Annotated in this window: 49 protein-coding genes (1 of these 49 running past the window's edge); 20 read left to right on the top strand and 29 right to left on the bottom strand. The window is 49.0% G+C overall.

The features are described 5' to 3' along the window. The 3 genes in view from AC5I6P_RS00750 to cobT are tightly spaced (each overlapping or abutting the next) and all read left to right on the top strand, a layout consistent with a single transcriptional unit that may run on beyond the window. Positions 1 to 95, top strand: partial view of a hypothetical protein gene (locus tag AC5I6P_RS00750; protein ID WP_495691847.1) — the final stretch only. 313 nt of this gene lie to the left of the window's left edge; only the last 95 of its 408 coding nucleotides appear in the window; the start codon falls outside the window, past its left edge; the stop codon is at positions 93 to 95. Next, the gene (locus tag AC5I6P_RS00745; protein ID WP_495691846.1) at positions 58 to 807 is read left to right on the top strand and encodes a DUF2232 domain-containing protein; all 750 of its coding nucleotides are present in this window, start codon (positions 58 to 60) and stop codon (positions 805 to 807) included. The genes AC5I6P_RS00750 and AC5I6P_RS00745 overlap by 38 nt, the downstream gene beginning before the upstream one ends. Continuing rightward, positions 807 to 1,949, top strand: coding sequence for a nicotinate mononucleotide-dependent phosphoribosyltransferase CobT (gene cobT / locus AC5I6P_RS00740; RefSeq protein ID WP_495691845.1), 1,143 nt, complete (start codon positions 807 to 809; stop codon positions 1,947 to 1,949). Before AC5I6P_RS00745 ends, cobT begins: the two co-directional genes overlap by 1 nt. Positions 1,950 to 1,971: 22 nt before the next feature. Here cobT and AC5I6P_RS00735 read toward each other — a convergent pair whose 3' ends face one another. Then, complete coding sequence (locus tag AC5I6P_RS00735) at positions 1,972 to 2,343, bottom strand: hypothetical protein (RefSeq protein ID WP_495691844.1); 372 nt, start codon at positions 2,341 to 2,343, stop codon at positions 1,972 to 1,974. 468 nt (positions 2,344 to 2,811) lie between these two features. Here AC5I6P_RS00735 and AC5I6P_RS00730 point away from each other — a divergent pair, with 468 nt between their 5' ends. The 3 genes from AC5I6P_RS00730 to AC5I6P_RS00720 all read left to right on the top strand — a co-directional run bounded on the left by AC5I6P_RS00730 (position 2,812) and on the right by AC5I6P_RS00720 (position 5,237). Further along, positions 2,812 to 3,342: a GNAT family N-acetyltransferase gene (locus AC5I6P_RS00730; RefSeq protein WP_495691843.1), complete on the top strand. Its 531-nt coding sequence runs from the start codon at positions 2,812 to 2,814 to the stop codon at positions 3,340 to 3,342. 97 nt (positions 3,343 to 3,439) lie between these two features. Further along, positions 3,440 to 4,054, top strand: a complete 615-nt coding sequence (locus AC5I6P_RS00725) for a phycobiliprotein lyase (RefSeq protein ID WP_495691842.1) — start codon at positions 3,440 to 3,442, stop codon at positions 4,052 to 4,054. A gap of 28 nt (positions 4,055 to 4,082) precedes the next feature. Next, on the top strand, positions 4,083 to 5,237 hold the full coding sequence (locus AC5I6P_RS00720; protein ID WP_495691841.1) for an extracellular solute-binding protein: 1,155 nt from the start codon (positions 4,083 to 4,085) through the stop codon (positions 5,235 to 5,237). Here the strand turns inward: AC5I6P_RS00720 and AC5I6P_RS00715 are convergent. Further along, the gene (locus AC5I6P_RS00715; protein WP_495691840.1) at positions 5,188 to 5,925 is read right to left on the bottom strand and encodes a hypothetical protein; all 738 of its coding nucleotides are present in this window, start codon (positions 5,923 to 5,925) and stop codon (positions 5,188 to 5,190) included. The two genes, AC5I6P_RS00720 and AC5I6P_RS00715, sit on opposite strands and share 50 nt — an antisense overlap. Before the next feature lie 17 nt (positions 5,926 to 5,942). Continuing rightward, positions 5,943 to 8,858 carry a PAS domain-containing hybrid sensor histidine kinase/response regulator gene (locus tag AC5I6P_RS00710; protein WP_495691839.1) on the bottom strand — a complete coding sequence of 972 codons (2,916 nt, stop codon included), beginning with the start codon at positions 8,856 to 8,858 and terminating at the stop codon, positions 5,943 to 5,945. A 380-nt stretch (positions 8,859 to 9,238) separates the two neighbouring features. Here AC5I6P_RS00710 and AC5I6P_RS00705 point away from each other — a divergent pair, with 380 nt between their 5' ends. Further along, positions 9,239 to 9,646, top strand: a complete 408-nt coding sequence (locus AC5I6P_RS00705; protein WP_495691838.1) for a hypothetical protein — start codon at positions 9,239 to 9,241, stop codon at positions 9,644 to 9,646. 11 nt (positions 9,647 to 9,657) lie between these two features. On the opposite strand, the gene AC5I6P_RS00700 is transcribed toward AC5I6P_RS00705, so the two are convergent. Together AC5I6P_RS00700 and AC5I6P_RS00695 are read right to left on the bottom strand one after the other, a co-directional pair. Then, a complete protein-coding gene (locus tag AC5I6P_RS00700) occupies positions 9,658 to 10,791 on the bottom strand; it encodes an aldo/keto reductase (protein WP_495691837.1) in 1,134 nt (377 codons plus the stop codon). A gap of 123 nt (positions 10,792 to 10,914) precedes the next feature. Continuing rightward, positions 10,915 to 11,421, bottom strand: coding sequence for a bifunctional nuclease family protein (locus tag AC5I6P_RS00695; protein ID WP_495691836.1), 507 nt, complete (start codon positions 11,419 to 11,421; stop codon positions 10,915 to 10,917). 484 nt (positions 11,422 to 11,905) lie between these two features. Between AC5I6P_RS00695 and ribE the strand changes: the two genes are divergently transcribed. Next, a complete protein-coding gene (ribE, locus tag AC5I6P_RS00690) occupies positions 11,906 to 12,574 on the top strand; it encodes a riboflavin synthase (RefSeq protein WP_495691835.1) in 669 nt (222 codons plus the stop codon). 182 nt (positions 12,575 to 12,756) lie between these two features. Here the strand turns inward: ribE and AC5I6P_RS00685 are convergent, their stop codons facing one another. Further along, positions 12,757 to 14,031: a M23 family metallopeptidase gene (locus AC5I6P_RS00685; protein ID WP_495691834.1), complete on the bottom strand. Its 1,275-nt coding sequence runs from the start codon at positions 14,029 to 14,031 to the stop codon at positions 12,757 to 12,759. A 645-nt stretch (positions 14,032 to 14,676) separates the two neighbouring features. Between AC5I6P_RS00685 and pgeF the strand changes: the two genes are divergently transcribed. After that, complete coding sequence (gene pgeF, locus AC5I6P_RS00680) at positions 14,677 to 15,453, top strand: peptidoglycan editing factor PgeF (protein ID WP_495691833.1); 777 nt, start codon at positions 14,677 to 14,679, stop codon at positions 15,451 to 15,453. A gap of 55 nt (positions 15,454 to 15,508) precedes the next feature. Here the strand turns inward: pgeF and AC5I6P_RS00675 are convergent, their stop codons facing one another. Beyond that, a complete protein-coding gene (locus AC5I6P_RS00675) occupies positions 15,509 to 16,273 on the bottom strand; it encodes a TIGR03943 family putative permease subunit (protein WP_495691832.1) in 765 nt (254 codons plus the stop codon). Between the two features lie 6 nt (positions 16,274 to 16,279). Beyond that, positions 16,280 to 17,296, bottom strand: coding sequence for a permease (locus AC5I6P_RS00670; protein ID WP_495691831.1), 1,017 nt, complete (start codon positions 17,294 to 17,296; stop codon positions 16,280 to 16,282). 366 nt (positions 17,297 to 17,662) lie between these two features. Here AC5I6P_RS00670 and cruF point away from each other — a divergent pair, with 366 nt between their 5' ends. The 3 genes from cruF (at position 17,663) to AC5I6P_RS00655 (ending at position 20,497) form a co-directional block, all read left to right on the top strand. Beyond that, on the top strand, positions 17,663 to 18,604 hold the full coding sequence (gene cruF, locus AC5I6P_RS00665) for a gamma-carotene 1'-hydroxylase CruF (RefSeq protein WP_495691830.1): 942 nt from the start codon (positions 17,663 to 17,665) through the stop codon (positions 18,602 to 18,604). 128 nt (positions 18,605 to 18,732) lie between these two features. Next, positions 18,733 to 19,971 carry a 2'-O-glycosyltransferase CruG gene (cruG, locus tag AC5I6P_RS00660; RefSeq protein ID WP_495691829.1) on the top strand — a complete coding sequence of 413 codons (1,239 nt, stop codon included), beginning with the start codon at positions 18,733 to 18,735 and terminating at the stop codon, positions 19,969 to 19,971. 217 nt (positions 19,972 to 20,188) lie between these two features. Beyond that, positions 20,189 to 20,497 (top strand): photosystem I reaction center subunit IV, encoded by a 309-nt coding sequence (locus AC5I6P_RS00655; RefSeq protein ID WP_495691828.1) that lies wholly within the window; start codon positions 20,189 to 20,191, stop codon positions 20,495 to 20,497. Between the two features lie 188 nt (positions 20,498 to 20,685). Here AC5I6P_RS00655 and AC5I6P_RS00650 read toward each other — a convergent pair whose 3' ends face one another. Beyond that, entirely contained in the window at positions 20,686 to 21,312 is a 627-nt protein-coding gene (locus AC5I6P_RS00650) for a DUF1294 domain-containing protein (protein ID WP_495691827.1), read from the bottom strand. 157 nt (positions 21,313 to 21,469) lie between these two features. Between AC5I6P_RS00650 and AC5I6P_RS00645 the strand changes: the two genes are divergently transcribed. Next, positions 21,470 to 22,339, top strand: coding sequence for a DNA-formamidopyrimidine glycosylase (locus tag AC5I6P_RS00645; RefSeq protein WP_495691826.1), 870 nt, complete (start codon positions 21,470 to 21,472; stop codon positions 22,337 to 22,339). 60 nt (positions 22,340 to 22,399) lie between these two features. Here the strand turns inward: AC5I6P_RS00645 and AC5I6P_RS00640 are convergent, their stop codons facing one another. The 4 genes from AC5I6P_RS00640 to AC5I6P_RS00625 all read right to left on the bottom strand — a co-directional run bounded on the left by AC5I6P_RS00640 (position 22,400) and on the right by AC5I6P_RS00625 (position 26,383). Further along, positions 22,400 to 23,428 (bottom strand): cysteine hydrolase family protein, encoded by a 1,029-nt coding sequence (locus AC5I6P_RS00640; protein WP_495691825.1) that lies wholly within the window; start codon positions 23,426 to 23,428, stop codon positions 22,400 to 22,402. Positions 23,429 to 23,546: 118 nt separating this feature from the next. Continuing rightward, a complete protein-coding gene (locus tag AC5I6P_RS00635) occupies positions 23,547 to 23,957 on the bottom strand; it encodes a phosphomannose isomerase type II C-terminal cupin domain (RefSeq protein WP_495691824.1) in 411 nt (136 codons plus the stop codon). A gap of 79 nt (positions 23,958 to 24,036) precedes the next feature. Then, entirely contained in the window at positions 24,037 to 25,527 is a 1,491-nt protein-coding gene (locus AC5I6P_RS00630) for an MBOAT family O-acyltransferase (protein WP_495691823.1), read from the bottom strand. Between the two features lie 604 nt (positions 25,528 to 26,131). After that, positions 26,132 to 26,383 (bottom strand): hypothetical protein, encoded by a 252-nt coding sequence (locus AC5I6P_RS00625; protein ID WP_495691822.1) that lies wholly within the window; start codon positions 26,381 to 26,383, stop codon positions 26,132 to 26,134. A gap of 56 nt (positions 26,384 to 26,439) precedes the next feature. On the opposite strand from AC5I6P_RS00625, the gene rlmD reads away from it, so the two are divergent. Both rlmD and lpxD read left to right on the top strand, forming a co-directional pair. Further along, a complete protein-coding gene (rlmD, locus tag AC5I6P_RS00620; RefSeq protein ID WP_495691821.1) occupies positions 26,440 to 27,840 on the top strand; it encodes a 23S rRNA (uracil(1939)-C(5))-methyltransferase RlmD in 1,401 nt (466 codons plus the stop codon). Continuing rightward, positions 27,841 to 28,884 carry a UDP-3-O-(3-hydroxymyristoyl)glucosamine N-acyltransferase gene (gene lpxD / locus AC5I6P_RS00615; protein WP_495691820.1) on the top strand — a complete coding sequence of 348 codons (1,044 nt, stop codon included), beginning with the start codon at positions 27,841 to 27,843 and terminating at the stop codon, positions 28,882 to 28,884. A gap of 94 nt (positions 28,885 to 28,978) precedes the next feature. Here lpxD and AC5I6P_RS00610 read toward each other — a convergent pair whose 3' ends face one another. The 6 genes from AC5I6P_RS00610 to psbZ all read right to left on the bottom strand — a co-directional run bounded on the left by AC5I6P_RS00610 (position 28,979) and on the right by psbZ (position 35,769). Then, on the bottom strand, positions 28,979 to 30,526 hold the full coding sequence (locus AC5I6P_RS00610) for a glycosyltransferase family protein (protein WP_495691819.1): 1,548 nt from the start codon (positions 30,524 to 30,526) through the stop codon (positions 28,979 to 28,981). Positions 30,527 to 31,095: 569 nt separating this feature from the next. Then, positions 31,096 to 31,938, bottom strand: coding sequence for a thermonuclease family protein (locus AC5I6P_RS00605; protein ID WP_495691818.1), 843 nt, complete (start codon positions 31,936 to 31,938; stop codon positions 31,096 to 31,098). Positions 31,939 to 32,148: 210 nt separating this feature from the next. Beyond that, positions 32,149 to 33,231, bottom strand: a complete 1,083-nt coding sequence (gene dusB / locus AC5I6P_RS00600; protein WP_495691817.1) for a tRNA dihydrouridine synthase DusB — start codon at positions 33,229 to 33,231, stop codon at positions 32,149 to 32,151. A 71-nt stretch (positions 33,232 to 33,302) separates the two neighbouring features. Further along, on the bottom strand, positions 33,303 to 34,319 hold the full coding sequence (locus AC5I6P_RS00595; RefSeq protein WP_495691816.1) for a sulfate/molybdate ABC transporter ATP-binding protein: 1,017 nt from the start codon (positions 34,317 to 34,319) through the stop codon (positions 33,303 to 33,305). Positions 34,320 to 34,661: 342 nt separating this feature from the next. Continuing rightward, positions 34,662 to 35,294 (bottom strand): 6,7-dimethyl-8-ribityllumazine synthase, encoded by a 633-nt coding sequence (gene ribH, locus AC5I6P_RS00590; RefSeq protein ID WP_495691815.1) that lies wholly within the window; start codon positions 35,292 to 35,294, stop codon positions 34,662 to 34,664. A gap of 286 nt (positions 35,295 to 35,580) precedes the next feature. After that, positions 35,581 to 35,769, bottom strand: a complete 189-nt coding sequence (gene psbZ, locus AC5I6P_RS00585) for a photosystem II reaction center protein PsbZ (protein WP_495691814.1) — start codon at positions 35,767 to 35,769, stop codon at positions 35,581 to 35,583. A gap of 85 nt (positions 35,770 to 35,854) precedes the next feature. On the opposite strand from psbZ, the gene AC5I6P_RS00580 reads away from it, so the two are divergent. Next, positions 35,855 to 38,602, top strand: a complete 2,748-nt coding sequence (locus AC5I6P_RS00580) for a CBS domain-containing protein (protein ID WP_495691813.1) — start codon at positions 35,855 to 35,857, stop codon at positions 38,600 to 38,602. A 53-nt stretch (positions 38,603 to 38,655) separates the two neighbouring features. Then, positions 38,656 to 39,300, top strand: a complete 645-nt coding sequence (gene hisIE, locus AC5I6P_RS00575) for a bifunctional phosphoribosyl-AMP cyclohydrolase/phosphoribosyl-ATP diphosphatase HisIE (protein ID WP_495691812.1) — start codon at positions 38,656 to 38,658, stop codon at positions 39,298 to 39,300. 22 nt (positions 39,301 to 39,322) lie between these two features. Here hisIE and treS read toward each other — a convergent pair whose 3' ends face one another. The 3 genes from treS to AC5I6P_RS00560 form a co-directional block, all read right to left on the bottom strand. Next, positions 39,323 to 40,960 (bottom strand): maltose alpha-D-glucosyltransferase, encoded by a 1,638-nt coding sequence (gene treS / locus AC5I6P_RS00570; RefSeq protein ID WP_495691811.1) that lies wholly within the window; start codon positions 40,958 to 40,960, stop codon positions 39,323 to 39,325. A gap of 296 nt (positions 40,961 to 41,256) precedes the next feature. Further along, on the bottom strand, positions 41,257 to 41,604 hold the full coding sequence (locus AC5I6P_RS00565) for a hypothetical protein (RefSeq protein WP_495691810.1): 348 nt from the start codon (positions 41,602 to 41,604) through the stop codon (positions 41,257 to 41,259). A gap of 109 nt (positions 41,605 to 41,713) precedes the next feature. Beyond that, positions 41,714 to 43,105, bottom strand: coding sequence for an SGNH/GDSL hydrolase family protein (locus AC5I6P_RS00560; RefSeq protein WP_495691809.1), 1,392 nt, complete (start codon positions 43,103 to 43,105; stop codon positions 41,714 to 41,716). Between the two features lie 410 nt (positions 43,106 to 43,515). Between AC5I6P_RS00560 and AC5I6P_RS00555 the strand changes: the two genes are divergently transcribed. Both AC5I6P_RS00555 and AC5I6P_RS00550 read left to right on the top strand, forming a co-directional pair. After that, positions 43,516 to 45,951, top strand: a complete 2,436-nt coding sequence (locus AC5I6P_RS00555; RefSeq protein WP_495691808.1) for an HAD-IC family P-type ATPase — start codon at positions 43,516 to 43,518, stop codon at positions 45,949 to 45,951. Continuing rightward, positions 45,948 to 46,535, top strand: coding sequence for a hypothetical protein (locus AC5I6P_RS00550; protein WP_495691807.1), 588 nt, complete (start codon positions 45,948 to 45,950; stop codon positions 46,533 to 46,535). Before AC5I6P_RS00555 ends, AC5I6P_RS00550 begins: the two co-directional genes overlap by 4 nt. Before the next feature lie 51 nt (positions 46,536 to 46,586). Here AC5I6P_RS00550 and AC5I6P_RS00545 read toward each other — a convergent pair whose 3' ends face one another. The 3 genes from AC5I6P_RS00545 to AC5I6P_RS00535 form a co-directional block, all read right to left on the bottom strand. Then, positions 46,587 to 47,345 (bottom strand): SDR family NAD(P)-dependent oxidoreductase, encoded by a 759-nt coding sequence (locus AC5I6P_RS00545; protein WP_495691806.1) that lies wholly within the window; start codon positions 47,343 to 47,345, stop codon positions 46,587 to 46,589. A gap of 130 nt (positions 47,346 to 47,475) precedes the next feature. Further along, the gene (locus AC5I6P_RS00540; RefSeq protein WP_495691805.1) at positions 47,476 to 48,552 is read right to left on the bottom strand and encodes a beta-galactosidase; all 1,077 of its coding nucleotides are present in this window, start codon (positions 48,550 to 48,552) and stop codon (positions 47,476 to 47,478) included. 634 nt (positions 48,553 to 49,186) lie between these two features. Then, positions 49,187 to 50,203, bottom strand: a complete 1,017-nt coding sequence (locus tag AC5I6P_RS00535) for a WD40 repeat domain-containing protein (RefSeq protein ID WP_495691804.1) — start codon at positions 50,201 to 50,203, stop codon at positions 49,187 to 49,189. A gap of 115 nt (positions 50,204 to 50,318) precedes the next feature. Here AC5I6P_RS00535 and AC5I6P_RS00530 point away from each other — a divergent pair, with 115 nt between their 5' ends. Further along, on the top strand, positions 50,319 to 51,770 hold the full coding sequence (locus AC5I6P_RS00530) for a hypothetical protein (protein ID WP_495691803.1): 1,452 nt from the start codon (positions 50,319 to 50,321) through the stop codon (positions 51,768 to 51,770). A gap of 10 nt (positions 51,771 to 51,780) precedes the next feature. Here the strand turns inward: AC5I6P_RS00530 and AC5I6P_RS00525 are convergent, their stop codons facing one another. The 4 genes from AC5I6P_RS00525 to modA form a co-directional block, all read right to left on the bottom strand. Further along, complete coding sequence (locus AC5I6P_RS00525) at positions 51,781 to 53,433, bottom strand: ferredoxin--nitrite reductase (protein ID WP_495691802.1); 1,653 nt, start codon at positions 53,431 to 53,433, stop codon at positions 51,781 to 51,783. 476 nt (positions 53,434 to 53,909) lie between these two features. After that, positions 53,910 to 54,434: a competence protein ComJ gene (gene comJ / locus AC5I6P_RS00520; RefSeq protein WP_495691801.1), complete on the bottom strand. Its 525-nt coding sequence runs from the start codon at positions 54,432 to 54,434 to the stop codon at positions 53,910 to 53,912. Between the two features lie 491 nt (positions 54,435 to 54,925). Further along, the gene (gene modB, locus AC5I6P_RS00515) at positions 54,926 to 56,737 is read right to left on the bottom strand and encodes a molybdate ABC transporter permease subunit (RefSeq protein WP_495691800.1); all 1,812 of its coding nucleotides are present in this window, start codon (positions 56,735 to 56,737) and stop codon (positions 54,926 to 54,928) included. 19 nt (positions 56,738 to 56,756) lie between these two features. Then, the gene (modA, locus tag AC5I6P_RS00510) at positions 56,757 to 57,539 is read right to left on the bottom strand and encodes a molybdate ABC transporter substrate-binding protein (RefSeq protein WP_495691799.1); all 783 of its coding nucleotides are present in this window, start codon (positions 57,537 to 57,539) and stop codon (positions 56,757 to 56,759) included. Positions 57,540 to 57,671 lie beyond the last annotated feature (132 nt).

Below are 57,671 nucleotides of genomic sequence, written 5' to 3'. Positions count from 1 at the left end.
TCCATTCACTAGTCAAAATTTGCACTAGAGTAGATCTGCCCCTCTCTCTCGATCTGCATGAGCGATTTGCGCAACGATCCGTCAAGCGGAGTTGATCCCTCTGAGTTGGATGAAGACTGGATTCCTGACGTAGAGGCAAACTCCACTGATATTGACGAACTGAGAAAACGACTGGTGAGAAATGTTGATCCGTCGAGTCCCATCATGATGGTGGAGACGGCATTTCTAGCCAGTGCTTCTAGCCTAATTTGGCTCGTCAATTCTTATTTTCCGATGGGTCCGGTGCTGCAAATCTTTTTTCCAGTGCCGATCGCGCTGTTGTACTTGCGATGGGGCAACCGTAGTGCTTGGATGGGGGCATTAGTATCAGGATTGCTGCTTTCGGTGTTGATCGGGCCTCCCCGCAGCATTCAGTTTGTGATTCCGTTCGGACTGCTGGGTGTTTTGCTGGGCGTACTGTGGTATCGACGAGCCCCTTGGGTGGTTTCAGTTCCAATGGGCGGACTGCTTAGTGTACTTGGAGATTTCTTTCGGCTGTGGTTAGGCTCTATCTTGCTGGGCGAAGACCTGTGGCTCTATGGAACAGTACAAGCCACCAATCTTTTGGAGTGGATTTTTACGAGACTAGGGCTGCTGGTTCAACCCTCTCTTGAAGTCATCCAAATGGCTGTTTTTCTCATTATCGTTATCCGCAGCCTCGTTTATGTTCTGATGGTGCATTTAGTAGCCTGGTATCTTTTTGACCGATTAAATTCACCCATTCCGCGCCCACCTCGCTGGATTCAAGTCATCTTTGACAATGATTGATGCTGGACAATGTATTGATGGCGATGAATGATTTCGTTTCGGTCTATACTCAACCGACTCAGGCTCGCCGTTGGCTGGAGCGATATGCAGGACAGTTGCCTTGCTTTGGTTGCGTGTTGGGCTTTACCGAAACCGGATTAATTCCAGGCATTTCTGCGGCAGGCGCAACTCCAGACGATCGCCGGTTTACTGCGATCGCAGATGCCGAATTCTTGATCAATGGCGTGCAACCTAATCCAATCTATCCACTCCCCCCTCTGACGGCGGGGGCATCTCCAGTTCTAATTTCTCGCGCCGTTATTGAAGCGCTTTCGATTCCAGTTCAGATCTTTAACGCTGGATTGCCTCAACCTCCCACTGTTCCTGCGATCGATTTAGATGGAGAACCCGCTCGTTGCCTTAGCACAGGACAAGCAATGAGCCGGAATCTAGCCGAGCATTTATTTCAGCAAGGATTGAAATGGGGTGAAAAACTAGCAGCTCAATATTGGGATCGGTACTTGGTGATCGGAGAATGCGTGGTTGGCGGCACGACCACCGCTCTCGCTGTGCTTTTAGGCTTAGAAATTGACGCGATCGATAAGGTAAACAGTAGCCATCCAATCTGCAATCACGCGCAAAAACTGAACTTGGTGCGACAGGGTTTAGCTGCAAGCAGAGAGGAGACTCATCCTCTTGCACTAGCGGCCGCGGTTGGCGATCCCATGCAAATTGTGGTGGCAGGCATGACGATCGCGGCCAGTCGAACCTGTGGTGTGTTGCTGGCAGGCGGCACTCAAATGCTCTCGGTGTACGCGCTGACTCGCGCGATTACTACCCATGTTTCTCTCGATTGGCAACCCGAAAACGTTGCGATCGGAACGACGCGCTGGGTAGCAGAAGATCCAACAGGCGATACGATTGGGCTTGCGCAAGCGATCGGTTCTGTTCCACTTCTGGCGACACCGCTGAGCTTTGCATCCTCTCGATTTGCTCAACTCCGGATGTACGAGCAGGGGTATGTCAAAGAAGGCGTGGGAGCGGGCGGATTAGCGATCGCAGCCCACCTCTATGCAAACTGGAACCAGCAAAAACTACTAAGTGCGATCGAGGAGTTAGTGGAGCAACGAAGAAAATTAGAAGAAAGAAAAAATCAGCCTTAATTGTCTCTTTCTTCTTTCTTAACTAGTAAACTCGTCGAGCTAATAACTGCTCCTCAAGGGCAGCAATTCGGTTGTAGGCAGCCGTTAATTGCGCAGTTAATCGTTGAACTTGAACTTCTAGAGAGAGAGTTTTGTCTCCACTGTGAGTGGATGGATCAGCCTGTCCATCATCTAAAAGTACGTCTTTATGTTCCAACGAATCTATCTGACGATAACCAACGCTGGCATAGCGCCCAGAGCCACCACCAAAGGAAGCCCGGCTCATCGGGTGACCTGGAGCTACTTTCATTTCTGCGAGAACTTGAGCAAGGCTAAGGCTCAACTGTTCAACGACTTGATGAACAGAGTCAACCTTGCTATCGAGCGTGTTAATTTGCGTTTGTAGCGTATCCATTTGCTGACCTGTTACCCCTACATTTTCTGAAATATATAGTAGACAAAAAAAGCAGTTTTCTTAGTGAATTTCCGATTCATTTAACCTTTTGTTTTTTTGTCAGAATGTAGCTAAGCAAACGAATGAGTAGCTGCTTTATTGTTTTGTCAGATTGTAAACGAAATAGCAAAATTGATAGTTAACTATTTCGTTAGATTTGCGCCAAATAACTGGTAGTTCAGACAGGGCTTAGTGTCTAGCATCCTTGATCTAATGACAAGCTGTAGCGAGATAAAAGCTATATGTTAAGAACTCAAGTTGAGTCCATTAATAGATAGCTTAATTCCTATCAATAATAAGTAAGTTCAATTTGATTAATGGCGCACCTGATCCCCTTAATATAGCCAGAAGTTTAAAGCAAAAACTTTCCCTATACATGAAAGCTTTTCGTTTAGAATCAAAACGTTGTACGTCAGACAGGGAGCGAGAATGCAGATTCCTGTATTGGAAACACCGCGCCTGATCTTGCGTGAATTTTGTGAAGCAGATCTAGATGTCTTTGCAGAAATGAGCGCTGATCCAGAAGTGATGCGCTACATCGGCAGAGGAAATACACGCTCTCGCGAAGAAGCATGGCAAGGCATGGCAATGATGCTAGGACATTGGCAATTGCGAGGTTATGGAATGTGGGCAGTCGAAGAGCGGCACACAAAAAGGATGGTGGGTCGAGTGGGCTTTTTGAACCCAGAAGGCTGGATTGGCTTTGAACTTGGCTGGATGATGCACCGCGCGTTTTGGGGACAAGGTTACGCAACGGAAGGCGCTAAAGCTGCGATTCAATACGGATTTGAAGTATTAAAGCAACCACACATCATCAGTTTGATTCGTCCGGCAAATCTTGCTTCTAGACGGGTTGCCGAGAAGCTTGGGGAAACCGTTGAAGGCACAACGGAGGTTATGGGAAGTGATGCAGTGATATATGGGATTGATCGCGATCGCTGGCGAGCGATCCAAGATTGAGGGCGCTGGCGAGCGATCCGAAGCCCTATCCCAAACTAAAATTTGCTAAATTCACTGCTTCTGTCACACTCGTAGATACGGCTCGATAGGAAAAGTAATGCTCAGTTTTCAAGAATTTTTTGATGCTTGTTCTGGCGTCTGGAAAACCGAAAGAACATATCACTCCATGCCTAGTGGCGAAATCGAGCGATCGTTTACCGAGTTTCATGTCGATCGCTTAACTGACACCGAAGCACAGCGCATTCTTACGCCATCGGAAAACTTTCAGATTGATCCCGCTCAGATCGAAATGGGAGGTACGTGTCCAGGGTTTGCGATCGCGTTCGATACGCTGTCTGAAACAGGCGAACGGGTTGCGATGAGCCTCAAAGCCCTGTTTGTCCCTGATCAGTATGTCACCCATTCTGCGCCAACAGAGGCTCTGATACTGCCAGTTGTATCTCACGTTGCGGATGGAGACACCATTCAAGGATTCTATCTGCGCGATCAAGGCTATTCTGAACCCGGCGCGATCGCGGGTCGGTTCACCTATCAGCCGATGCGCCAAACCTTGGAAATGACAACGCCCTACAAGCGATCGATCGCGGTCGATCAAATGCGTCTCATTTCTCCTGATGTCCGCCTGCGAACGATTGTGACGTACAACCGTCCAGAGCCGGGACAAGTGCCCTCAGAGATTACGCTGATCGGCTTTGGCGTTGAGCGAAAATAGAAATAGAACAAGAGCTTGGATGTGAGGCATGGATCGACGGAGTTTTTTAGTAGGAACCGCTGCCCTTGGGGTTTCGTTATCGGGATGCAGCCCAGCACCGAATGCGTTGCGGGTGCGATCGCTGCGAGATTCGGTTCCAGCCCAAGTGGTAAGCCAATTTCATAAACAGTTTAATCAAGCGGCGATCGATTTTAAGCCAGAAGATCAGCTAGGAGACTTGTTTGCCCTGCTGCAAGAGTGGAAGCAACAGGTCAATCCGCCCGCTCCGTCTTCTCTTCCGAGCTGGATTCCTTTCATTGGTAATCGGGATGTCGCTGCTCCCGATTTAGCAACGTTAGGAGATTATTGGCTGACTACGGCAATTCAACAGGGATTGATTCAACCCCTGGATGTATCGGTGTGGGAGCAGTGGAGGCAACTACCAGAAAAATGGCGTGCGATCGTGACTCGCGATAATCAAGGTCGCCCTGCTGCAAATGGTCAGGTTTGGGGTGCACCCTATCGGTGGGGCAGTACTGTGATTGCTTACCGGGCCGACATTTTCAAGGAAAAAAACCTGAAGCCGCCCACAGATTGGGCCGATTTGTGGCGAGAAGAGTTGAGGGGACGCATTTCGCTGCTCGATCAGCCCCGAGAAACGATCGGGCTGACACTCAAAAAACTTGGTAAGTCCTACAACACACCGGATCTGAGCAAGGTTGAGAATTTAGAATCCGAGTTAAAAGCCTTGCATCGGCAAGCCAAGTTCTATAGTTCTGAAACCTATCTACAGCCGTTGATGCTAGATGATACATGGGTCGCGGTGGGCTGGTCTTCGGAGGTTTTGTCCTCTAGACGGCGCTCCCCCGGTATCAAAGCAGTCTTTCCGGCTTCAGGAACGTCTCTTTGGGCGGATGTGTGGGTTCGTCCGGCGACTGTGACTACCCAAAATCCAACCCTGTCTCAATGGATTGATTTTTGTTGGCAACCTCAGATTGCTCCGCAGCTTTCCCTCCTAAGTCAAGCGGCATCCCCGATTCTGACAGCGCTTAAGCCAGACTCTTTGCCTGAAGCGTTGCAGCGTGACCCGCTTCTATTTCCCGATCCTAAAACGTTGCTCGATCGCAGCGAGTTTCTTGAACCGCTCTCTCAGGCTACGGTCGAACACTACCGTTCTCTCTGGGCAAAAGTCCGTCAGGGCTAGTGCGTCCCCGAATACCGAATTTGCCTGTAGAATCGAGCGCTAAACTACACGCTAGAGAAGCTTGTGACTTTAATTTGTCTGACTTTGGTTTGTCTGACTTTGGTTTGTCTGACTTTAATGTGTATATGGTTTCCTCTGTCTTGGCGACATCGGTGTTGAACGCGCAGGTGTAGGCAGCTAAGAGTGTGCCTTGGCGATTGAACACGCGGACATTGTGGCGGTAGTCCCCTGCAACGGTTCCGAGGCGATGTACAAACTGATAGCGTTCTAAATAGTCGAGCAAACTCCACACTTGCTGATTGACCAAAAAATCGACGCGATTTGATTGTCCGTTCGTTCCAGGACATGCTAACCAGCGATCGATTAGTCTCCGGCCAAATTGGGCTTGGGCGGAAATTTCGTCTCTTAGCCACCAAAAGCTAGGAATGGTGAGTCCAGATTCTGACATTGAGGATTCCGTCGTGCCTTTGACAGAAGATGAACAGGAACCATCTCGCATTTGAGCGAAGACAAATGGCTCGCTTGACGGAACTAAAGCGGATTTCAACGAAGGGGCAACCGCTGCGTTCAACCCTTCGGATGAAACTGCACTCTGAGTGATTCCCGTCACAAGCAGTAAGACGCTCGTTCCCAACACTTTCTGTACCAGCGCTGAAATAGATCGGATTGGCTTAGCGTCTCGATTCATCCTGCATCCCTCTGACCTCACATCGAATCTCGCACAAGGTCAAGCACGATGGCAACCACTTGATCAGGATCGATCGGTTTTGAAATGTGGTGCTGAAATCCTGCTGCGATCGCGCGTTCTTGATCCACTTCACTCGCATATGCTGTCAGCGCGATCGCAGGCAGCGTCCTTCCAGTGGCCCGAATCGTCTCGATCAGGCCGTATCCATCCTCTTCGGGCATGGCAATATCACTGAGCAGAATGTCAGGATTGAAACGTTCTAGAATGCTCAGAGCTTCTGATGCGGAGTCGGCAACTTGAACGATCGCGCCTGCATCTTGTAGCAAAAACGCGACGATATCTCGCGCATCAAAATCATCATCCACGACTAAAGCGTGAAGACCAGCGAGGGGTGATGGTCGCCGCGAGGACTCCGCCGCTTCACGAGTCGGCTCAGTCTTTTCGGTTTTTAGCAGCGGAATCTCGACAGTGAAGGTTGCGCCTTGGTTGTCTCCTAGGCTTTCTGCCCAAATTCTGCCGCTGTGCAGTTCAACGAGTTGCCGCGCGATCGCAAGCCCTAGTCCTAATCCGCCAAATTTGCGCGTGGTTGAGCCGTCTTCTTGCCGAAAGTACTCAAACACATGTGGTAGAAACTCCGCGTCAATGCCGACGCCTGTATCTTTCACCTGAACTCGCGCTTGGTTACCCACTTCCGTTAGGGTTACGTCTATTTGTCCTCGCTCTGGCGTAAATTTGATGGCATTAGACAAAAGGTTCCAAAACACCTGCTGCAATCGACCCGCATCTCCTAAAATGGATCGAACATTTGGATCAAGCGTCACATTCAGTCGAATCGCTTTTGCATCTGCGGCGAGCCGAATCGTTTCGAGGGCAGCCGAAATTACGAAGCCTAAATTGATGGGGAACTGATTTAAGGTCAGTTTGCCGCGCATAATGCGGGACATATCCAGCAAATCTTCCACCAGTTGAGACTGCAGCTTGGCGTTGCGCTCGATCGTGGTGACGGCATCCTGCGTTTTTTCTGGGCTGAGCCGCCCGCTTTGCAATAGCTTTGCCCAGCCTAGAATTGGATTGAGCGGCGTCCTCAGTTCGTGAGATAACACTGCAAGAAATTCATCTTTGAGTTGGTTGGCGCGTTCGGCTTCTTGACGAATAGTCTGTTCCTGAGCCAAGGCACGCAGGCTTTGTTCGGCGTAGCGATCGCGCTCTTCCACTGCACATTTTTGATCGTGAATATCCGTACAAGACCCATACCATCGAATAATCTGCCCGTTCTCGTCTCGCAGTGGGAAGGCGCGTCCTAGGAACCAGCGATACTGCCCGTCACTAGCACGACGAAAGCGGTACTCAATCTGATAGTCTTTGCCAGTACGAATCGATTCGTTACACAGGTCAATACAGCGTGGCAGATCATCGGGATGTAGCACAGGCTCCCAGCCCCAGCCCTGGCTTTGCTCTAGGGTCAGGCCCGTATAGTCAAACCAGCGTTGGTTGTAGTATTCAAGCCAACCATCCGGTCGAGCCGTCCAGAACATGTTTGGCATCGAATCGGCGAGTGCCCGGAAGTTCTGCTCGCTCTGTCGCAATGCTTCTTCGCTCCGCTTGCGATCGCTGATGTCAAGAACGAAAGCGACGTACTCTTCTTGCGCTTCGCCAATTAGGGTGAAGCCTATCAGCACCCAAACTCGGCTACCGTCTTTACGAATGTATTCTTTTTCGTGAGGCGTACAGGCTTTGTGCGCTTGAGCTTCTGCGATCGATTGCTGATCAACTTGCAACCATTCGGACGGAGTAATGTCTGTCCATTTCACTTGTCCTGACTCAAATTCTTGACGGGAGTAACCGATAATCCGCAAAAACTCATCGTTGGCGTATTTAACACCACCGTAAATATCTCCAAATGAAATGCCAATCAGGTCAGAATCGACAAACCGAGTTAATCGGGTTTCGGTGTCTTGCAGCGCTTGCTCGACGCGCTTGCGATCAGTAATTTCTTGCACTACGCCATTGATGCCTAGCACCCGTCCATCTTCTACAAACGGATAGTAGCTCGACAGCCAAACTCGCTCTACTCCGGGCTGAGCGCAATTAGTGCCTACAACTTCTAAATCTAAGATCGGTTCGCCCGTTTCAATCACGTGCCGAAATAGGGGTTCGATCGAATCGGCAAGTTCGGGCAAAACCTCCCGAAACGTCCGCCCGATATGCTCGGATGCAGGTGTTCCATTGATCTCAGCCAGAAGCTCATTTACCCGAACATAGCGAAAATCTGTATCGACAAAATACAACCCAATCGGAGCCGTCGCATAGATTGCTTCAATTTCTGCAAGTCGTTGGTGAGACAGCCGTTGCGCCTGCCCTAACTGAACCGCGAGCGAAGTCATATTGTGATTGAGTACCTGATTGAGGCGATCGAGTTTCGCTTCAACCCGGTCAAGGTCAGCTTCCGCCTGCGGTCGATCTAAATTTGATCCCCCCTTAGAGGAGCCGTCTAAACGGGCTGGCGTGATGGCTCGCAGCGTCGTTACCACGGCATAGGGAGTGGTGGCATTGTTTTGGAAGAGAGGATTGGAGTCTAGCTGTAGCCACACCAACGTCCCGTCTGCACGGTAGAATCCGATCACGGCATTCTGACCAGGTTGACGGGGGGCAGCGGTTCCGTTGAAGTTGCGCCCAGCAATCATGCCAAGCTGATCGATCGCAAAAGGTGAACCATCTGGGCAAATCGTTCGTCCTAAGGCATGCAACGAAATCTGGCCAATAATTTGCTCAGATGAGTACCCCAACAATTGCTCTGCTGCTACATCGCAAGCTTGAATCGTTCCGTCTGCCGATTGCAGCACCATGCCAGCCTTACCACTGCTTAGAGACGCAGGCTGAGCATTACTACTAAAGCTTCTTTCTGCCTGCGACACGGGGGATTTCTCTTGCATTCCAATCTGACTCTAAGGATTGTTACGTTTTGTCAAGTTCTTTTCATCAAATTATAGACCTAGAGGAACCAGCATCTATCGTTTGAGATAGCTTGCCTCGGTAGCTTGTCTCTTATGGTAAGTGCTATTTCTTAAAACGTCTCTAACGATTAGGCAGCATAGCCCTCTTTCATCACTTTGGTAGGAGCAAAAGCTGAAAGCTTTGCTGCACCTGCGTTTTGCTCTTTTGTCATCTTCGAGCCGTCAAAATAGGAAACTCGCACTGGAGCTAGGTTTCAGAGTTCACTTCAGCGAGAGTGATGAAAGAGGGATAGTTTGCTCAGATACAATAATGAGGACGACAAGGCTAATGCACACTCAGAAAGCTGCCGCTTAAGACCATGCTAAATCCGCTTCGCCCGCTTAAATATTTGCCGTGGATTCTGCTACTTCAGGCCTCTGTAGTGACCACTATCTTTGCGATCGCGGTTGATCTGCTCCTATCTCTCAGTTTTCTTGTGCCTGTGGTTCACACGGTTGCCCTGCAACTGCTCAACTCTCCCTTAGAAATCCTGATCCGGTTGGGGGCGGCGGTCGGGGTAGGAGCGCTAGGAGTGGTGGTCTTAAAGCGCTGGTTTCGTCAAATTATTGTGACAAACTCTATTCTCTGGGCGCTCGTTCCGTGTTTGCTGCTGTGTTTGTTTTTAAAGTCAGTGCTAGGTCTGCCCGCTCCTTTGCTACCAGCATTAGACTATACCGTGCTGGTCGGCGTCGTTTTGGGCGTGTTTTGGAGAGGACGACGCTACTAATTCTGCCGCTGCTAATCTTGCCAAAGTCGGCGTCCTGCTTTGCCCTTTAAGCGATCGTGCGTATCGCGCAGCAAGGTCGGAATATCGAGCGCTTGGGGGCAGCGAGGTAAACAATCGCCACAATCGCTACACCGATTAGCTTTGCTTCCGGGAAACCAGTGTCCGGCATTCTCAAACATGCGATAGCGATATTCTCCAAATGCCGTCATGTCATAGCCCACTGCTAGATTCCGTAACCGTAATACCTCTGGAATATGAATGCTTTCAGGACAGGGCAAACACGCATAGCACTGACTACACAAATCGCTTTGCAACACTGCTTTCTGGTGCTCTTTGAGGCGATCAATAACTCTTAATTCTTCTAAGGTTAGATTCTCATCTCGAACTGTGAGAACGGCATCTAGCTCTCTGGGCGTGGCGGCTCCAACGCTCAGCGTAGTGATACGTGGATCGCTCAGGAGAAATCGATAATTTAGCTCCAACGCAGAAAAGGGCTGACAGAGGTCAATCAGGGTTTGCGGCGGCGTGTGGAGCAGTCCTGCTTTATCGGCGGGAGAGATAATAAATACGCCCATATCTTTTTCAGAAGCGCGGGCGATCGCGGCTTCATTTCTCCTAAAGAAGAGTGAGTAATGCAAATTGACAAACTGAAACAGATCAGTGTCGATCGCAGCTAAAATTACCTCCAAAAATCCGTGGGTTGAAAATCCAACGTGACGCACTCGTCCGTCTGCCTGTGCGTTTTGAACCCCCCGCATACACCCGTCTTTCGCCGTCACCCAGTCAAAATGCTCCCACGTGTTCAAGCCGTGAATACCTAAACTATCGAGATAGTCTACTCCCAAGCGCTGCAATGACTCGTCGATCGATCGCTCCATTGCATCAGCATCCGGCGTTGGCGGAATCTTGGTTGTTAGGTAAAGCTGCTCGCGTGTCGGCCTTGTACCTTGCGCTAATCCTCGAAGTGCCGCTCCCAAAAACGCTTCGCTCTGTCCATAGCCCCTCGCTGTTTCAAAGTGAGTGATGCCGATCGCGATCGCACGCTGCACTGTTTGGGCCGCGAGTTCTTCCGACGCTAAGCGCATCGTTCCTAATGAGAAGACAGAGTAAGGTAAGTTCGTTTTGCCGAAGCGACGGTAGTGCACGGTGTTCTAACTACGTGAACCCAAAAAACGGCGTATCAGAATCCCTGATTTCTCGAAAAAATTAGAGATCTTTACAATCAAGCTTTTCTTCTGGTAGCCGACTGCCGAAGCACGAGGCTTGATTTACTGAGCTTCCCCGCTACTAAATCGTCCTTTCTGAATCAGATCATCAGGACTGAGATTGGAGATAAAGTCTCGGAAAGCACGGCGTTCAGCTTCATCCGCATCGCGATCTACTGGAATTGAGGCATCCGCGATCACTTCTTCCATCACCCATATTGGGCTGTTGGTGCGAAGAGCAATTGCGATCGCATCGCTTGGGCGCGAGTCAATTTCACGCCGTGCGTCGCCCTGCATCACAACCAACACTGCATAGAACGTATTATCTTGTAAGGAATGGATAATAACTTTCTCTAGCACCATATCCCACGCTTCCATCAAATTCACAAAAAGATCGTGAGTTAGGGGTCGTGGAGGAGTCTGGTTTTCTAAGACGCTGATAATTGCTTTCGCCTGATCTTGTCCGATATAAATAGGAAGCGCTCGTCGGTCGATTGAATCCTTTAATAGAACGATCGGGCTTCGAGTAGCAGCGTCTAACGCAATTCCAGCGACCTTCATTTCAATCATCGGTATAGCCTCTGAACTCCTCAGGCAAGGGGATACTGCGATGTCGGGACAGGAAGTCATTAAAGACTCCTCACCCTGTAGAGTAGAAAAATCTGAGGGGGTGAGCTACAAGTATGCCCTGTCTTCCTTGATCCTAAATGATCAAGCCCAAAATTTGACAAAATACAGGACACTTCTATATTTCACCGAACACCTAAAAATTAAAATCAGCGATGACGAGGATATTACTAGACCTCCCATGGGGACAAAAGGCGTATTTTGACTACTGGGTAAGATCCCATCACTCCCTGTAGAAACGCGCTTAATTGCGTCTTTATAACATGGCATCGAAGTTAAGCAACAGGTATATAACACTAAGCTCTTCCAAAATTACCTCAAGTTATCTGTCAATACGTAAATCTTGATCAGAAAAGAAAAATATACCTGGAAGGCAGGGTGTAGCGTAAAGTAAGTTCCCTTCCAGTCTCACTACCTCTTTAGCCCCATGTTTACCGGACTTATTCAAACCGTTGGAACACTGACCTTACTTAATACTGAGCAAGTTGAAATTGCTTGTCCTGACCCTTCCGCTTCTCTAATGCAGGACTTAGAGATCGGAGATAGTGTTGCTATCGATGGCATTTGCTTAACCGTGACGGAGATTAAATCCAACGGCTTTATTGCTGATGTGTCTCCAGAAACGGTTCGTCGGACTACGTTGGGTCAGACTGACGACGGGACAAAGCAAGTCAATTTAGAAACGTCGCTACGAGTGGGCAGCAAACTCGGCGGACATTTTGTAACCGGACATGTCGATGGGGTAGGGATATTTCAATCGGCAGTTCAGACAGCGACATCTTGGGAGATGACGTTTGCCACTCAGAGTGCCTCTGTAGCACGATATATTCTTCCGAAGGGAAGTATTTCTGTGAATGGCATTAGTCTGACGATCGCAGATTGTGCCCCCAATGGCTCGTGGTTTACGGTAGCGGTAATTCCTCATACCTATGCTGAAACCAACCTATGCCACCTCAAACCCGAAGGCTGGGTCAATTTAGAGGGTGATATTCTCGGCAAGTACGTTGAGAAGTTTTTGGGATCAGGACGGTCGTTATCCGATACAATTCCCGATCGGATTTCCCCGACGTTTCTAGCCGAGCATGGCTACATGTAATTGAGGCCTGTCAGAACTTATCGAGGTGATGGCAGCGGATTTGGGAGCGGATGAACGAATGCAGATTAGGCATCACTATAATTTTTAATCTGCTACATTCGCTATCCGCTGCCACGAGAAACCTCTCCGCCGTTCCGAAAGTTCACAAAGCGAACTCTAGAAGACTGATCGCTTCTTGCAGGTTAATTAGCGGCTGTTTTTTGAGGAAGCTGACTTTGACTGACCTGTAGCGATTTTGCCAATCTCGCTACAGACTGCTCTAGAGCAAATCCAGCATCTTCTGCCACCCAAGTACCATCTTGCATTTGTTGACGCAATTCAAAGTGCAGGTGAGGTCCAGTCGAGTTTCCAGTGCTGCCTACTCGCCCGATCGCGGCTCCTTGCTGAACAATATCACCAGGTTTAACAAACACTTCTGATAAGTGAGCGTAGAGGGTTTGTTGTCTTCCATCGGTGTGTTCGATCCCGATCGCGACGCCATAGCCGCCCATCAAGCCCGTCATAATCACCCGACCCGCTAAGGCCGCCAACACAGGAGTTCCCATCGGTGCGCCTAGATCGGTTCCGGTATGAATGCGTTGTGCTCCGGTAATAGGGTGAATCCGCCAGCCAAAGAATGAGGTAATAGCCGTCGGAATCGAGAGCGGAAAGAGCAGGCTCACGTTCCCGTTTCCTGGCATCCCGAGGGGTCGAACCGTGCGATTGTAGTAGGACTGGACGGTGCTGTAAGCACTGCCGACAGAACCGCCATTCCAGCCAATGCCGCTCGACGACAAACTGACTGGACCGACCTGTACAGGCGCAGCGCTGACAGCCTCCGCCTCAGCAGAGACTTCAGCAAATTTGGGACGAACCACGCCTGAAATCACATTCGAGATTGCTTTAGAAATGCCTGATGGTTTGACCGCTATAGGCGCTTTAGAAGCTGCTCCACAACTGCCGACTTGTCCCTTCTGTACCGAAAACTCACACCCAGAGATTCGCTCTGAGAACACAACCGCGTCAGGCGCTTCATAGTCTTCTGAGGAGGCAGGTGGCTGACCAATTAGGTCGGAAGCCGTATTTGCACGACTAGGCGCGGTTTCCCCAGTGCGCTCTGCGCTGATCGGAGCGGAGACTCTTTCAGAAGCTAAAGGCGGAGACGGTTCTGGAACCGCCTGTTCGAGAGGCGCAATCGCGGCAGCGGGATTAGGCTTAACCTTAACTACGATTGGAGATTCGGGGGCGGCTTCTTCGTTTCGCACAACGGTAATCGCGGGTGGCTCTGCTGGCAGCGTGGCTGTGGGGGCAGCAGCGGGCGCAATAGAGGATGGAGTAATAGAGACTGACGGCGAGGGAACTTGAGCAAGGGCAACTCCACTGCTAAAGACACTGAGGCTGCTAAGACAACCAAGGCGTTTGATCAAATTTTTACGACTGCACATCGCTTTAGCGGTTGAATTGGATTGCTGGGTCATCTTTGAGTCTCCTCACGCACAATATGCTGATGGTATTTATAAAATGTCTCGACAAACGCTCTGGCACTATCAATCCGACACCATGTCAATTCATTAAAGTGCCGCTCACAAAGAAATTGATTCCGAGGAATTTCGGAAGTATTTACACTAATTAACCATATCTCTGCCCTATCGTACCGAGTTTTATGAAGATTTCATCGACAGCTTTTTGCTGAGACGCCAGATTAACTCGCCACCTTACTAGTCCGAACCTGACGCTGGGGTGCTGCCAGTGCTAGTAGCCTGATATGGCGCTAGCAATTGCTGTGAGCATTTCCAGTGACTTGACCAAAGGTGTTGGTTGTTCCCGGAGATTGCCAACACCAACATTGGATCAAAATGGCTTTCGTGATCCAGTCAAGCTAAATTCGAGCTTTGAGAATGATCTCACTCAGGTTTAACGCATTTTCAGGACGCGATCGTTAAGCCGCTTCAGACAACTAAAATTTTATTCGTGGTTTCACTGAGTCGAGCCGGAGCGCTTCACAAAGCTTTTACAATTCTTCGAGCAATGCATCTGCTGAATTAAGTACACAGCTTCGTCACTTTACCAAAACCGAGTAACGTTACCATAAAAATCTTGCTTCTCTTTACCTCTTCATCCTTATGCACGCTTGGCACTGGCAAATCTGGAACGATCTTCCCTACCTTACCTGTAGTCTGCTTGACCCGTGGCCGCATGGATTTTTTACCCAACAGTTTGCACCGCGATCGCCATTTGAACTAACGGAGATCCTGAGCGCTGATGCTCAGCCTTACCGGACCCAACAAATTCATGGTGATATTGTCCTTGCCCCGTCTGAAATTCCAAATCCTGACGATCGCAAGGAGTTCTCTCAGGCAGATGGATTGATTTCTGAACGGGCAAATCAAGCGGTGTGGGTCTGTAGCGCGGACTGTACGCCTGCTTTGATCGCCGATGGTAAGACGGGTCAAGTGTCTGCGGTTCATGCGGGATGGCGGGGAACAGCGCTGAAAGTTATCCCGGCTGCGATCGCCCGCCTGCGCGATCAAGGTAGCGATCTACAGGATCTCCGTGTGGCTTTAGGTCCGGCAATTTCGGGTGAGGTCTATCAGGTGTCTCATACCGTAGCCATCGAGGTTGGTTCGACGATCGCGGCGTTGCAAACCGACCTGCCTGACGCCGAAAAAATAGACCAATTACGTCAATTACCCAATTCGCCCATTCTGCCTGACGCAACGCCCGAACGATCGCGATTGGATGTTCGACAGGTCAACCGGATGCAGCTAGAACAGTTAGGACTGATGCCAGAACAAATTGCGATCGCGCCTCACTGCACCTATCAAGATCCGACAAATTTCTTTTCGTACCGTCGCGAGAAACTGAAGAAGGTTCAGTGGTCTGGAATTGTCAGTCGCTGATTCCATTCCAATGGGGACTTAGGCGGAGATCCCTTGCCACGCATAAGTTCTGATATCAATAATTGTAAGGATTCTTCGGTTGGGGCACCGGCTTAAGAGAATTGGCTTGCAGCGTGAGTTGCCGTTTCCCGTCCAGCGTCTCGGTGATCATTTGACCTTCCACTTCTAGCCAAGTATCCGCCGCATACGCTTTGCGATCTCCGGTTGTCAGCTTCACAGGCAAACTGACGGGATAGGCGTCCGCCGCACAGCAGGTAATTGCAAACCGAGTCAGCAGAAAATACTGCTCTGATAATTTTGGCGAGTACACCACGAATCCTTGTATCTTCGCTTTTTGTCCAGCGTAAGCGTCAGGTTCGGGATACACCTGGAGCGATCGGATCCAATCAATCAAATTCTTGTCTTCAGAGCGGATAGTGCCCCGGAACGCTTGAGGTTTGACTCGTGTGTAAGGAATGCTGTCTGCCACGCCGCGATCGAGAGCCGTTTGGCTGGCAAAGGCTTGGGGTGTAAACACTAGCCCCGCGATCGCCATGATGAGCATCAAGATACTGCCCCACCCCGGCGGAAACAGACTCAGGTGCTGCATCGGCGGCATTTGCCGTCCGGGACGCCGACTCGCTTTCCAAATAAAAAACGCTCTCAAGGCACTGACCAGCAACAGCGCAACGGCAGCCCCAATAGTCAGCCAGCCATAATTTGGGTGAATCAGTAGAAAAAGCTGGCCGGTGAGCCAAAACTTTAGCAAGGCGATGCCCCAAGCTGCGATCGCCATCACATCAAGCCACGGAAGAAGGGATCGAAAGGAGAGTCGAGCCATGAACGGTTAACTGATATACAGGTTTAAAGCGAGCGTCAACAAGAACGTCAATTGGGCAGCAAGCAAAAAGAGGTAGAGGATCGCTCTGGGTTTGAAGATCGACAGCATCAGCCCAACCCCTTTGAGGTCGATCATCGGGCCAAACACCAGAAACGCAACCAGAGAGCCGCTCGTAAACGTGGAAGCAAAGGAGAGCGCGAAGAATGAATCGACCGTCGAGCAGATCGAAACGACACCTGCTAACAGCATCATGGCCAGAATCGAGGTCACTGGGCTTTGACCCAAGCCAAGAATCAATTCTCGCGGCACAAACACCTGAATGACGGCCGCGATCGCGCTACCTAGAATGAGAACGCCGCCTAACTCCCGCATCTCTTGAATCGTGTTGTCTAGTAAAAGCCGAAGTCGATAGCCATTGGGTTTTGTTGCCGTCGCCACCATTGCCGCCTGTAACTCTGATGGGTCAGTAATCAGTGGTCTTGCTGACTGCCCTAAGAAATAAGTGCCCGATTGCAGGAGAGGAGGCGTGCCACTACTGTAGTCGGCTGATGCTTGAGAACGGTAGGACAGAACCGACGCCAACGCAGGCTGCAATAACGGACGAACATCCTTTTGTGTACCAAATACCCAGCCAATGATCGTCGCGATCAGGAGCGAAAACCCGATGCGATACAAAACGATTTCTGGCTGACCGCGAAACGCCGTCCACGTTGCCCAAAAAACGATGGGGTTGATCGTTGGAGCCGCAAGTAAAAATCCGATTGCCACCGGAAGTGGCGCACCCTGCATTAGAAGCCGTCTTGCTACGGGTACATTTCCACATTCACAAACGGGGAACAAAAACCCAATACAACTTCCAACTAAAGATCCGAGTAAAGGATTTTTAGGCAAGAGGGCTAACAGCCGCCGTTCATCGACAAAAAACTGTAGCAATCCAGAAAATAACACCCCCAGTAACAAAAATGGAATCGCCTCAACCAACAAGCTGAGGAAGAGGGTGAACGCATTGTTCAGTTGATTCATTTAAGTCCAGTTGCACCTGTTGTGAGGAGATTGAGGGATTCTAACCTAATTTCGGAATCTGTAATTCCTTTTCATGAGGTGGGAATGTATTTTGATTGCCCCAAAAGAGGCGTAGCAGACGCGATCGCGTCTCCAAGGACAACCAAATTACAAATTATTTCTAGTGACTATAGAGGTATTTAAACTGGATTGACCGTTTGCTTAGTGGCTCTATTGCAAATTACAGCTTAGGAAGGAAAAATTATTTCTGCTTCAATAGCCTTCTAGAAATCTAGAAAAATGCTGAGCGATCGCGAGAAAATCGTTAAAGATTTGTAAACTGTATAGCAGGCATGGTTCAATGCCACATTTTCAGAGGAATCCCGTATGAAGCATCTAGTTACTGTTGAGCGCGGTTGTCTCATCGGTCATAGCTTATCGCTAGCGTTTGGATTAGCAGGGCTGCTGCTGGTGTTGCCCAATCCTGACTTTATTGGAGCGCTTCCTACTATTGGTCAGTCGGCGTTTGGCTGGAGCATGGCAAATGGTGGGGTGGCTTATATTCTTTTGGGCGCAATTACCGTCAGCATTTACGCATATCGAACCTTTGGTGTCAGGCATTGGCTGACGTTCATGCTACCCACGGTGATTTTGTCGCTAGGCAGCGAGCTGTTGGGGACGAGTACGGGATTTCCCTTTGGGGCGTATGGCTACCTCAGTGGATTGGGATACAAAATTGCGGAGCTTGTGCCATTTACGATTCCGCTGTCTTGGTTTTATGTCGGCATGTGTTGCTATGTGTTGGCACGGGCTGGGTTAGAGCAATTGAAGTTTCCTCGGTGGGCGACGATTGCAGGGGCGATCGCCCTGGGTTCGGTGATGCTGACGGCTTGGGATTTCGTACTTGATCCGGCAATGAGCCAAACCCCTTATCCGTTCTGGGAATTTAAAGAAGTGGGGGCGTTTTTTGGAATGCCGTACCGCAATCTATCGGGCTGGTTTGGCACCGGAGCGCTGTTTATGGCGGTTGCTTCTCTGTTTTGGGGCAAGGTTTCCCTTAACCTCAGCCGCGCTCAGTTGACGGTTCCGCTGGCGGTCTACCTGCTCAATTTTGCGTTTGGAGCAATTATCACTGTTGCTCAGCTCGATTCTCGCTTTTGGATTCCGACAGCGCTCAGTGTGAGCTTGGGTGTTGTACCTGCGATCGCGCTTTGGGCAATGGCTCGATCTAGCTCCGCAGAGGCGGTGGAAAGCCTCTTACAAACGCCGCTTGCGACTACCAATCGCGGCGATGTGCCACCCGTTACGGTTGGAATTGCTCAAAAGTAAGGCTGAGCCATCGGTTTTTCTAGATAGAGCCGTTCTCACAAGGTCTCTATCTAGAAAAATGGCCGTATTTAGAACCAGTTGTGCTGAGAATCAGTTGAGAACCATTAGAGGGACAAAGGGGTATCGGATTGACGACCACATTTTTTCGGGTAGGTTTCTACAGCCTGGGTTTGATCCATTCCCAGGCTTTCGCGTTTTCGGGTGAAGATGCCGTTCTCGTCGGGCTGTTGATCATTCAGCTCCCGGCGATCGCGATTTTGCTGTCCCGACTACTTAAAGGCCCGACTCGTCATCCGCCGCTTGAGCCTCAATCGCCTCGACCCGGACTGTTTGGACAAGTAAGTGTCGTGGTTCCAACGCTGAATGAGGCGAAACGCATTTCTCCCTGTCTTGAGGGATTAACGCGCCAAACTTATGAGGTGCGAGAAATAACGGTTGTCGATAGTCGTTCGACCGATGGCACTCCAGCGCTGGTACAAGAGGCACAACAGAGCGATCCTCGCTTTCGGCTCATGACAGATGATCCGTTGCCCTCCGGCTGGGTTGGGCGTCCGTGGGCGCTACATTCTGGCTTTCTGGCAAGCTCTCCCCACAGCGAATGGATTCTAGGCATTGATGCCGATACGATCCCGCATCCGGGACTCGTGTGCAGTTTGTTGGAAACCGCGATCGCAGAAGATTACGATCTGATCACGCTCTCACCGCGCTTCATTCTCAACTACCCAGGCGAGATTTGGTTACAGCCCGCGCTGCTCATGACCTTGGTATATCGCTTTGGTCCGGCTGGAGATCAAGACAATCCGCCAGAGCGGAAAATGGCGAACGGACAATGTTGCCTCTGTCGGCGATCGCTGCTCGTTCAGTTGGATGGCTATACCAGCGCTCGAAGCTCGTTCTGTGACGATGTGACTCTAGTCCGCCATGCTGCCGCACGTGGGGCTAAAGTCGGCTTTCTCGACGGAGCCAAGGTGCTAAAAGTCCGCATGTACGACGGCATGAAAGAAACGTGGGATGAATGGGGGCGATCGCTCGACCTCAAAGATGCAGCTACTAAGGGTCAGGTGTGGGGGGATCTATGGCTATTGACGGCAGTGCAGGGATTACCGTTATTCATGCTGTTAATTTCTGGCCTTCTTGTGGCAAACGGAAATACGACGCTTCCGGCTTTAATCTCGCTTGGTGTAAATGGGTTTTTAGTCGCGATTCGGATTGCCTTAAATTGGGCGATCGCACCCTCGTATGATCTCTCACAGGCGACCGCTCGCTGGCTCTTCTGGTTTTCTCCTCTCGCCGATCCGCTCGCTGTTCTCCGAATTTTCCTTTCCTCTAGCCAAACTCCCACCCGTTGGCGCGGCAGAACCTACTAGTGGTTCACCCTAAACTGAGTTGAGTCGCCTTGCTTTTCACTCTTTCTCCCTTCATCCGATTGTTTCAGATTGTTTCAACCCATCCTCCTAACTGCTGAACCGTTCACCAACCGTAGTAAATTGGGGAAAATTATTCATCAAGCGAGGTCAGGTGACGGGTTCTTAGCGGAAGTTGTCGCCTAGCTGGTTGGTGTTTGATAACAAAAGGAAGACACTCATGGTTCAACGTGGTTCTAAAGTCCGCATTTTGCGTAAAGAGTCCTACTGGTTCCAAGACGTTGGAACGGTTGCTTCTATTGATCAAAGTGGCATCAAATATCCGGTGATTGTCCGCTTCGATCGCGTTAACTATACTGGCTACAGCGGCAATGCGAGTGGTGTAAACACCAACAACTATGCCATGAATGAATTAGTTGAAGTCGAGCCTCCAAAGGCTAAAGCAGGAAAGGCTCCGGCGTCAGCATCAGCGGCGGCGAAACCTGGGAAAGTTGAGGCTAAACCAGAAACGCAGAAGAAAAAAGACTAATCTCCTGCAAATTAACTGTTTACTCCGAAAACTAACACTGTTGCATTCATCGAGTAGGATTCAAACAAGAATTCTGCTCGATTTTGTGCAACTTCCAGCCTCATTAAAGTGGAGTTATCTCAAGTCGCTGTTGCTTAAACCTCTGTTGCTCAGGCCCTTTAACTACGCAAGCAGAAAAATGCTGCGTTTTACTTAAGGAGAAGCCAGCCCAACCAAAGCAGCAAGTGGAGTGTAACAATTCCCCAAAACACTGCTTGATAAGACCTCTTTTTATTCTTGTGACGAATCGTGCGCTGAGCCACGAATGCTCCTAGCCATCCACCTGCTAGTTCGTGCAGATGCAATCTGTTCTCTGAAATTCTCCATCCGTTTCGCTTCGCACGGGACTTGTCATCCTTGTACAGTGCAAAAGTCCATAAACTCATTGCGGGATAGAGAATAAGCGGAATGGGATTAGCAGTTGCTAATGCAAACTGGATTGCTCCCCACATTGGCAACGCCGATAGAAGCAATGTTTCCAACACTAGAACTAGATGCTTAAGTACGGTGTTTCTAGATGTGGATCTAATTGTTGAAGCGGAGACAGATTTAGCTCTTGCGCCTAAAATAAAAGCGTTGTCTGCACGAACTTCGTTGTTCTGGTTGAAGGTTGGGTAATAGTAAATTACATCGCCTGCCTGCGGACGACGGGTTCTATCTTTCAATGCAGTGATATGAAGAAAGACATCCTGGCTACCATCGGCTGGTTGGATGAACCCAAATCCTTGCTCATCTTTCCATACGGTCAGTTGCCCTCTGTGCAGACCCGGTTTCATGCAAGAAGCCTTAACTTACTACTGCTTCGTAACGTACCCACGCTAAGACTAGAACTAGCAAGCTTTAGGCTCTCTCAATCTACGGATTAGCTCTCCCAATTCCACACAGGTTTGAACTCGTGATAGCGTGAGGGTGTTCAGCTAAATTCTTTTCCTCGTGCCAGAACTTCCCGAAGTTGAAACGGTTCGCCTCGGCCTAAATCAAGTCACTCTCGATCAAACCATTCAGGGCGGCGATGTGTTGCTCGATCGCACGATCGCTGCTCCCAGCTCTTCTTTAGAATTTGTTGCCCAATTGCAGGGCTTATCGATTGTTGGATGGCATCGTTACGGAAAATACTTGCTTGCCGAACTCTCTTCATCGCCTGCAAGTTGGCTTGGCGTTCATCTTCGGATGACGGGACAATTGCTGTGGTTGAGCCAGAACGAGCCACTGCATAAACATACTCGTGTCCGATTATTCTTTCCAAGCGGGCAAGAATTGCGGTTTGTCGATCAGCGCACCTTCGGGCAAATGTGGTTTGTCCCCAGCGATCACACTCCCAAATCTATCATTACTGGATTGCAAAACTTGGGACCTGAACCCTTCTCAGACGAGTTTTCGGAGGAATACTTTGCTCAATGGCTGCGCGATCGCAAGCGTCCGATTAAAAATGCACTTCTCGATCAAACCCTCGTTGCTGGAGTCGGAAACATCTACGCGGATGAAGCGCTTTTTCTGAGTGGCATCCATCCTGAAACCCTGTGTGCCACGCTGACCCCATCAAAGATTAAACTTCTTCGAGAGAATGTAATTCGTGTCCTCAAGGATAGCATTGCGGCTAGAGGCACATCATTTAGCGATTTTCGAGACGTGTCAGGGGTGAATGGCAATTATGGTGGCGTTGCTTGGGTTTACGGACGCGACGGCGACGGCTGCCGAACCTGTGAGACGCCTATTGAACGATTGAAATTAGCGGGACGATCGGCGCATTTCTGCCCTCAGTGCCAGCGATTGGCTCCGCTAAGCTCCAAACGCTCGCGCTAAGTTGAAAGTCGTCTCAATTTCTGTTGAAATCTAGTTCACTGCAATAGATGCGCGTCTCAGCTAACCCTTCAGCCAATCCCCAATTGGAGCCGTTGATTTGACGAGATGCATCCCCGCCGCTGCAAATCGCTCAAATGCAGCGTCAGCTTGCTCACTAAAATCTATGACACCCGGAACCACGACCGGAGAAGTGCAATCTTCCAATAAATAAACCTTTTGAGCAAGACTAGGATCTTTCGCCTTAATTTCGGTGAGCAAATCATCGATCGTCCACGCGACGCAGTGGCTCTTTGCTTGTCCCGCAATGATTACTGCATCAAAATCAAACAGTGATTGGATGAGATGGCTATTCTTCTCGGCGATAAGCTGTCCATCAATACTAGAAAGAACTTCTGGACTAAGCGCAGAGTAGTTTTCTGTAAGAGGATTATTACCTTTAATCTCAAAGTTCGTCTGGCTGCTGCGGGCGATGCAGTGAAAGAATGCTGCTTCCTCAAAGGCGGAAACTAACGCGTGTCCAATGCCGCCCAACACTGAGTGATATGGCCACACCGTCAGCGGATATTTTCCATCTTGCGTCAGTTGCTTTGTATAGTGCAGCGCGTGATCTTGCAGTGCCTCATAATTGCCGCGCTTTAGACTGTACGTGATCGCAGGATTGACCTTCCAAACTCCATTCTCAACATCGTCTAGGGTAATCATTGTGGCAGTTGGCGTAGGATGTTCTCCTGCCTCATTGATCCAAAAGATCGGATGAAAAATTTGCATCGCCGTGTGGGTGTCCATAGTCGGAGCAATTTCTGTAATGACTCCGAGGTTGCGATAAATGAATTGACACAAGCGATCGCTATCCTCTACCGCTCCCTTGCCTGACTGCCCGGCCACAAACAACTCAAAATCAGGAATGCAAAACGTATTTTGCACATCGATCGCTAGCAAACACACCCGCCGATCATCCGATGACGCAGGCTGAATCTGATGCTGCTTTGCCCACTGCTCAGCGTCGATCGCCCGTTGCTGGTAAGGAACACGCCAAAAGGTGCCGACTTTCGTGCGATCGTAATGTGCCGGAATCGGAAGCTGCATCATACAGGTAGGTATCGCCGCTTAAATAGACTGAGAAGCTTAGGAAGCTCGTAACTGAGTTACTGATTCAAGAGATCATGCCACGGCTGACGTTACGAGATAGCTCAGTATGCCCAACACGTTAAGAATTCTCATCTCGATGGGCATCTGGATCTTTCTCAAACCGCACAATGTCATCTTCGCCCAAATACTCCCCGTTCTGAACTTCGATCATCACAAGCGGAATCACACCAGGATTCTCGACTCGGTGGGGCGTTCCCATTGGCACGTAGGTAGACTGCTTCTGTGTCAGAATCTTTTCCTCTTCATTGCAAATGACCTTTGCCGTTCCAGCGACGACGACCCAGTGCTCGCTGCGGTGATAGTGCATCTGAGTGCTAATGTGATGTCCCGGCTCGATCTCAATGCGATTAATCCGATAACGCTTCCCCTCTTCTAAAAGAGTCACTGTTCCCCAAGCTCGAATGCGCATCAGTTCTGCGTCAGGGGGCGAGGTAGCAGAAACCGGATCGGGGGCGTGTTGGTGTGCCATAAGAATTGCTTACAACGTGTTTCTTCCATGATGCAGGAAGAAAGGAAATCGATCCGGGAAATTTTTGCAAAGATCGGCATCAGAAATCAAAGTAGATGTATCTGGAGCCGCCTTCAGGCGCAAGTTGCCAAACCGCATATAGGCAAACCGGAATCAGTAGCAGCTTGAGGTGCCAAGTCAACTGAACTTTGAGACCCCGTTGGAAGATGTACGCAATTAGCATACCCAGCGCGATCGCACCCAGCGCGATCGCAATTTGCGGAAACGTTAGCCCGATTGCCTCTCCATATACTTTCTGAGCAAATTGAATATCGGCGGTCTGTCCCCACAAGCGCTGTACAACAAACCAGGCTTCCTGCACATTGGGCAACCGGAAAAAGATCCACGAGCCAAACACCATCGTTTGAGTCAGCACCCAAGCCAGCAAAATCCCAGGTAAACTTTGCCAAAATCGCTCTAACCAACCGCTCCACTTCGACACTGCTTCTGTGAGACGATGCACTGCCAGCGCCAATCCATGCAACCCCCCCCACACGACAAACCCCCAAGCTGCGCCGTGCCAAATTCCCGCAATCAGCATCACAAGGACAAGGTTGATACACGTCCGGATCAAGCCTTGGCGCGACCCTCCAAGCGGAAAGTAGAGGTAATTTCGTAACCATTCTCCGAGCGTCATGTGCCAGCGTCGCCAAAAGTCTGCAATGCTAGTGGTGAGGTAAGGAAAATCGAAATTTTCTGGTAACTCGATGCCCAGCAGTAGAGCGCTGCCCCGTGCAACATCTACATAACCGCTAAAGTCCAGGTAAAGCTGGAGCCCGTAAGCGAAAGTCACCAACCACAAATCTGCACTGCCTGCGCGTTGAACGTTATCAAAACTGAGATTCACCAATACATTTAAGCGATCGGCAATCAATCCTTTTTTGACCGCACCCGACGCAATGAGCCACAGTCCTTCTGTGACCTGTGCAACTTGAAGCGATTTAACCGTTTCTAACTGGCTGTTAAAGGGGTGATAGCGTACGATCGGTCCTGAGATCAGCTTGGCAAAGAAGAGCTTATAGGCTGAAAAGCTCAAAAAATTTTGAGCTGCCGGTGCGCCGCGATACACATCGACTAAATAGGCAATACATTCAAACGTGAAAAAGCTTAAGCCTAGGGGCGCAATCAGGTGAATGTCTGTCCAGTTGGCACTTTGTTGCAGGGCATCTCCGTCCCAAAAGGGCGCGATCGTTCCCAAAATGAACGGCACATACTTAAACCCCAACAGCAGCAAAATGTTGAGAAAAATTCCGATCCACAACAGTTTGAAGCGTTTTTTATTCCAATCGGCTTGAGCAAACTGCCAATCATCGTTTCTCCAGTTTGCTGGCGCTCCGAGCGCTCGCCCCAACACAAAATTGATCAGCGTCGCGACTAATAGCAGGGGAATAAATTGTGCTTGCAGCGATGAATAAAAAATTAAACTGCTTAGAAAAAGCAGCCACGAGCGTAACCACGGTTGTCGGACTGACCAAAAAATTCCAATGACACACAGTAGAAAAACACCGTAGAGGGGGGAGAGGAACTGCATAGGTTAGAGAAATTTTGCCAGTAGAATCAGTAAAAGATCAGCCGTTACGCACGCACTAGTTTACTGGCTAATTTGATTACGATCGCAGATTTCTCGTCTGATTCTGAAATTAAACTGTAAAAAAGCAGCCCGAAAGCTGCTGTAAAAGATACATTTAGGGGTTTCCCTAGAAGCAAACTAAGCCTTCTTGAACCTAATCTTGAAGGTTTATCGCAACGTAATTCAGGACTCCAGCCCACACTGGTATTCCCCAGTCTGCCGTCTGAAAATTAGATGTTGAACTCAGGATGGACACTCTAATAACCGTCCTGCCAATAACGGAGCAGCAAAGGGAGTATTCCATAATGGACGCAAGCGTTTAACTGTCCCTATGCCCACACCTTAATTTGGTTGTGGGCAGTTTTATTTTAGGCAGTTGTCTCTGTTCTTGTCTCTAGGTAGCTGAAAGCAGTTTTACGCGAGCAAAGGAGCCGTTTGACTGGCAGCTCAAGCCCAAAAAACCGCGCCAGGGCTGCTGAGTACGTTTGATAATTTAACCTCAGCAGCACCCGCCGAGTTGTGCTGTAGGAGGGCAGGCGTTGCTTGAGTGGATCGAAGAGTTCAATCAGAATGACGCAATGAAATGCCCAAAATCCGTCAGTTCACCCACTAAAACAACAGTCTGATTCAGCGTTCCATCGATGAAAGATTGCGGATAGCCTGTCGCCATTGCCCATCCTCGCGTGGTGTAGTCTGGTTTCGTGTAGCCGCACAACCGATTCGCAATTTCATGCGTCGATTGATCGGGATTGGCTTGCTCGCTCGTCTCAATCTCGATCGTCTCAATAAATTTCAGAATAGACTCTAACTCAGCCATAGTGCGAATAGACAAGCGACAATGGAATCTGTTCATTTTATTCAACGGGATCTCCTGTGACTCAAAATTTAGAATTCCATCCCGCCGAGTCCCCAGCAGATCGGTGGCGACAAGGAGAATTGGTTGAAATAACCATCACCGATCTGAGCGACAGTGGGGATGGAGTAGGGCGCTCTGGCGAGCGTGTGGTGTTTGTGCCTGACACCGTGACCGGCGATCGCGTAGTGGTGCGGTTGCTGCGCGTGAAGCCGCAATACGCTCAAGGCAAGCTGCACGACATTATCGAAGCGTCTCCGCATCGGATTCGTCCGAGTTGCATCGTGGCGGACAAATGCGGCGGCTGTCAGTGGCAGCACGTAGACTACGACTATCAGCGCGTGGCCAAGCGCAATCAAATCATTCAGGCACTAGAGCGAATTGGCGGATTTAGTCAGCCTCCAGTCGGTGAAGTGTTGCAGGCTGAATCGTTGGGATATCGCAACAAGGTGACGTATCCCCTATCGCGATCTCAATCGGGTCAACTTCAGGCGGGCTACTACCAGAAAGGAACGCATCAGATTGTTAACTTGAATCAATGCCCAATTCAGGATCAGCGATTGAATCCGCTGTTGGCAGAGGTCAAGCAAGACCTCTACGATCGCGGCTGGGGCATCTATGACGAGAAACTGCATCGCGGCAAGTTGCGTCATCTCGGGTTGCGGATTGGGCGTCGAACCGGAGAAATGCTGCTAATTTTGGTGGCAACCGATACGAACCTAGCCGGACTCGAAGAGCAAGCGCAGCAATGGTTAGAGCGCTATCCCGATTTGGTCGGCGTCTCACTCAATGTCAACCGCGATCGCACCAACGCCATTTTTGGATCAGACACTCACATCATCGCGGGACGATCTTACTTAGAAGAAAAATTTTCAGATTTAACCTTTCAGATTCGGGCTGACACGTTCTTCCAAGTTCACACCGAATCGGCAGAAGCCTTGTTTCAAGTGATTGTCGATGAGTTGAACTTGCAGGGAACAGAGATCGTAGCGGATTTGTACTGCGGAGTAGGGACGTTGACGCTGCCGATCGCGCGAAAAGTCAAGTACGCTGTTGGGCTTGAAATCCAGCCAGAAGCAATCGACCAAGCCAAAGCAAACGCTCGTCTTAATCACATCGAAAACGTTAAGTTTCACATTGGCCCGGTTGAACGAGTTTTTTCTACTTTAGATGTCGATCCAGACATTGTTCTCCTCGACCCACCGAGAAAGGGATGTGATGCTTCTATCATCGAGACGCTGCGAGATACGAAACCTAAGCGGATCGTTTACGTCAGTTGTAATCCAGCGACCTTAGCGCGAGATTTAAAACTCTTATGTGCTGATGCACAATATCAGCTCATGAGAGTTCAACCAGCAGATTTCTTTCCACAAACCGCGCATGTCGAGTGTGCTGCATTCTTGGAGATTAGAGAGGGTTGAATGAAATTTAGCGACCTCGTTCATAAATTGGGCAACGCAGCTACGAATAGTAGTCTCAGCATAAATGACAACGATCCAGATATCGCTGGAGTTGCCGCGATCGACAAAGCAATACTCCACCAATTGAGCTATGCTGAAGTCGGAAAATATGCGGCTAAAGTTGCAACGACTGGAGCGAGTGCGTTAATTTTGCCTGCGAATCCAACCCTCCAGACGAACGCGACAGAACGAGGGATTGCTTGGGTTGAAGTTGGCAATCCAAGACTGGCCTTTGCCCAAGCGATCGCGCTGTTCTATCAACCCTTCAAACCTGCTCGCAGCGTCCATCCTACCGCCGTCATTGATCCATCCGCCCAGCTTGGTCAAAACGTTGCGATTGGCGCTCATGTTGTAATTGGCGCCAGCGTTAAGCTGGGCAATGATGTGATCATTCATCCCAATGTAGTGATTTATCCAGAGTCGCAAATCGGCGATCGCACAGTATTACATGCAAACTGTTCCATTCAAGAACGGACTCAAATCGGTGCAGACTGTATGATTCACTGCGGTGCGGTGATTGGTTCTGAAGGGTTTGGGTTTGTGCCTACTCGCGAGGGCTGGCTCAAGATGGAGCAATCGGGTTACACCGTGTTAGAAGATGGGGTTGAAGTTGGGGCAAATTCAAACATCGATCGCCCTGCCGTGGGTGAAACCCGCGTCGGTCGCAATACTAAAATTGATAACTTAGTGCAGATTGGTCACGGCTGTCAGATTGGTCATGGATGCGCCTTTGCGGCTCATGTCGGACTCGCTGGCGGAACCACAATCGGCAACCGTGTGATTCTGGCGGGACAGGTGGGGGTAGGGAATGAAATCACCATTGGGGACGGCGCGATCGTATCTGCAAAAGCAGGTGTCACACAAGACGTTCCGGCGGGTCGAACCGTATCGGGCTATCCTGCGGTAGATCACAAAGTTTTTCTGAAATCGTCCATCCTTTACAGTCGATTGTCTGAAATGTATCAGGCGATCAAGAAATTGCAAAAACGGCTTGATGAAAAATGATCTCTTGATGAAAGGACTACTTTCAAGACACACATATAGCCAAGCAGCTTCGTGTTGTTGTCATGCAAACGAAGGTTCTGTCACTTAGCCACTATTAAGATATTGGTCGTTCTCTGCTACAGATTCTTATGCTCTCTAGATTCTTGCATGAGTACTGGGTTTGAATTATATTTTCCCCTTCCGTCACAAAATCATTCCAATTCTTTAGCAGAATTTGTTTTTGAGACTCCCTTGGCCAAAAGTTAGGTGCTTCCTCCAAACGCACAAATTTCCTATCAACAACAAGTGTCGGTGCCGTTTTGGCACAGTCAAGAATATGCCTAAGCTTTTCAGGAGAGTACCAAGGATACTGATGAAAGTCCGGGCACATAAGTTTGTCATTGGCTGCTCCATAGGGCATTACATTGGTGTTCTGACCAAGGCTCGCAAATCCTGTTCCGTTTGGGTATATAGATCTAAACGCCTTCAATTCAACTGAGGGTTGAGCCAAGGATGCAATCCTTGGGATTATTTGCATTGGGTTGTCAGCATAATGGCTAGTAACACGTAGTGTCCCACTAAGCAGGATAGCTGAAACTAATATTACAATTCCGAATAATGAACCAGCAAAGATCCTCTTTGAATTTATGCTTATTGCTATGCAGATAAGCAGAAGAGTTTGCGAGAAGTATATCAGCGACAGGTGATGCTCCCATATGCCTGTCAACCCTAATATGACTATTGAAATGAGGCATGTTGCGAGTGTACCAATCAAAAAAGCCTTAATCTTCTTTTCAATCGTGGATTGAATTGCTATGTATCCAGTGAAACCCATGCTTGCGATTAACGAAAATAGTAAAAGCCGTGACTTCCGGGAGCTTAAAAACATCGTGCGAAGATGTGAAGCAAAAGAGTTGACCAAGGAGCTGTTGTCTGTTAGCAGACCTTGAGAATAGAAGAAGTTATTTTGCTGAGTTTGCAGATAGCCAAGTAATTCTTGCCTGGTGAGAAGTATTACGATGATTAGCGCAGAAACAGACGTGAATCCTGTAATTAAGCGCTTGAGATTTTCGCGGCTAACTTGTTTATCCCATAGAATAAGCTCATAGGTAAGGCAGAAGACAGCCGGCAGAGGAAACGCGATTAATTTCGTGAAGGCCACCAATCCTATGCATCCACCGGCAAGTAGCATCTTTTTTCTAAGAAAGAAAGAGCATGCCAATAAGCTGAGCGCTATACCAGGCAGGGTAGTATATCCTGGAAGCCAGAAAGCCCCCGTTACAAGCAAAGGTACTGCAATCAGCAAAATTCTTTTACGCATCGTGTCAGTGCACTCAATAATGCACGAGATGTCGTATGCGGATACTGTTGCTATAACTACCATTAGCAACTCAAATAGGTATTCACCTATCCCTCCAAGCACTCGCTGCATTGACACAGCGTAAAAAAACAACGGATCTTTATTGTCGTAAACATCTATGTAGAGATGATTTGCTAAAAGTAGATACTCAGCTACAGAAACAAAAACTGCCCTGTCGCTTGTGGGGCTTGGGACTAGCCTAGCTGTAAAGCACAAAGTGAACAAAGTTGCTATCAGTATTCCGAGGGCAAAATAATGCTTTGAAACCCTTCTTTTGGCATCAGTAATAGATGTCTTAGTCATGCTGGTAGTGGTGAAATAATAGTTCTATCGCCAAATTTTAATGATTTCAGCGTTGATTGTCAGCTTCCAGACCTACTACTACTAACTCCGTTGTCATTTTCATTGGTCGTACTTTGAGGAGATTTTGGATAGGCCAATATCTGGGCAATTTTAGGCAGTAATCGTGCCGTCATCACAGAGAGTTGAGTAGTGAGAATCGGATTTAATCACCTTGGGTTCGAGCAATTGTTGAGCTGTAGGATTGGACAAGAAAATCTATCAGATAGGGCGCAAATAAGCAAAAAACGCGAGATATTTAGAAGCCCTAGTCTCCCGTTTATAAGGTTCAAAACAATAGGTTTCTTGCAGATTAACGAGGATTGACAGATTGAATCGCTTGACCTGATTAGCTAGGATTAAAGAACACTATCAGCTTTGCTATGAATGACTAGGAATCGATTGTTTCAAGCTGTTTGAAATCTAATATGAAGAGGTCTAAAGATGATTTTCTGCAAGTTGGGCTGGATGAATCGGGATTGTGGGGCATTGTCGATCGCTTGACAATGCCCTCAGTCCTACGACCAGTGCTTCTAAAAGATGGATGTCGTCATACTTGCAAGCACCCGCTCAATCCGAACATCCGATTCAAATACCATCTCCTCTGGTTTATATAGCATCGTCAGCTTATTTCCATCCACTTTCAGCGCCGTGGAAAGCTTGATTGAGCGTTGATCTGGAATCGTAAAGAGTCGGTCTTTACCTCGTGATAGCGCCGCCACAAACTGCTTCAATGTTTTGTCGCGGTTAGAAGGACGTTGATAAAACGATTCCAGCCGCCGCCACAACTTCGGAAAAATGGGTGGTAATTCTGCCAAATTAGGAGGAATGTCAATCTCAACGCCTTGATCGGAGCGATCCGCCTTCCAAATTCCTGCCTTCTCTGCCCGTGCCTTCTCCGTTGCCGCGACCATCACATCGCGCAATTCTTTATAAAGAGTCTCGTAAAACATGGGGTAAACATGTCCTTCTTGCAGAAGCTTGTAGTTAATGCTTTCCCGCAGCATATCTGCGTTTAGCTCCTCTCCTCGGTCAGAATTGTCCCATTTTGGAGGTTTGCCAACGAAGACAAAGCAAACCGGGCGTCCATTGCCATCAACATTGCCAGAAAGGATGTATCCTGGCCGTCCGGCTTTCTCTCCTCCAAGTAGGTCGATATTCCGTTTGGTTGCGTTTGAAGAAAAAGTTTTTTTCGCCGCTTTTTCAAGCGCATCAATGCCTTCGTAGCGTAGCTGCACTTGCCCTTCGCTCTTGAATTCGGCTCTTCCACCTAACTTGTCGAATAGTGTGTCGTCATCTGCCTTGAAACGGACTGAATCTCCATCGGGTATTCCACTCGTTGGCTCAAACGTACCTTGAATGAGTGTAAACGGCATAATATCTCGTTCCTCATCGCTAAAGAGTTAATAGCTTCACAGTCAGTTCAAGAGTACAGACACAGCGATCGCGATTTATTACAATGCTAAATCAGTATGACTGAGCTTAAAGCAACTGCTTGATCCTGATAGATTCACTACAAATTCACACAAGCGTGACAGAAGATCCGACATAACGAAAGTGCTATACAACACATTGCATTTATCGTTTTATAACGCTACGAGTTCGGGTTCTGCTTCAACTTGCCACCCAGATTGATTGAGACGAGTAATCGCGGTATCAATCAAGTCCAACCCTTGATGAACATTCTCAATTACGCTCAACTGTCCGCGCAAATCTGCCGCGCCCATAAAGCCTTTGGAATACCACGTCATGTGTTTGCGAGCTTGCCGGACGCCGCGATCGCCCTTATATTCCCATAGCATTTGCAAATGCTCACGGGCGCACTCTAGCCGCTCAACTGGCGTGAGGGGAGGTTTTTCCTCTCCTGTTTTGAGAAAGTGATCAATCTCGCCCACCAAAAACGGATAGCCCAGCGTGCCCCGTGAACACATGATGCCATCCGCTCCGGTTAGCTCTAGACATCGCACCGCCGACTCGACTGAGAAGATGTCACCGTTACCAATGACCGGAATTGAGAGAACTTCTTTGACTTTGGCGATCCATTCCCACTTGGCAGAGCCGTTATAACCTTGGGCGCGAGTCCGCCCATGCACGGTGATCATTTTCGCGCCTGCATCCTCCATGCGGCGAGCAAAGTCAAGAATGTTGATTTCTTTTTCTGTCCAGCCGATGCGCGTTTTGACGGTCACCGGAACTTCAACGGCTTCAACCACCGATCGCACAATTTCTGCGGCTAATTCGGGTTGCCTTAGTAATGAGGAGCCGCCGCCGTTCTTAGTAATTTTATTGACCGGACAACCCATGTTGATATCGACCGTATCGGCTCCTTCGGCGACCGCTTTCTGGGCGGCTTCTGCCAAAAAATCAGGACGGCAATCAAATAGCTGAATGCTAATGGGACGCTCATTCGGATCGACTTCCATAATGATTGGAAGCTGCTTGACGTAATGCAATCCAGTTGCGTTCACCATTTCGGTATACATCATCGACTCGGGCGCGTAGCGGCGCACCAACCGCCGAAACACTAAATCTGTCACTCCAGAAAGGGGCGATTGCAGCACTCGGCTGTTCACCTCAACGTGTCCTATCTTGAGAGGCTGGGAGAGACGGGCTTTAAGTTCGGGCGAGAGCGTCACCATAGCAGAGGAGGCAATATTTTCTAGACTCAATCATTCTACTCATACCGGCGTTGCGATCGCCGGATGTAGACAAGGACAACTCACGTCAATCGAGTAGTCGCTTAAATCGAGTAGTAGAGCGGGAAAGACTTTGCATCTTTGGGTTTGACGTATACCCGTTGTTGAGGCGCTAAGTTCAACTGATCGAAGCGATCGCGGGTCAAATGCGCCGTGACAATCTGACCATCATCGAGAGATAATTCTGCCTGGATCTCCCAGCCTAGATGAATCAGACGAGTGACTCTAGCAGCAACCGTGCTGCCATTGGGAGAGGTTTCGATCAGCACATCTTGAGGACGCAAGAACATCTCTGGATGGGCAGAGTCAAACCCGTTGTTCTGAAAAATATGCGACGAACTGGGCAGCACGTTAACAGGCCCGATAAAGCTCATGACAAAAGCGCTGGCGGGATGATCGTAAATATTGGCAGGCGTTCCAATTTGCTCGACTTTGCCTTTGTTCATCACCACTAGTTCATCTGAGACTTCCATCGCCTCCTCTTGGTCGTGGGTGACAAACACGGTCGTTACGTGAACTTCATCGTGCAGCCGCCGCAGCCATGCCCGCAAATCTTTACGCACCTTGGCATCGAGCGCACCAAACGGTTCGTCGAGCAAGAGAACTTGAGGCTCCACCGCCAAGGCTCGCGCTAGGGCAACTCGTTGGCGCTGTCCTCCAGAGAGTTGAGACGGGTAGCGATCGCCAAGTCCACTCAATTGCACTAGCTCCAGCAGTTCTTCAACTTTCTTCTTCACTTTGCTGGTTGGCGCTTTGCGAATCTCTAGCCCGAAGGCGATGTTTTTACGCACGGTCAAATGCTTAAACAGCGCGTAATGCTGAAACACAAATCCAATATTGCGCTCTTGTACACTGCGATCGGTGGCGTCTTCTCCTGTCAGCCAAATCTTTCCAGAATCTGGCATCTCTAAACCCGCAATCAGTCTCAATAATGTCGATTTGCCCGACCCAGACGGACCTAATAGCGCCACTAGAGAACCGCTTTTGATTTCTAGCGAGACCTGATCAAGGGCTTGAAAACTGCCAAACTGCTTAGAAACGTCTTGAACTGTGATGGCCACGGCGACCTCTTAAGGGATGAAGGATGAAGAGAGAGAAATGACTAGGATGAGAAATTTATCAGCAGGCGAAATAGCGATCAACGTCCACAACGACTCTGAACTGCTTTTCATCCCTCAAGCTAATCTCCGGTTTCTCGACAAGATTACTGTAGTTTATAGCATAGAGTGGACGAGAATGTTTGGGTGAGAAAGATTCTGCGATCCTTTGGAGCTTGGGTTGCTCTGAAGTTCCAAACAAGATTCAAAAAGACGCCCTTTTGAGACGCCTTTCTACAACCCGATCGCCTGCCGTAGCGCTTGCAAAACCGTATGGATTCCCAGCATTTGCAGCTACGAAAGAGGCTAACTAGAGGCATCTGAAGCATGTACCGTCGAAGCAGGAAGGGTGTGATGCCCGGCGGAGGAAATAGCGGGGTTGGCAGCGGCTGAATTGGCATAGTCTGGATTACTGTAGTCCGGATTGCTGTAGTCCGGATCAGCGTAGGGAGTTGGCACTGCACCTTTGACCTGACGCATCAGACTCGCCATTTCTAAAGCGCTCATGCCGTATTCCCAGCCCAAATTGCTCTTGATGCCTGCTCGTTCTAAAGCTTGCTGCATGGTGTCTGTCGTCAATACGCCAAAGACGACAGGAACGCCCGTTTGAAATCCAGCCGCTGCAATGCCTTTAGACACTTCAGCTGAGACATAATCAAAGTGAGGCGTTTGTCCTTTGATCACCGCGCCCAAACAAATAACGGCATCATACCGACCGGACATGGCAAGCTGACGCGCGACTAGAGGCAATTCAAACGCGCCGGGAACCCAGGCATAGTCGGTTTGGGTTCCTTGAGGGTTGATATCAATTCCGTGCCGTTTGAGGCAGTCTTGACAGCCCTCTAAGAGCTTTCCCGTCACCAAATCATTAAAGCGACCCACCACGATCGCAAACCGTAACCCATCCGTTTGAGCAAATGTTCCTTCAAAAATAGCCATTGTTTAATTTAAGTACCAACGTGATGCACACCGATAGCTTAAACAGATTTTCTGCCTTTGGGGGTGAGAACCTGCCTCAGAATGTCCCCTCAAACCTAGCGAGATCCGTCGGCTTTGGTAGGATTGATCCGGTTTGCTGATTTAGACCTTAACATTTAGCAAAGAAAGTTTAGAAAAACTTATCTTAGCAGGACGGAAAACAGAGAGGGGTGGGGTTGAAATATTAAGATTTCTTCCCCACGATCCTTCCGAGCTTCACGAAGCGAATTGCAATGCACACGCAAACTTACACCACGAGGTAGTTTAGAACCCCGACGGTAATCACCAAAAGAAACCAGATGCCTGACCCCAGCAGAATCAAGCGCTTCGATTGATCCCAGTTGCTTGGTGAAGCGTAGGCAACAGGAACGCCAATCACCATGACAAACGAGAAGAGAACCAGCGCAGTTAATGCAATTTGAAATACGATCGACATTTCCTTCTCCCTAAACAGCAAATTAAATCCAGTTATGGCAGTTATTGAAACTGCGTTTTCACTATCACTAAGTAACTTATCAGAAATGATGGACTTGATTCTATGTCACACCACAGCAGATTTTGATACCCTAGGTGCTGCCGTTGGGGTCAGTCGCTTGCGTCCGGGATCGCGGATTGTCCTTTCAGGAGGTGCCCATCCTGCTGTGCGTGACTTTTTAGCGCTCCACCGCGACGAATATCCCTTGATCGAGCCGCGATCGGTGAATCCAGATTTAATTCGATCGATTGCGATCGTCGATGCCCAAAGCCGCGATCGCATCGGCGCTACTGCAAAGTGGATTGATCTGCCAAACATTGACATTATTATCTACGACCATCACAAAAGCGCTGATAGTGATATTCCCGCAACAGAAGTTCATTTTGATTCAGTTGGAGCAATTACCACGCTGATTGCAGAGATTTTGCAAGCTCAATCGATTTCACTCACACCCAGCGAAGCGACGGTGATGGCACTCGGCATTCACACCGATACTGGCTCGCTGACCTACGATCACACGACGGCTAGGGATGCAGCGGCGTTAGCGTGGCTCATGACTCAAGACGCAAGTCTAAGCGCGATCGCAGAATACGTCGATCCCGGTCTTTCACCTCAACTGCAAGAGCTTTTGGGTCTGGCGCTAGAGCAGTTGCAGTCCGAAACCATTCGCGGGCAAACGATGGCCTGGGTCGTGCTTCAAACAGAGGACTATGTACCAGGACTCTCAAGCCTTGCCTCCCGAATTATGGAACTGACCGATATGGACGCCCTGTTTTTGGCGCATCACTATTGTCGGGGGGCGGCGTGCCGAGACGGTGGAAATGTGCTGGCGGTGATTGCGCGATCGCACATTGCAGGAACGGATCTCAATGCCGTTCTTAGCCCACTTGGGGGAGGCGGACATCCCAAAGCAGCAGCATTAACGCGCCGAGAAGAAGATCCGCAGCCGCTTCTCGATCAGATTTTGGCTCAATTTAGAGATCAGATTCCCCAGCCACCGACAGCGCGAGATTTGATGTCCTCGCCGGTGAGAACCATTCGACCAGAAACGACCATTGGTGAAGCCCAGCGAATTTTACTGAGGTACGGACATTCTGGTTTATCGGTTGTGGATGCTGATCGTCTAGTGGGTATGATTTCCCGTCGCGATTTAGATATTGCGTTGCATCACGGATTCTCTCATGCGCCCGTCAAGGGCTATATGACGACGAATTTGAAAACGATCGCACCCGAAACCCTGCTTCCCGAGATCGAATCGTTAATGGTCACTTACGATATCGGTCGGCTTCCCGTCTTGGAGCAGGAGCAACTCGTTGGAATTGTGACTCGAACCGATGTTTTGCGGCAATTGCACGAAGCGGGGAGCCGATCCAAACCCTCTGACCCATCGACTGGGCGCTCCTCTGCACACTCACACACGGCGCGACTCGATCTCGCCCGATTGACTCCACCTTTGCAGAAAATTCTGGCGATCGCATCTGAGCAAGCCCAACAGCGCGGATGGCATCTGTATCTCGTCGGCGGCGGTGTCCGCGATCTGTTGCTTGCCGAGCCAGATCAGCCTGTGATGCTGAATGACATTGATCTCGTTGTCGATGGCTTTCACCAGTCTGCCGATGTCGGCGCGGGAGTAGAATTAGCGCGGTCGCTGCAAGCTCTCTATCCTCAAGCGCGATTAGAGATTCACGGAAAATTTCAAACGGCAGCGCTGCTGTGGCACAACGATCCCACCTTGGATTCGCTTTGGATCGACATTGCCACTGCTCGGACGGAGTTCTATCCCTATCCTGCCGCCAATCCAGAAGTTGAGGCAAGTTCGGTTCGTCAAGATCTCTATCGTCGGGATTTCACGATCAACGCATTGGCCCTGCGGTTAACCCATCCTCGCGCGAATGAATTGCTCGATTTTTTCGGAGGCGTGTTGGATTTGCAGAAAAAGCACATTCGTGTGCTACACACGAATAGTTTTATTGAAGACCCGACCCGAATCTTTAGAGCCGTGCGATTTGCTGTGCGGCTTGGATTTGAGATCGAGACGCAAACTGAAGGATTCATTCGCTATGCGATCGCCAGTGGCATTTACACGCAATTTCAATCGAACCAATCCGAACGAGTCATTGCGCCTGCTCTGCAAACTCGCCTCAAAGCCGAACTGAAGCACATCTTGCAAGCGCCTTACTGGAAGCCCGCTCTCAAGAAACTGTCAGAGCTAGGAGCGTTAAGCTGCATTCACCCCACGTTAGAACTCGATGACGAATTGTGGTGGCAGTTGCGGCTGGTCGGTCGCTGGCTCCGTCGATTTGATCCGCAGCAGATATATATTCACTGGCAACTGCTGCTCGAAGTTCTCCTAGCGCGATTAGCCCCTGAAGAACGCGGATTTGTGGCTCAAACGCTCCAGCTGCCTCATGACAGCATCGAGCGTCTCACCGACCTCTGCCAGGTGCAAGCGCAACTGACAGAAGCACTACCTAAAGCCAATCGGCCTAGCCAAGTGGTGCAACTGCTTAAGCCCTATGATGTGCCTCTGTTAATGCTTGTAGCGGTACGAGTGCCGCGATTGGCTTCGCCAAGCTCCGAAGGATCGCACAGGCAATTAATTTGGAAATATCTCACCTGTTGGTCACGGGTAAAAGCGCCGTTGGATGGCAATGACCTCAAGCAACTGGGTTACAAACAAGGTCGGCAGTTTAAAGAAATATTGGAGCGCTTATTAATGGCAACCTTGGATGGGGATATCCACGATCGCGATACCGCCAAACGCTATTTAGCTGAGCATTTCCCCTTAGAATAATCAATGCAGCCGCCCAGTGTTAGATTTTTTGAACATTAGGTTTTTTGAATGTTATGTCTTCTGAACTGATCTCCGCGCAATCGATTCCCGTTGAAACGATTAAATATGACGATCGTGGCTTAGTGCCTGCGATCGTGCAAGACTATCTCGACGGCACCGTGTTAATGATGGCCTGGATGAATCAAGACTCGCTTCAGAAAACCTTGGAAACGGGTGAAACGTGGTTCTGGAGTCGATCGCGGCAAGAATTTTGGCACAAAGGCGCAACGTCTGGACATATCCAAAAGGTCAAAGCGATCCGCTATGACTGCGATAGCGATGCGCTGCTCGTCACTGTTGAACAGAGCGGTGATATTGCCTGCCACACCGGAGAACGCAGTTGTTTTCATCAAATTAATAGCGGGGTGACGCCGCCGCCTGCCGATACCTTGTCACAAGTGTTTTCGATCATCTGCGATCGCAGAGATACTCCGAGCGAAGGCTCTTACACCCGCAAACTGCTCGACGGCGGCGACAACAAGATTCTCAAAAAAATTGGCGAAGAAGCGGCAGAAGTGGTAATGGCCTGTAAGGATGATGACGCAGATGCGATCGCGGGAGAAGTTGCGGATTTGTTCTATCACACCCTCGTTGCGATCGCGTATCACCGTGTGGATCTGGGCGCTGTCTATCGCAAATTACAAGAGCGCAAGCGATAGGCAGATTGCGGATGGTGCGTCGTTACATCGGTTTCATAACAAACCAATAAAACCCATATGGGGAAAGATTGAGCCGATAAGGGTCATCCGTGATCGGGGGAAACTCAGTCTCCCCAAACATTTCAGTCAACGTGTAGTCTGTGAACAGTGACAGATCAAATGTTGCTGCCTGTGCCGCCGCAGAAAGATTTGCAACAACTAAAATTCTGCTCTCCTGATCCGCGCGAATAAACGATAAAACTTTGTGATTAGAAGAGGGCAAAAACTTAAAGTCGCCGCTTCCGAAGACAGAGTACTGTTTGCGAAGGTCAATAATCTGCTTCATCCACGACAAGAGCGAGTATTGATTTGCGCTCTGCACTTCAACGTTGGTCGTGACGTAATGATATTCTGCATCGACAATCACTGGGAAATACAGCTTCTGAGACGCGGCGCGGCTAAATCCAGCATTGCGATCGCTCGTCCACTGCATTGGGGTTCTGACGCCATTGCGATCGCCTAGATACACGTTGTCGCCCATACCAATTTCATCACCGTAGTAAATCACAGGCGTTCCGGGCAAGGAGAACAGCAAGCTATTGAGCAACTCAACCTGACGCCGATCGTTACTCAACAACGGAGCTAAACGCCGCCGGATGCCGACATTCACTCGCATCATCGGATCTTGAGCATAGACGTTATACATATAATCGCGATCTTCGTCCGTGACCATTTCTAGGGTCAATTCGTCGTGGTTGCGTAAAAAGATCGCCCACTGGCAGTTCTCAGGAATCGGCGGCGTGTGTTGAAGAATGTCGATAATCGGGAGACTATCTTCCATTCGCACCGACATAAACAATCGGGGCATGAGCGGAAAGTGAAAATTCATGTGGCACTCATCGCCATCGCCAAAATATTTCACCGCATCTTCTGCCCACTGATTGGCTTCTGCGAGCAGCATTCGGTCGGGGTATTTTGAATCGATGTGCGATCGCAGGGCTTTCAGGTAATCGTGCGTTTCGGGCAAGTTCTCGCAGTTCGTGCCCTCTCGCTCATAGAGGTACGGCACGGCGTCCAGCCGTAACCCATCGACTCCCAAATCCATCCAAAAATCTAAAATCTCAAATACCGCTTCTCGAACGTCGGGATTGTCGTAATTGAGATCAGGCTGATGATGGTAAAAGCGATGCCAATAAAATGCCTTGGCAATCCCATCCCATGACCAATTCGACGTTTCAAAATCTTGAAAGATAATTCGCGTGTCTGAATATTTCTCAGCCGTGTCGCTCCAGACATAAAAATTCCGTTCCGAGCTACCTTCTGGGGCACGCCGCGCCCGATCAAACCAGGGGTGCTGATCGGAGGTGTGATTGATAATTAATTCAATAATGACCCGAATGCCGCGATCGTGAGCCGCTTTTAGAAACGCTTTGAAGTCGTCGAGCGTTCCATAAATCGGATTGACGCTGGTGTAATGGGCAATGTCATAGCCATCATCTCGAAGCGGTGATGGGAAAAATGGCAGCAGCCAAAGGGCAGTCACGCCCAATTCTTCTAAATAATCAAGCTTTTGGGTTAATCCGACAAAATCGCCGATTCCGTCTCCATTGCTATCGGCAAATGCTCGAACCGATAATTCATAAATAATGGCGTTTTTGTACCACAACGGATTGGCTGTCATAAATCAAGGGGTGCGAAATTTCTTATACATTGTAGTGCCAAGCCCTACAGGAACACGGGCAAAGAGGCTAAAAACGAGGGATGAGGGAGGAAAGAGTAAGCAGAATTTATCTCTCTTTGCATAACGTTTTTGCATAACGCTATGCAGGTCGGCTTCGTCTCTTTGTCAGATCCACTGATTTACAAAAACAAGCCCTGCTCATGCCAAGACAGGGCTTATCATCACTGTGATTATTCGCTGTGTTCACTCGCTTGAAGCAGCGCCACCGCGAGGATCACGCTCGGCTCAACAGGCTGTTATTCTTTGCCTGTAGCTTGCTTCACTGCCTTCGCTGTATTCTCGATAACCTTGTCTGCGTTTGGGGTCTCTTTCTTAAAGATCTTTAAGTCTTTCTCATATTCTTTCTCTGCACCTTTCGGATCTTTGATCGCTTGCACAGCTTTGTCATATGCCTCTTCGCGGGAGCCGTACTTTTGGCTATCCGGGCTAATCACTTCTTGCTGTCCGCTCACATCCTTAACGCTCGGCGCTGCGATCGCGTCAGTTGCGATCGCGCTCATGCCAACCCAGCTTAGCAATCCCACAAATGCAACAACCAGGCCGCGCAATAAGCTTTGGCGCAATGATGATAGTAAACCTTTCATATAGAAATTCCTCCATGAACATAATGCGATCGCGATGCAATTACGCAAACCGCAACCGCAGCCATCTTAGGGGATCGCTTTAAGAGAATCCTTCTATCAGAAGTTATATTCACGAGCCGGGGGGCTGTGTCCCGCCATAGGGTTTGGGTTGAAGCTGAAGTTGTTTTGAAATTGCGTCAAATAAGCGGTTTGCCAGGGCCGTGTTGGCATCATCCGTCAGGTGAATCGCGTCTTGAAACGCCTCGCCTTTAAAGTCAGCGTAAGCGTTGTAGAAATTAAACGTAGTAACCTGCGGCACTTCTTTTTTGACTTGATCGAGCGATCGCTGCAATTCTGAATATCCAGCTTTCACCTGTTGCGGATACTGCGAACCGAGTTGCTCCAAAATCTCTTTCTCGCGGGGCGTATTCGCACCTCGACTGGTCACTTCGGGCTGCAGTGCCACAATTAACGGAACTTTTGAGGCACTCGTGAGCCGCGCCAGTTGACCCATATTTTGGCGATAGCGCTCTGCTCGGCGGTTGAGTTCATCGGCCTCGGTAGGCATCCGTTGTATCAACGACGCATCTCCCTCGCTTGGAGGAATAACTTGTTTGAGCGAAGTTTGAGGCTGTAGCACCCAATATTGAAAGGCTTTAACGAGAAACAGTTGCGAGAATAAATTTTTGACCTGCTGCGTTAATCCGACGAATAGATGACGAGGAGCGCTCTCTAACAAACTTTCTGTACCCGGAATATCGCTGCCTTCTTGAGTGCTTGGCACGAGCAAATCAGCGTAGCCATTAAGAACGACAATGAGATCGGGCTGATAGGGCAACACATCAAACGCCAGTTTCGACAGTTCGTTGCCAGAAATATAGCCCGGTACAGCCGCGTTGATCACGGTGTAGCGATTTTCCCGAATTTGAGGCGGGAGCGCTAGGGCTTTGTCTAACTCATCGGCAAAATAAGGGAGAACAGTCGGACGAAATTTACCAGGATTGGCTTTTTGAGCCGCCACTTGCTGATTTAGACGCGCTTCTAGTTTTTGGGTAAACGTCGCTTGATTGCTAGAACTGAGTTGCCCAAAAGCGGTGGAGCCGCCCAGCACAAAAATTCGGACTTCGCCTTTCGGTTTATCGAGCGCGATCGCTTGATCCTGACGAAATCCTTGTTCATTAATTTTCCAGTCTTGACTTTCTTGGTTGCCCACCAACCGATAGCCCATCACCGGACTTTGCTTCACCGTCAGTTGTCCTTGGTTGGGAAGTCCGTCGAACGTTTTGCCCGCGCGATCGAGATACTTTAATCGATACGCGGTGACGTTCAGCGGTTCGCCTTGAAACGCCGATAGCTCACCTGTTTTTCCGGAAACTCCAACAATCAGCCGCACCAGCAACTCTAACCCAATCAACGCGAGTGGAATTGAGAGCAAAATCCACTTGCGGGGTAAGGGCTTTTTCTTTTGGTACAACGAACGGCTAGACCTATAACTATAAGTTTTACGGCTAGACCTAAACATTCAGCTTGTCCTCAAACGATCGCGGCATAAAATACAAGTTGTCTTTTCTCTTTACCAAGCAATTATCAAGAAACACCCAGTTACACTTAGAATTCTGAGATTTCGGACTTGAAATATAATGGTTTGCAAAAGAATTTAAGTTGATTGCTCAACGTTTACAAATCAGTTTCGCATCTTACTACATAAATGGTTTTCGGTGTTGCATTTCAAACATGTTTCTCAACAATCAACACAGCAACGGCTATCACTTCTACGAAACATGGAACTCCATTCTGCGATCGCAAGTCCTACTGTAAAACTAAATTACTGTAAATCTAAATCCTGTAGAGCTGCATAGAATTTGGCAACCAAATGCTTACCGTTGATCTGCACTGCATTATGCGTAATATAATCGGGCTTAAACTCTTCTCATGACACAGGTACAGGGACTTAGCGATCGCGAAGTCAACGCACAAAAGCTTGCGGGCAACACCAATCAGGTGACGTTGCCGACAAGTCGTTCCTACTGGCGCATTTTTCGTGAGAATCTATTTACCTTTGTGAATGCCGTTTTCTTTGTAATCAGCGGCGTTTTTATTGTGCTGAAACGCCCAAGTGATGCCGTTTTCGTAGCGGTTGTGATCTTTAGCGGCGTCATTATTGGCATTGTTCAGGAAATTTGGGCAAAACGCAAGCTAGACGAAATCGCGTTGCTCTCTCGCCCTCAAGCGACGATTATTCGCAATGGTGAAGCGCTCATCTCTGACCCGAACGAAATTGTTTTAGGCGATATTTTGCAGGTGAACCCAGGAGATCAAATTTTGGTTGATGGTCAGATTGTTTGCGACGGACAGATCGAAGTCGATGAATCGTTGCTGACCGGCGAATCGGATCTGATTCTCAAACGGTCGGGCGATCCGGTCTATTCGGGCAGTTTTTGTGCGAGTGGACGCGCTCATTATGAAGCGCAAAAAGTGGGAACTGAAACGGTGGCTTATCAGCTTGTGGTGGGCGCAAGAGAATTTCGGCAAATCTATACGCCATTGCAGCAAGAAATTAATTTAATCATTCGAGTGTTGTTGCTGGTTGCATTGTTTCTTTGGCTGTTAGTCGGGATTGGATTTATTAGTCGATCGCAGCCATTTAATGAAGTGGTGCAGCGTGCGGCGGTGATTGCTGGACTCGTCCCCGCAGGATTGCTGATTGCAATCACGTTAGCGTATGCGACGGGTGCGGTGAGAATGTTAGGCGAAAACGTTTTGATTCAACAAACGAATGCGATCGAGTCGCTGAGTAATGTCGATGTGCTGTGTTTGGATAAAACTGGAACGCTGACCACCAATCAGATTGAATTAAGCGCAATTTATCCGATCGAGCGCTCTGAATCAGAATTGCGAACCCTGCTGGGAGATTACGCCGCGAGTACACAAGCTGGAAATCGCACCAGCGAGGCGATTTTGCTCAGTTGTTCTGGCTATGCGCGATCGCTGCGATCGGAGGTTCCATTTTCATCGGAGCGCAAATGGAGCGCTATTTCTTTTCGTGACATTCCTGGAACGTATTTTCTCGGCGCATCAGAAGTGCTGACAAAATGCTTTACGCTCAGTCCGTCTGTGTCAGACTACATTGAACAACTGACTGAGCAACTCACGCAACAGGGCTTGCGAGTGGTATTGTTTGCTTATAGTCCAGACTTGCTTCAAACCGAGACTCCATTTTTACCCGCTGCGCTAACGCCTTTGGCTGTATTGAGTTTTAGCGATCAGTTGCGTCCGTCTGTTCAGGAAACGCTGCAAGGATTTGTCAAAGCGGGAATCACGATCAAGATTATTTCAGGAGACAATCCGCATACAGTAGCGGCATTGGCAAAACAAGCCGGATTTAGCGATGAAATTAGACTCATTTCAGGAACGCAACTGGCAGAGTTAGACAATGCGCAATTTACTCAAGCGGCCCGTCAGTACAATGTGTTTGGACGCATTACGCCTCAGCAAAAAGCCAAACTCGTGAGGAGTTTGCGAGATGCGGGACATTATGTGGCAATGACCGGAGACGGGGTGAATGATGTGCTTTCCCTAAAACAAGCCAACTTAGGCATTGCGATGGAAAGCGGCAGCAAAGCGACACGGGGAATTGCTGACATTGTGCTGCTGAAAGATTCGTTTGAAGCATTGCCGCATACATTTTTGGAAGGACAGCGCATTCGCAACGGCGTGTTAGACGCACTGAAGTTATTTATGGTGCGATTGTCTTGCGTGACGCTGCTAATTTTCGCAACCGCGATCGTCGCGGATAGTTTTCCGCTCATGAATAAACACAGCGCGATTATTACATTGATTGGCGTTGGCATCCCGACGTTATTTATTCCGGTTTGGGCGCAGCCTGGAGAAAAGCCAAAACGAAGCCTGGTTCGCTCGTTGCTTCATTTTGTGTTGCCTGCAACGTTGTCTATTACATTGGTTGCACTGACAATTTATCTGTTTTATCTCGTCAGTGCAGCGCTCGATTTGCCGCTCAACGTCACCCTGACCGAACTTGACTTTACGCTGCCGCGCACGGCGTTGGTGACCATTTTGGTATTCTGTGAACTGCTTTTAATTCCATTTCTCAAACCTCCAACGACCGCGTGGGTGGGTGGTGAACCGCTGAGCGGAGATTGGCGCTATACGTTTGTGGCGGTGGCACTTATTTTGGTGTATTTGCTGATTTTATTCGTTCCGCCCGTTCGGATTTTCTTTGAATTGTCGGCACTCGAAACGGCCGATCTCATCTTTTTAGGATTTGCTGCGATAGAGTGGTGTTTTATTGTGCGTTGGGTTTGGCGATCGCGCTTTTTTGATCGTTTTTTGGGAGTGAGTTTGGAATGACACAAATTCCTCAGTACAAAGTCACGATTTGGGAATCAATTGCGGTGTTGATCGGCGCGATCGCGCTGCTAGGAGTTGGGACGCTGGGGCTGACGATGAAATTTATTGCCAATGCGCAACGTCCACAGCAAGCAGACGCGATCGCCAACAATATTATTAAATACAACATCCCCAACGCTCAAAGTGTCCTGGGATTAAACTTTGTGGGCGCTAGAGTTGCTCTAATTACCAATAGTGCAGAGCAACCTGATATTCAGCTACTGGCAGCCCGCATGAAAGGGGTTCAAGAGGGCGAAAAACGCAGAATTGAGCGATTTTTAGACACCGTTTCTCTGGGAGATGCGGGAGATTTTAAGGTCACAAGAGAACGCATCGAGCCAAAAGAGTTTTGTGGTGAAACAGTTCTGGTGACGATCGGAGAAGGACGGGCAAAACAAGTTGCGTCTAGGTCTAACATCAGTGTGACGTACCGTGCCACTGTTACCCTGAATGCCGATCGATACATTATTAGTTTGCTCACGACTGGACAAGATGCACGAGAAAAAGCCGAGAGGGTGTTTGATTCGCTTCAGTGTCAGCAGTAGAGAAGAATGTGAATCGGAGGGGTTTGCACACTATTCTTGAGGTTCACATCTTTACCAAGGTAGCCGACTGCCATCCCAAGAAAAGAATTCACCGCTATCGCGTTCTTGGAGTCCATCGAGAACGGTTAATAGTTGTTTGACGGTGCGATCGCAGGAAAATAATTTTTCTGGCGGCACGTTGCGCTGAAATGGACGGGATAATTCAGTATCGGTTGTGCCCGGATGCAGGGTGACGACGATCGCACGTGGACAGGTTCGCTTGTATTCGATCGCAGTGGTTCGCATCAACATGTTTAAAGCCGCTTTAGAGGCACGATAGCCGTACCATCCGCCTAAGTGGTTATCACCAATGCTGCCTACCTTGGCAGAAATCGTCGCGAAGAGTGCGCGATCACGATGCTTTAGCAACGGCTGCACCTGTTTTGCTAATAAAACGCCGCCAACACTATTAATTTGAAAATACCGCAGTAAGTTCTCTGCATTGATCTGCCGCAAGCTTTTTTCAGGTTGCATGATCGAGTCGTGCAGAATGCCAACACAATTGATCACGTAATGCAGCGCAGATGTTTCGGTTTGAATCTCTGCGATCGCATCGGCAATCTGTGTTTCATCGGTAATATCCATTGGCAAACAGCGCAGGCGCGGGTCTGCGATCTCCACTAGGTCTGATTTCGGCTTTCGATAGGTGGCGTAGAGGCGATCGGCGCGATTTGTGCTTAAAAACTGTTTGACAAACTCTAATCCAATGCCTTGACCCGCTCCGACGATCAGTGCTGATCTTAAATTCACGTCGCGAGGTGAATCGGTCATAGTCATCAGACAGTAAAAAAGACAGTAAAAAGCGCTTTGAGTATAGCATTCAATGCTTTACGGCAGACATGAATTGGTTTGCTGAGGTTTTTTCTGAGTATGCCCGCCGCGAACCGCAGTATTGATTAGACTATTTGCGATCGACCATTAGTTTTTTCACCGCATTCAGCATCGCAGCATTTCCTTTGTTTCTCTCAGCTAACCACCATTCAGCACCCCAGAAATACAGCTTAGAGATCCCAGCTTGCATGGCGTATGTCCAAGTTTCAGTTAAGCGTTCAGGATTCATAGATAGATATGCATCTTCAGGATGCTCAAACTGATAAGGACCATCTGGACCCCACGGTTCTGCTTGCAGTTCTGCAATCCAAAATTGTTTTCCCTGATGTTCTGCAACTGCTTTTTGATATGCCAACCGCAATGGCGAGATAAATCCTAGCTTAAACATCTCGACATATCCGTTAAACACCGGACTTCTAAAAAAAAGTTTGTTAAATAGGGTAACGGCAATGACATCGCTATCAAACTTGAGGGTTTGTCGCAGTTGTGAAGCCATCCAAGGCGTTGTGGCAAACGTTACAACGGTTGGGTGAGTTGGATCAATCGATCGCACGAATTTAATCTCCTCGGTCACGAATGGAGTGACCTCTCGGCACGTCGGCCCTCCCCAAATCTTGCCTAAAATCTTAGCTAACGGTTCATTCTCGATTTGCCACGCTTCAAGGGCGGGATGATCTTTTAGGTGAAGTACTGTTGCTTCTATCATGTTCAATAATGATTGCTTAAATTCCTGATCATTAAAGTTTTGGGTCCATGCGGGCGCATAACATTCTGGATAGCGGGGAACGCGGTGTCCCACAGCTAAAAGCACCTTTGCGTTGGCTTTAGCAGCTTCCTTCATCTGCCAATCGATTGCGCTCCAGTTAAAGATACCGGGTGCGGATTCGATCTGATCCCAAAACACAGGAATCCGAACATGGTTGATGCCGAGATCGTTAATGATTTCTTTATATGCAGCTTTCCAATCTAAATTTAACGCTTCAGCATTCATCTGAATAAATGTCGCACCGATTTCGACACTGTTTGCCGGACCAGGATTTTGAACGGTGTATTGCAATAGAAAATCTTTAGAGAAGACCAGCAGCAGTGTCAATCCAAACGGCAACAATACTTTGATTAAGGTTTTCTTGAGTGATTCGCGTTTCATGCTTGTAGATGGATTTACAGGCGTGTCAACTTTGCCGACCTCAAAAGTTAGAGTTTAAGGTTAGAGTTTATGGTTCGGTGCTACATCAAACTGGCTAAGGGTCTACCTCATATGAATATAGCTCTAAGTGTATTTTGGCATCAATCAATAGACCCAACGGATGGATCCGCAACCCATCTTGCGAGACGAGAACCGTAAATAGCGCTTTCACTCGTGACATGCATAGAATTTAAGCTCGATTCTGCTTTGTGCAACAAATTTGCTGCTCTAGTATACTGATTGCGCGATTAAAAACTTGCGATCGCGTCTTCAATTGCGCGATCTACTTATTTGTTAGCGAAGATCCACGATTAAGATTGCAAAACTACGGCAGCGGATTCCGCAACTCACAGCTTTATGTGTCGCGTCACAACGTTCGACTCAGTGATTTCATCATTTGATCCTTGATTTCACACGTTTGGTCTTTGATTCCAGTCATTGGTCCTGTGTTCTTAAATATCTGAAGGATCACAACACTTCTATTTCTTGAAATTACCCAATCACAAACTCGAATTCTGTGCTCACCGCGCAACGTGCAGCCAAGGAGAAAATATTTCCTTTTGTTCACCCTTTCCGTTTTCACGAATTTCTGCCTCTAGTTCTCAGGGCTTTGCCAGATTTTTACTCCTTCGCTATTCCCCACGACGATCGCGTGTCCTTCGAGCGCAAATTGTACAAATAAACTGCTGTACCACGAGGTTCGCAGCAAACCTAAATAGCGATCGCTTTGCAGTTGCCAGAACTGCACCGTACCGCCAACCGTTGTGGCTAGAATTTGGCCATCGGGGCTAACCACTAAATCTGATGTTCCCGTCTTCATCACCCGCACGGGTTCTCCAGTAGCGAGATTCCAAATTTTGATTTTGCTGCTGCCTGTAATCAACGTCTGACCCGCTTGCCCGAAGGATAATCCTGTCACATCTCCTGAATTAAGCGTGTGCAGAAGTTCTCCTGCTTTAGCAAGCCATACCTCTGTTTTGATGTCTCCGGTGGCTAAGAGTTGTCCGTCTTGACTAAAAGCGATCGCGCGGGCAGGTCGTTCTCCTAACCTGTACCGGAACTGCTGAGTCGATACATCCCAAAACTGCACTCCGGGCAGAGCTTCTACTCCATCTGCCCAGCGCTGGACCCGGCTTCCACTGGCTAACGTTCGTCCATCGGGACTAAAGACTAGCACCGACGCTCGACCTGATGGCATCGTTCCGAGTAAGCGGCTCGTTTGCACATCCCAGAGCTTGATCGTGCGATCGAGACTACTACTGGCGAGTATTCGTCCATCGGGACTGATGGCCAAGGCCGTAATTGAATTAGAGTGACCCACTAGCGGCGGCAGCAATTGACGAGTTTTGAGATCCCACCGTTGAATAACGTTGCCGTCTCCGGTGGCTAATAGTACGCCCGCCGGATCAACCGCGATCGCACTTTGTTTACGAGTCAGTAGAGTTTCGGGCTGGGCATAACACACGATCTCAGCCGCGTACATGGGTAGGCAGACCTGACTCGGTAATCGAGCCGCGATCGCATTGCGCAGCACGACATGGAGACCTGCGATCAGCGCGATCGTCAGGACACTTCCAATACTCACCGTCACCATTAGTCGTTTGTGCTGCACAAATCCTTTACACCAAAATTCTTTACGCCATTGGAGCTAGTCAAAAGTTCTGTAGTTAAGATCGCAGAAACTGATCCAAATGGTATCTTAAAGAAAGTTCATCTGAACCGAATATGTGAATAAGCATAGACTACTATTTGCGCTGGCGTTGCTGGTATCAACCTACCTGAGCGTAACGCTTCTGCATTTGGGAATTGATAAGTTCTACTATATTCTGGCAGATGGAAAAAAGTTTGCCACGTTTCCAGACCTCCGCGTTCAACTGGGAATTGGTCTGAGCTACGTTTTCATCTCTATTCTCTATTTAATTTGGCTCGGCAAGCACTTTCACGATCCGCCGCCAGCGGTTACGGGTCGCTTTAGGGATGTATTGAAATCTGCTTCGCCGTTTCTAGTTCTAGCGTTTATTGCCTATCCTTTGGGCAACGATATCTATATTTACCTACATTCCGGGTTAATGAATCTGAACCGGGTCAACCCGTTTGTTGTGAGAGCCGCTGCGTTTTCAACGGAGCTATCTCCCTACGTGGATTGGGGGCAGACTTCAACCTATGGACTCGTTTCGCAAGCCATATTTACCGTATCGGCAGCGTTTGTAGCTGTGCATCCGCTCATTGCCGTTTATGTATATAAAGCCATTTGTTTAGCATTGCACAGCTTGAATGGATTTCTGATTTGGAAATGGTTGCCGCCCACGGAGCGACATCGAGTTGCGATCGCGTATCTTTTGCATCCTCTGCTACTGATGGAGCAAGTCAGTTCGGGCCATGTCGATCTGTTAGTGTCAACCAGTCTGATTGCCTTTGCGATTAGTTATGCAAAATGGCGCTACTGGACAGCGTTTACGGCGCTATGGATGGGTCTGTTAGCCAAAACTCTGCCTCTGATTTGGGTTCCATTAATGGCGATCGCGCTGCTGCGTCGAGGGCAGGGGAAACAGTTGTTTAGAATGATCTCAGCCTCCATTGCGATCGTGGGTGTGCTAACCCTCACCATCCTGCCTGATGTTTCCGCATGGCGTAGCTTGCTGAATCCAGGAGTAGAAGGGCAGTTTCAGTCATCTCTGCTTGCGATCGCACGGTTTTTGTTGGATATAACCCGTATCTTTGTAGCTCCAGAGTGGCTAACACTCGAAGCAGGGCGAACTATTTTATTAGGCTTGGTGCGACTCACCATTCTTAGCTTCATTGGCTTTTATGCGTGGCGATTATGGCGCAGCGATCGATACTGGGATAACACACCCCAGAAGCTACTAGAGGAAATGGGATGGGTCACGCTAGTGTTGTTGCTAATAGCAACGCCTTGGCTAATGCCTTGGTATAGCTCAATTTTGATCACCTTTGTCGCCTTGCTTCCGAGAGCACGATTGTTTGGGCTAACCAGTTTAGCGTTTGGCCTATCAAGCAGTGCGCAGTATGCACTCGCAAGTAATAGCAGCATCAAGAGCTTTGTCTCGATTGGACTGCCGATCGCCGTTCTGATCATTGGCAGTTGGCTGCTTCAACGCCGTTCTCCAACCTCAGGAGTTGTTTCGACTTCGACCACCGATCCATTGGCTTCAGAGTGAGGTTCTCCCGTTAAGGAGACGCAAGTTCGGGCGGCACAAAGTAGCCGGTTTGTCTGGGCTCTGCGCCAAACTGTTCGACCAGCAAAGTGTGCAGCACGGGTTTAAGGTCATCACATGGAATGCCTTGCATGACTCGCTGACCGAGATGTGCCTCTTTACCGACTTTGCCACCCATCCAAATATCAACGGCTTCTACAACCTGACCATTCTTGCGCCCTTTTGTCCCCATCATGCCGATATCTGCTACTTGCGGTTGTCCGCACGAGTTGGGGCAGCCCGTCCAGTGAATGCGGATTGGGCGCGATACGGTCAGTTCAGCTTCCAGCGCTTTAATCATTGCCAAAGCCCGATTTTTAGTTTCGATCAACGCAAAGCCACAAAACTGATTGCCTGTGCAAGACACTAACCAGCGCGACATGTTATCAGGATTGGCTGGAAAGCGCTCTTGCAGCAGCGGTTCGTTGAGCATTGCCTGCAATCGGCTGATGGGAACGTTGGGAATGATCAGGTTTTGTTCTACAGTCAGGCGAATCTCTCCACTGCCGTAGGTATCGGCGATGCGGGCGAGGTCAAACATCTCGTGGGCATAGAGGCGACCGATCGGAATTAGGAGGCCAACATAGTGAAGTCCCGGTTGCTTTTGCGGGTAGACGCCGATGTGATCACGTTTGTCTAAGGTGATTTCATCTGTTTCAGCCGCAGGTTGCAGGCTTTGACCTAACTGAGTTTCGAGTTCTGAGCGAAACTTTTCAATGCCCCAAGCATCGACCAAATACATCAATCTCGACTTCTGGCGATTGGCTCTTAACCCATGATTGCGATAGAGCAATAGCACCGCTTCACATAGGGGAACAACTGCTTCTGGCAATACCCAAGCATCAAGCGGAATGGCTTCTACGTAACGCTTGGGCGAGAACATGCCGCCAACAATGACATTAAAACCGATCGCGCCCTCTTTGTAGGCGGGAATGAAGGCGAGGTCGTTGGTTTCTGCGTGGACAGAATTATCGCGACAGCCCGCGATCGCAATGTTAAATTTACGCGGCAGATTTGTGAATGTTGGGTTGCCTGCTCCCATATTGGTGATCATGTCCTGCACCGCACGCGTTAACCCACGAGTATCAATCAACTCGTCAGCTTCTAGCCCTGCCACGGGTGATCCGGTGACGTTCCGTACGTTATCAACTCCCGTTTGCACACTGGTCATCCCTGCCTGCTCAAATCGGCGGAAGATATCAGCCGCGTCTTCAATGCGGACTCCCCGCAGTTGAATATTTTGACGAGTGGTAATGTCGGCGTTGCCATCGTCGCCGTAGCGCTGCACGATCTCGGCTAACACGCGCAGATGACTGCTCGGAAGAATGCCATTCGCGGTTCGCATTCGCAGCATAAACCGACCCGGCGTAACGCTGCGATGGAACAAGCCTAAAACGCGCAGGCGAAAGTCGCGATCGGCTTCATCGAGGGCTTCCCAACCGATTTCTGCAAAGTAATCTAGCTCCTGCTTTAGGACTAGACCATCTTTCTCAGCTTTGATTCTTTCAAACTTATTTAGCGTTTTAGCAGGCACATTCTCAGATGGAGAGGTGTTGATGTTAACGGCTTCCGCCTCAATGTGAGAGCCGACTGCACTGGCAGTTTGTACTTCTGATGTCTCTGTCATAGTGTTAACTGCTAATTTTTGTGTTAACTGCTGTTTTTAAGATTGCTTTAACCTAAGAGCAGCGTTTCCTTCGGAGTTGCGCACTGCGCTAATCGCGATATCAGATAAGACAGCGTTCTTCTTCGACAGACTATTCAATCTGATTTGTTAGATCGGTAGAGATTGCTACACAAAGACGCGATGCAGGACAAATCCGCCTTTTGATAGAGAAGTAATTTGGGGGTTGCTAGCTCGCTTTAAACGGAAAGAATTACTTCGCAGAGGCTTTCCGCCTAAGTTTCAGCGCTTAGCTTTAGAAGGGTTTCGTTTCAGCCTACTGCTGTCTACCAAGCATCTTGGCAACAACCTATTCAGCTATTCATCATCCTGCCCTTTTGTTGAGAAAATGTGACTGAAGAATAGATTGTTGGGTTAGTGCCTACGCAGAGCTATAGTGCTTTGGCACGATCGCGTGACACAGAGTGGTAACTCAGATCTCATGCTGGTCGAGCTTCCATCAGCAAGGGATAGGATGGAGACAAATCCGAATCTGCTCGTAAAATTCGTGGCTCTACAGACCGATCTGGAATAAAAGTCAGACGGGACCACGTTGGGATGAATAAAGCATCAGGTTCCTGGTACTCAGGATTCTGCCAGTACTCCTCTCTCAAGCCATACTCAAACACAAGCGCATACTCATCTGACGGTAGTTTCAGTTCATGTTCAGGTACAACACTGGTTCCGCCCGTGATCACGATGCTACCTGACATCGGAACTGAAAAAGGGACGACAATTGCGCGAACGGCATTTGGCTGAATACTGATTTCAGAGGCGTCCCAAATCTCGATATCACAGTCATCGTCCGAACCGATTGTCCTAAAAGACACGCTGAACGGTCGCCAGGTAAATCCTTGATCCACATGCTGATCATCCCAGTCATTGCCAGGAAATTCGAGGCTTGGGTCGTAGATGCACATCTGCGAATAGTCAAGACCAATACTAAAAGATGCTAACTTCGGCATAATTTACGCTACTGGAAACTGCTTCTACAACATCTAACGCTCTATATTTGCGGGCAAGATTACTATACCTGCTACCAGAACCCGAATTAGCGCTCTCTCGAATTGGTCTAACGCTAGAGTTCTCACCCTTCGTTATTGAGTTGCGATCGCACGTTTCTTCGTTCCCGCCTTCGTTTCTTCGTTCCCGCCTTCGTTATTGAGTTACATCGCACGTTTCTTCGTTCCCACCTTCGTTTCTTCGTTCCCACCTTCGTTTCTTCGTTTCCACTCCTTGTTATTAAGTTACGATCGCACGTTTCTTCGTTCCCGCCTTCGTTTCTTCGTTCCCGCCTTCGTTTCTTCGTTCCCACTCCTTGTTATTAAGTTACGATCGCATGTCCCTGACTCCGACTCCTGCTTCATCTAGAACGCATCAAGCGATCGTGAGTATTATCTAAGTGGTGGAGAAAACGGTTTGATCTATCGACAGTGCTTAGATGACAGTTCTAGAATCATGCTGCTGTCAGCAGAATTAGCCGCAGCGAATCGAGACAGACCATCCAAGGCAACGGTTGTGCCTTCAGCGCAAACCATTTTTCCTTAAAGACCTCCGCTTGAAGGTGATAGTCTTGCGGACTCGTCGGAGGAGCATTGAACTTTAGAAAAATCGTCATGCGATGCGGAGTTTCACTCGTCGCCGCAACCCAGCAGGGAAACGTATTAGGCTGCTGAGCGTCTTGAGGAAAGAGAATTTGATGAGCGCGAATGCCAACATAGGCAAACTGTTCGGGTAGAGGCTCGGCAATCTGTAAGCTAATGCCCCACTCGATCGCATGGATGTGATTATCTGCCGTCGCGACTGCCGTCGAGAAGTTTTTACATCCCGTTAGTTGAGCCACTGTCACTGTCGCCGGACGCTCAAAAATCGACCGCTTAGACCCGAATGCGATCGCGCGTCCTCCATGCATCACTAGCAAGTTTGGACAGACACGATACGCTTCTTCTAAATTGTGCGTAACAAACAGCACCGCACCGGGATAACTAGCGAGACGCGCAATCAACTGCTGTTCCAGTTGACTGCGGAGATGCGTATCGAGGGCTGAAAACGGTTCGTCGAGCAGCAGCGCTTCCGGTTGACTTGCCAATGCTCTCGCAAGGGCGACACGTTGCTGTTGTCCGCCAGAGAGTTGAGCCGGATAGCGATCGTGCATCTCCTCTAGCTGCACCGCCATTAACTGCGACTCAACCTGCTGCCGCACACCAGAGCGAGACAGCCCTTTTGGTAGACCAAATGCAATGTTTTGCGCCACCGTCATGTGGGGAAAGAGCGCGTAGTTTTGTACCAAAAAACCAATGCGGCGATCGCGGCTCGCTAGATTAATGTCACGATCGGCATCAAACAGCACGCGTCCGTTGAGTACAATCCGCCCAGAAGTTGGTGTTTCAATTCCGGCAATACAACGCAGCATCAGACTTTTTCCAGCCCCAGATGCACCCAGCACGCCTAACGGTGCGTCGGCATGAAACGCAATCTCGACTCGAAATCCGCCAAGTTGTTTACCAATCTCCACGCTTAGCCCGCGATTTGGAGAATCTGCAACGTCAAGGAGCGGAGCCAGGACAGGCTTAAGGACTGGAGAGAACGGCTCGCGTTTGACAGCCTGCGGTTTACGTTTATCTTGCCAAAGATTGGCTGCCGCAATGCTAGAGAGCGATATTCCCATGATTGCGATCGCCCAAAACCATGCTTCATTCGTGGCTCCCGCTTCGACTGCAAAATAAATCGCCATCGGAATCGTTTGCGTTTCTTCGGGAATATTGCCTGCCAGCATCAGAGTTGCACCAAACTCTCCCAACGCACGAGCAAACGCAAGCGTGATGCCTGCCAAAATCCCTGAAGTTGAGAGTGGCAATAGAATAGATCGAAAAATAGTCCAGTCAGACGCGCCTAATGTTTTAGCAACGGCTAATAGATTTTGATCGATTTGTTCAAACGTGCCTAATGCAGTGCGATACATCAACGGAAACGAAACAACGGTCGCTGCCACAACAGCACCATACCAAGTAAACACAACGCTAAAGTCAATCGAATTTAGCAACTGTCCGATTGCTCCATTTTTGCCAAATAGAACCAACAAAATAAAGCCTACTACTGTGGGCGGCAAAATCAAGGGAGCGACAAAGATGCTCTCGATTAGTGCCTTTCCCTTGCCTCGGTAGTTCAGCATCCAATATGCCGCTGCAACACCAAAGAAGAAGGTAATCCCGGTGGCAAGCAGGGCAGTTTTAAGCGAGATCCATAGAGGAGAGAGAGCAGGGGGCATCACGTCACAAGGTTGGTACTCACGATGTTGGTACAACAAATCCGTACTTGCTTAACACGGTTTTAGCGTCGGTACTCGACAAGTACTGCACAAACTCTTTTGCCGCTTCAATGTTTTTACTACTTCTCAGCACCGCTACCGGATACACAATTGGAGCATGATCCGCCTCGTCTGCGGTGACAGCAATCTTCACCTGATTTGAGATCTTGGCATCTGTAAGGTAGACAAATCCTGCCTCTGCATTCCCAGATTGAACAGCCGCTAACACTTGACGCACATTGTTACCGAATACAAATTTAGGTTTGAGAGTGTTGTAGAGCTTTCGTTTTCTCAAAACCTGTTCCGCGTATTGTCCGGCGGGAACGCTGCGCGGCTCTCCGATCGCAATGCGCTTAATGTCGGGTTGTGTCAAGCGATCGAAGCTTTGCACTCCTCTAGACGACCTGGGCACGATTAAGACGAGCCGATTTCGGGCAATGTCTTTTCGGGTTCCAGCTACCAGTTTGCCTGCTTGATCAAGTGTATCCATTTGACATTTTGCTGCCGAGAGAAAGACATCGGCGGGCGCACCCTGTTCAATTTGTTGTAACAATGTGCCCGATGCCCCAAAGTTGTAGGTTAGACCAACGGTTGTTTTACTGCGTTGATAGACTGGCTTAATGTCTTCTAAGGCATCCTTTAAACTAGCAGCCGCAGAGATAATCAGCTTGTTAGATTGCGCTGTCGTAGGGAATAGTACGAAACGTAAGGCTATGATGCAAGCTGCGATCGCGATCGCAGCTGCAATTAAATATCTTTTCATAACCTGATTTCAGGATGGCAACTGTTCTCTAACGATATAGCCCTCCACGCCGTTCTGCAATTTAGCGGTTCCTTCTGTATTAGACTTAATCGGAAATAGGCAGTAGTCGAAGCCAGACAACAAGAGGCTTTC

Source organism: Myxacorys sp. (assembly GCF_059501405.1).
The sequence above is the reverse complement of the archived record's forward strand: the minus strand, read 5'-3'. Positions and strand labels throughout refer to the sequence as shown.

Excerpts from the sequence above, each read along its gene's own strand:
- AC5I6P_RS00745 (WP_495691846.1), top strand. The coding sequence starts at position 58 with ATGAGCGATTTGCGCAACGATCCGTCAAGCGGAGTTGATCCCTCTGAG.
- cobT (WP_495691845.1), top strand. The coding sequence starts at position 807 with ATGCTGGACAATGTATTGATGGCGATGAATGATTTCGTTTCGGTCTAT.
- AC5I6P_RS00735 (WP_495691844.1), bottom strand. The coding sequence starts at position 2,343 with ATGGATACGCTACAAACGCAAATTAACACGCTCGATAGCAAGGTTGAC.
- AC5I6P_RS00730 (WP_495691843.1), top strand. The coding sequence starts at position 2,812 with ATGCAGATTCCTGTATTGGAAACACCGCGCCTGATCTTGCGTGAATTT.
- AC5I6P_RS00725 (WP_495691842.1), top strand. The coding sequence starts at position 3,440 with ATGCTCAGTTTTCAAGAATTTTTTGATGCTTGTTCTGGCGTCTGGAAA.
- AC5I6P_RS00720 (WP_495691841.1), top strand. The coding sequence starts at position 4,083 with ATGGATCGACGGAGTTTTTTAGTAGGAACCGCTGCCCTTGGGGTTTCG.
- AC5I6P_RS00715 (WP_495691840.1), bottom strand. The coding sequence starts at position 5,925 with ATGAATCGAGACGCTAAGCCAATCCGATCTATTTCAGCGCTGGTACAG.
- AC5I6P_RS00710 (WP_495691839.1), bottom strand. The coding sequence starts at position 8,858 with ATGCAAGAGAAATCCCCCGTGTCGCAGGCAGAAAGAAGCTTTAGTAGT.
- AC5I6P_RS00705 (WP_495691838.1), top strand. The coding sequence starts at position 9,239 with ATGCTAAATCCGCTTCGCCCGCTTAAATATTTGCCGTGGATTCTGCTA.
- AC5I6P_RS00695 (WP_495691836.1), bottom strand. The coding sequence starts at position 11,421 with ATGATTGAAATGAAGGTCGCTGGAATTGCGTTAGACGCTGCTACTCGA.
- ribE (WP_495691835.1), top strand. The coding sequence starts at position 11,906 with ATGTTTACCGGACTTATTCAAACCGTTGGAACACTGACCTTACTTAAT.
- AC5I6P_RS00685 (WP_495691834.1), bottom strand. The coding sequence starts at position 14,031 with ATGACCCAGCAATCCAATTCAACCGCTAAAGCGATGTGCAGTCGTAAA.
- pgeF (WP_495691833.1), top strand. The coding sequence starts at position 14,677 with ATGCACGCTTGGCACTGGCAAATCTGGAACGATCTTCCCTACCTTACC.
- AC5I6P_RS00675 (WP_495691832.1), bottom strand. The coding sequence starts at position 16,273 with ATGGCTCGACTCTCCTTTCGATCCCTTCTTCCGTGGCTTGATGTGATG.
- AC5I6P_RS00670 (WP_495691831.1), bottom strand. The coding sequence starts at position 17,296 with ATGAATCAACTGAACAATGCGTTCACCCTCTTCCTCAGCTTGTTGGTT.
- cruF (WP_495691830.1), top strand. The coding sequence starts at position 17,663 with ATGAAGCATCTAGTTACTGTTGAGCGCGGTTGTCTCATCGGTCATAGC.
- AC5I6P_RS00655 (WP_495691828.1), top strand. The coding sequence starts at position 20,189 with ATGGTTCAACGTGGTTCTAAAGTCCGCATTTTGCGTAAAGAGTCCTAC.
- AC5I6P_RS00650 (WP_495691827.1), bottom strand. The coding sequence starts at position 21,312 with ATGAAACCGGGTCTGCACAGAGGGCAACTGACCGTATGGAAAGATGAG.
- AC5I6P_RS00640 (WP_495691825.1), bottom strand. The coding sequence starts at position 23,428 with ATGATGCAGCTTCCGATTCCGGCACATTACGATCGCACGAAAGTCGGC.
- AC5I6P_RS00635 (WP_495691824.1), bottom strand. The coding sequence starts at position 23,957 with ATGGCACACCAACACGCCCCCGATCCGGTTTCTGCTACCTCGCCCCCT.
- AC5I6P_RS00630 (WP_495691823.1), bottom strand. The coding sequence starts at position 25,527 with ATGCAGTTCCTCTCCCCCCTCTACGGTGTTTTTCTACTGTGTGTCATT.
- AC5I6P_RS00625 (WP_495691822.1), bottom strand. The coding sequence starts at position 26,383 with ATGGCTGAGTTAGAGTCTATTCTGAAATTTATTGAGACGATCGAGATT.
- lpxD (WP_495691820.1), top strand. The coding sequence starts at position 27,841 with ATGAAATTTAGCGACCTCGTTCATAAATTGGGCAACGCAGCTACGAAT.
- AC5I6P_RS00610 (WP_495691819.1), bottom strand. The coding sequence starts at position 30,526 with ATGACTAAGACATCTATTACTGATGCCAAAAGAAGGGTTTCAAAGCAT.
- AC5I6P_RS00605 (WP_495691818.1), bottom strand. The coding sequence starts at position 31,938 with ATGCCGTTTACACTCATTCAAGGTACGTTTGAGCCAACGAGTGGAATA.
- ribH (WP_495691815.1), bottom strand. The coding sequence starts at position 35,294 with ATGGCTATTTTTGAAGGAACATTTGCTCAAACGGATGGGTTACGGTTT.
- psbZ (WP_495691814.1), bottom strand. The coding sequence starts at position 35,769 with ATGTCGATCGTATTTCAAATTGCATTAACTGCGCTGGTTCTCTTCTCG.
- AC5I6P_RS00580 (WP_495691813.1), top strand. The coding sequence starts at position 35,855 with ATGATGGACTTGATTCTATGTCACACCACAGCAGATTTTGATACCCTA.
- hisIE (WP_495691812.1), top strand. The coding sequence starts at position 38,656 with ATGTCTTCTGAACTGATCTCCGCGCAATCGATTCCCGTTGAAACGATT.
- treS (WP_495691811.1), bottom strand. The coding sequence starts at position 40,960 with ATGACAGCCAATCCGTTGTGGTACAAAAACGCCATTATTTATGAATTA.
- AC5I6P_RS00565 (WP_495691810.1), bottom strand. The coding sequence starts at position 41,604 with ATGAAAGGTTTACTATCATCATTGCGCCAAAGCTTATTGCGCGGCCTG.
- AC5I6P_RS00560 (WP_495691809.1), bottom strand. The coding sequence starts at position 43,105 with ATGTTTAGGTCTAGCCGTAAAACTTATAGTTATAGGTCTAGCCGTTCG.
- AC5I6P_RS00555 (WP_495691808.1), top strand. The coding sequence starts at position 43,516 with ATGACACAGGTACAGGGACTTAGCGATCGCGAAGTCAACGCACAAAAG.
- AC5I6P_RS00550 (WP_495691807.1), top strand. The coding sequence starts at position 45,948 with ATGACACAAATTCCTCAGTACAAAGTCACGATTTGGGAATCAATTGCG.
- AC5I6P_RS00545 (WP_495691806.1), bottom strand. The coding sequence starts at position 47,345 with ATGACCGATTCACCTCGCGACGTGAATTTAAGATCAGCACTGATCGTC.
- AC5I6P_RS00540 (WP_495691805.1), bottom strand. The coding sequence starts at position 48,552 with ATGAAACGCGAATCACTCAAGAAAACCTTAATCAAAGTATTGTTGCCG.
- AC5I6P_RS00525 (WP_495691802.1), bottom strand. The coding sequence starts at position 53,433 with ATGACAGAGACATCAGAAGTACAAACTGCCAGTGCAGTCGGCTCTCAC.
- comJ (WP_495691801.1), bottom strand. The coding sequence starts at position 54,434 with ATGCCGAAGTTAGCATCTTTTAGTATTGGTCTTGACTATTCGCAGATG.
- modB (WP_495691800.1), bottom strand. The coding sequence starts at position 56,737 with ATGCCCCCTGCTCTCTCTCCTCTATGGATCTCGCTTAAAACTGCCCTG.
- modA (WP_495691799.1), bottom strand. The coding sequence starts at position 57,539 with ATGAAAAGATATTTAATTGCAGCTGCGATCGCGATCGCAGCTTGCATC.